This is a genomic window from Streptomyces sp. SP17BM10 (genome assembly GCF_036322405.1).
Taxonomy (GTDB): Bacteria; Actinomycetota; Actinomycetes; order Streptomycetales; family Streptomycetaceae; genus Kitasatospora.
Window position 1 is genome coordinate 1 of sequence record NZ_JAQYXB010000529.1, and the last position, 56,190, is coordinate 56,190.

Sequence of the window (56,190 nt, forward strand, 5' to 3'; positions counted from 1 at the left end):
CACCGACCTCGCCATGCTCTACCGCCGCCCCGACGGCTCCATCGACTACTACACCGCGCTGGCGGACACGAGCGGGCACATCGGCGCGTTCAAGTCCTCCCCCAAGTCCACCCCCGCCAGCGGCAACTGGGACTGGAACGCCGTCCAGCTCTTCTCCAACAACGGCTGACCCGCCGCTTCCCCGCCCCGCCGGGCCCGGCGGCCGTCCACGGCCGCGCGGCCCGGCGGGGCGCCGACTGTCCCGGCCCCGTCGCCACTTGCCACTCGCTGCTCGCTGCGATCGCCGTTCGTCCCGATCCCGTCTCCGAAGGGGGAACCCTCCCATGTCCCTCAGCACTTCGTCCCGCTCGCGCCGGGCGGGCGTGCTCGCGGTGGCCGCGGCCGCCGGTGCGCTGAACGCCTTCGCCTCCGCCCCGGCCGGGGCCGTCGTCGGCGACGTGGCGGCCGACGACGCCCACGCCTACACCGCCAGGCTCGCCATCGGCGACAACCAGCGCGCCTGCACCGGCGCGCTGGTGGACCCGTCCTGAGTGATCACCGCGGCGAGCTGCTTCTCCGACGACCCCGCCCAGCCGCAGGCACTGCAGGCCGGCGCACCGAAGTGGAAGACCACCGCCACCATCGGCGGCAAGGGCCCTGGACGTCCTCGGGCTCGCGCCGCGCGCCGACCGCGACCTCGTCCTGGCCCGCCTCGCCGCCTCCGTGCAGGGCGTCGCCCCGCTCGCCGTGGCGTCGGCCGCACCGGCCGCGGGCGGGAAGCTGCGCGTGGCCGGCTACGGCCGTACCAAGGACGCATGGGTGCCCGCCGCCGGTGCACACCGGCGTGTTCAGCCTGGACAGCGTGAACGCGACCGCCGTCGCCGTCACCGGCCAGAGCGGGTCGGTCATCTGCAAGGGCGACACCGGCGCCCCCGCCATCGGCGAAACGGACGGCAAGGCCGAACTCGCCGCCGTCGCCTCCCGATCCTGGCAGGGCGGCTGCCTGGGCACCCCCGCCACCGAAACCCGCACCGGCGCCACCGGCACCCGCGTCGACGACCTCGGCGCCTGGATCCAGCAGGTGCGCGCGAGCGCCACCGCGCCGACCGCAAACGCGGTCCACGACCCGGGCCATGCGCGACTGGAGCCCCTGGGCGGCCATCTACGACCGGAAGTTCGCCGGCTCCCCCAGCGCCCTCCGTGGACCTCTTCGCCGCCACCACCGGCGCCGTCAACCACACCGCCCACAAGCCCGGCATGCCCGGCTGGGCGCCCCTTGGACACCCTGACCGGCACCACCATGCCCACCGGCTGACGGCCGGACACCGCAGGACCCGACCCGCGCGCGGCGCCGGCCACCACCACGGTGGCCGGCGCCGCGCCGTGTTCACGGGTCGCGACGGACCGCGCGTCAGGACACCGGGGCCGGTGCCGGGGCGGCGGCGAGGAGGGCGTCGAGCAGGCCGGGGAAGCGGGTGTCGAGGTCGGTGCGGCGCAGGCTCACGAAGCGGTTGCGGCCGGCGACGCGGGTGGTGGTGACGCCCGCCTCGCGCAGGACGCGCATGTGGTGGGAGACGGTCGACTTGTGGAGGTGGTCCAGGCCCAGGCCGCGCGGGTCGCAGGAGTGCTCGGCGCCGTCGGCGTAGCTCAGGAGCAGGCGCATGCGCACGGGGTCGCCGAGGGCGGCCAGGACCGTGACGAGGTCGAGGTCGGCGGTGGCGGGCTGGGGCAGCCGCTCGTCTTCGGTCATGGCGCTCGGGTCCTCGCAGGGGTCACGGACGGCGGTGGGCGGTCGCAGGCGGTCGGGCACCGGGACGCCGGGGCGCCGGGGCGTTGGTTTGACAATCATCCACCAATCCCTAGTGTTTGACGAGCGTCAAACTGTTGCGCGATCGTCCAACAATCGGGGGGTTCCCTTCCCATGCCCGTACGCCTGCTCCTGCTCGCCCTCGGCACCTTCGCCGTGGGCACCGACTCGATGGTCGTGGCCGGCATCCTCGGCCCGGTCGCCGCCGACCTGGGGGTGTCCGTGCCGGCCGCCGGCCAGCTGGTCACCGTCTTCGCGCTCGGCTACGCGCTGCTGGCGCCGGTGCTGGCGGCGCTGACCGCCCGCTGGCCGCGCCGGCGCCTGCTGCTGACCGCGCTCGCGGTGTTCACCGCCGCCAACGCGCTCAGCGCCCTCGCGCCCACCTTCGCCGCACTGCTGGCCACCCGGGTGCTGGCGGCGGCCGGGGCGGCGCTGTACACGCCGGCCGCCAACGCGGTGGCCACCGCACTGGTGGCCCCCGAGCGGCGCGGGCGGGCGCTGGCCACCGTGCTGGGCGGGATGACGGTGGCCACCGCACTCGGGGTGCCGGTGGGCACCTGGGTGGGGCGCGGCGACTGGCGGCTGACGATGTGGCTGGTCACGGCGCTGGGCCTGGCGGCGCTGGCCGGGCTGGCGCTGCTGCTGCGCGCCCTGCCCGCGCCGGTCGCGGCCGCGGGCCTCGCGGCGCGCCTGGCACCGCTGGGGCGCCCCCGGGTGCTGGGGGCGGCGGCCACCACGCTGGCCTTCTTCCTCGCCTTCCAGAGCGTCTACATCTACCTGGCGACCGCGGTCGCCGGGGCGACCGGGGGCGACGCGGGCCGGCTGAGCACCGTGCTGGCGGTCACCGGGGCGGCGTCGGTGGCGGGCAGCTGGCTGGGCGGGCGCCTGGTGGACCGCGTGGGGGTGCGCCGGGTGCTGCTGACCGGTTCGCTGGTGGCGGCCGGCGCGTTCGCCGCGCTGCCGTGGCTGGGGCGCAGCATGGCGGGGGCGCTGGTGTACGCGGTGGTGACGCCGCTGGCGGGGTGGGCGGTGTCGGTGGCGCTGCCGCACCGGCTGGCGTCCCTGGATCCGGGCAGCGCGCCGCTGCTGATCTCGCTGAACTCCAGTGCGCTGTACCTGGGGACGGCGGCGGGCGGGGTGGCGGGCAGCTGGGCGATCGCCGTACTGGGCGCGCGGTTGTTCCCACTGGCGGCGGCGGTGCTGGCGCTGGTGGCGGCGGGGATGGCGGCGGCGACCACGCGGACGCAGCACATCGTGGGGACACCGGCGGGGGCGGAGCGCACCGCGGTGGCCGCGGGGACAGCGGCGGGGGCAGGGGTCGATCAGGTCCCCGCCCCGGTGCGGCGGTGAGGGGTCAGGCGCGGGCGGAGTCGAGGTCGCGGTCGGGCTCGGCGCCCTTGAGGAGCAGGGTGGTCTCCTCGATGCGGGCGAAGCGCCTGCAAGGGCCGAACTCGCCGGACACGTAGACCTCCATGCCGAACCTCGCTGCCGTCGGTCTTGACGACATGGACGGCGTGGCGGTCGGCGGGGCGCCCGTCGGCGTGAAACTCCTCGTGGACATCGATGGAACCGCAGGCGACGACGGCGCGAAGGTGGCCGATGTGCTCGGCGAAGCCGGCGCGGTCTGCCCAGGTGCCGTCGGTGCGCTGGCGGTCGTCGGCGGCGAAGTGCCGCTCGATGGCGTCCTCCAGGGGCGGGGAGGGGTGAAGAGCAGGTCGTTGATGGCGGCGGTGATGGTGGCGTGAGTGGCGGCGGGGGTGGCGGGGATGGCGGGGATGGCGGCCGTGATGGTGGCGGGGGTGGTGGTCACGGAGTGCCTCCTCGGGGCATGGGAGTGGTGCGGTCCGGGGCGGCCGGAACCGAGCTGCGTGCGCGGCGCCCGCTTTCTGGAGACTCTGCTCGGGATGCGTGCGCCGCGCACGCTACGATCGGGGGGTGAACCACAGCCCCGACGCATCCCCGTCCCCCGCCTCGCCCTCCCCCGTCCCCTCAAAGGCCCCCTCGCTCGGCGACACCGTCGCCGAGGCCCTCGCCGTCCTGCTGCGCCGCCCCGCCCGCACCACCCTCTACCGGCGCCTGACCGCGGGCCTGGACGAGGCCGTGGACGAGGTCACCTACCCCGTCCTCAGCGGCCTGGCCCGCTTCGGGCCGTGCAGCGCCGCCGACCTGGCCGCCGAGATCGGCCTCGACCGCTCCGGCGTCTCGCGCCGCGCCACCCGCCTGGAGGACGCCGGCCTGCTGCGCCGCGAGGCCGACCCCCGCGACCAGCGCGCCACCCTGCTCGCGCTCACGACGGCCGGCGAGGAGGCGGTGGAGGTGATGCGCCGGCGCCTGGCCGGCGGCATCGAGGAGGCGCTCGCCTCCTGGCCGCCCGGCGAGGCGGAGGTCTTCGCCCGGGGCCTGGCCCGTTTCGCCGAGCAGGGGCCCTTCGCCGCCCCGTAGCCCCCGGGTCCCGGCCCCGCCCCGGCCGCGGACATGCACGTGCCCCGCCCCGGGAGTCCGGGACGGGGCACGGGACCCGGGCCGGGCGCGTCAGGCGCCGAGGACCTCGCCGACCAGCGCGCGGGCCTCCTCCTGCACCCGGGCCAGGTGCTCGGGGCCGTGGAAGGATTCGGCGTAGATCTTGTACACGTCCTCCGTGCCCGAGGGGCGGGCGGCGAACCAGGCGTTGTCCGTGCACACCTTGAGGCCGCCGATGGCGGCGCCGTTGCCCGGGGCCTTGGCCAGCACCGCGGTCACCTTCTCGCCGGCCAGCTCGCCCGCGGTGACCTGCTCCGGCGCGAGGCGGGCCAGGCGGGCCTTCTGCTCGCGGTCGGCCGGGGCGTCCACGCGGGCGTAGGCGGGGGCGCCGTGGCGCGCGGTCAGCTCGCGGTAGTAGGCGCTGGGGGTGGCGCCGGTGACGGCGGTGATCTCGGAGGCCAGCAGCGCCAGCAGGATGCCGTCCTTGTCCGTGGTCCACACCCCGCCGTCGCGGCGCAGGAACGAGGCGCCGGCCGACTCCTCGCCGCCGAAGGCGATCGAGCCCTCCAGCAGGCCGTCGACGAACCACTTGAAGCCGACCGGAACCTCGACCAGCTCGCGCCCCAGGTCGGCGGCGACGCGGTCCAGCATCGAGGAGGAGACCAGCGTCTTGCCGACCGCGGCGTCCAGCGGCCAGTCGCCGCGGTGGCGGTAGAGGTAGTCCACCGCCACCGCCAGGTAGTGGTTGGGGTTCATCAGGCCGCCGTCGGGGGTGACGATGCCGTGCCGGTCGGCGTCCGCGTCGTTGCCGGTGGCGATCCGGTACTCCGAGCGGCGCCTGATCAGGGAGGCCATCGCGGACGGGGAGGAGCAGTCCATGCGGATCCTGCCGTCCCAGTCCAGCGTCATGAACCGCCAGGTCGGGTCGACCTCGGGGTTGACGACGGTGAGGTCCAGGCGGTGGGCCTCGGCGATGCGCCCCCAGTAGGCCACCGACGCCCCGCCCAGCGGGTCCGCGCCGATGTGCAGGCCCGCTGCGCGCACCGCGTCCAGGTCCAGCACCCGCGGCAGGTCCTCGACGTAGGCGCCCAGGTAGTCGTAGCGGCCGGTGGTGGCCGCGGCCAGCGCCCGCGCGTAGGGCACCTTGCGCACCCCGCGCAGGCCCTCGCGGATCAGCTCGTTGGCGCGGTCCTGGATCCAGCCGGTCGCCTCCGAGCCGGCCGGGCCCCCGCTGGGCGGGTTGTACTTGAAGCCGCCGTCGCGCGGCGGGTTGTGCGAGGGCGTCACCACGATGCCGTCCGCCAGCGCGCGCGGACTGCGCCGGTTGTGGGCCAGGATCGCGTGCGAGACCGCCGGCGTCGGCGTGTAGCCGTCGGCCGAATCCAGCAGCACCTGCACGCCGTTGGCCGCCAGCACCTCCACGGCCGTCACCTTCGCCGGCTCCGACAGCGCGTGGGTGTCCGCGCCCAGGAACAGCGGCCCCGCCAAACCCTGCAGCGCCCGGTACTCGCAGATCGCCTGCGTGGTCGCCGCGATGTGGTCCTCGTTGAACGCCGCGTCCAGGGACGAGCCCCGGTGCCCCGACGTCCCGAACGCCACCCGCTGACCCGCCTCCTGCGGGTCGGGGTGCAGCGCGTAGTAGGCCGTCACCAGCCGCGCCACGTCCACCAGATCACCCGGCTCGGCCTGTCGGCCGGCCCGTGCGTGTGCCATCCGTCTCTCTCCCGCCACAGTCCTGCGCGTCCTTGCCCCGTGCGACCGATCGTAACCAGAACGCGACCGTGCCCCGTACCGGCCGACCGGGACGGGGCACACTACACGCCCCGGGGAACACCCCGGGGCCACGACAGCCGGAACCGGACGAATCCGGACGATCTTTCACCGGGAGCGGAACCGGCGGACGGACGCGGCGGACGGACGGCCTGCGGCGGAGGTCAGGCGGGCAGCTGCTGGCGGTAGGCGTCCAGGGCGGGGGCGGTGACGGTGGCCAGGAACTCGGTGACGCGGTAGGCGCACACGCCCTCGCGCACGAACGGGTCGGTGGCCACCAGCGCCTCGATCGCGGCCCGGTCCTCGCCCGCCGCCAGGATCACGCCGCCGTCGCGCGGCACCTTGCGCCCGGAGGCCAGGAACGTGCCGTCGGCGTAGTGGCCGTTCAGCCACTCGACGTGCTGCGGCAGCAGGGCGTCGATGCGCTCCAGCGGGGCGGTGTACGAGAGCTCCAGAACGAACATGCACCCAGGCTAGCCCCGCCCCGCCGGCCACGACCGGCCGGGGCGGGGGTTCCGAGGTGGGCGAGGGCGGATTCGAACCGCCACAGCCGAAGCGGGGGCTTTACAGGCCCTTGGGCTCGCCAGTGCCCAGCTCGCCCTCGGAGAAGGAAACGGAACCTCAACTGCGGTGCCCGGCACACGCGAAGAGCCGAGGAGAGGCAGAAAGGAACGCGGGGAAACAAGCGCCGAAGCGGCGCGGGCCGGCGGCGGCTTCAGCGCGCGGCGGGACGGATCGCGCGATAGCGCGGGGAACCCGGATAGGTGCGGTGCATCGCCAAGTCCCCCTTCATTGCCTCGCCGTGCGCGGTCGATCGCGTCGTCGGGGATCACTCTGCCGCGTCCGCGCGGGAGGGGCAACCGGTTTTCCGCGGGCCCGTCCGGGGTGTGTGCGAGTCCAATCCTGCCAGGTCAGCGGGTGGTTGCGGTAGGACGCAGAGCACCCGGGTTTCGCCTTGTGCGGTCCCGCGCCGCACCGCAGACTCGTCGGCATCCACCTCTGCGGCCCCGTGCCGGCCCCCGCCTTCGGGAGCCGGGGCGCGCTTCGCGCTGCGCCGGGGCGGAGTGGGGTGGGGCAAGAGCGATACGAAGGGGGCTTCATGACGATGGACCGGGATCTGGTGCTCAGGGCGCGGATGCGGCTGCTGAGCCACGACCGGCAGATCCTGCACGCGCCCGATGGACTGGCCGTCTACCGGCTGCTGTTCGCGGTGAGCCCGCAGGTGTACGCCTCACGGCTGGCCTACGTCCTGGAGGAGTCGAGCCGCTCGGCGCAGGTCGCGCACCTGCCCGGTCGGCGGCGGGCGCTGCTCGAGGAGGCGCTGGCGGCGCTGGCCCTCGTCCCGGCGCACCACCCGCACCGGGCGAAGGTCCTGGAGCGGGTGACCGGCGCACTGCGCAGGCTGGAACCGGAGACGGGACCGGATGCGGGACCGGGGCCGGAGGCGGGGCGGTAGGTGCGGCGAAGGGGCATCGACGCGGCCTGATCCCCCGGGGGCCGTCCAGTGGGCGGGCGGCCCCCAAGGGGGCGGTCAGGAGATTTCCATCTGGGCCATCATGCCCATCGCGGAGTGGTCGAGCAGGTGACGGTGGTAGGGGTAGCGGCCGCGGTAGGAGTCGAAAACGGCCTGCAGGCGCACGCTTTCGCCGGGCAGCAGGCGCACGGTGTCCTTGAGGCCGGACTCCTCGGGGCCGGGCGGCCGCCCGATGCGGTCGAGGACGCGGAACTGCACGAGGTGCAGGTGGAAGTTGTGCGGCACGTCCTTGTTGGCATTGGTGACCGTCCACGCCTCGGAGGTGCCGTGGGTGATGCGCGCGTCGACGCGCTCCGGGTCGTAGGTCCTGCCGTCGATCATGGCGCGGGGTTCGGCGCGCCCGTCCTCGTCGACCCTGAGGACGACGGTGCGGGTGCGGTCGGGTTCGGGCAGGGCGGGCACGGTGCGCAGGCGGGCGGGCACGGAGCTGGGGTCGTGGGCGGCGCGGGTGACGTCGAAGCGCAGGACCTGGCCGACGTGTTCGGGCGGGCCGGGGGGCATGGCGTTGGTGAGGGTGACGCCGGTGCCCACGCGGTAGCGGGAGAAGTCGATGACGACGTCGGCGCGCTCGCCCGGCGAGAGGTCGACGGTGTCGGTGACGTGGGGGCGTTCCAGCAGGCCCCCGTCGGAGCCGATCTGGGTGATCGGGCCGCCGTCCTAGAGTCTGAGGGAGAAGAAGCGCAGGTTGGAGGAGTTGAGCAGGCGCAGGCGGTACTTGCGCGCGGCGACCTCCACGCGCGGCCAGGGGCGGCCGTTGGCGAGGATGGTGGTGCGGTTGTACGGGTCGTCCATGCGGTAGACGAGGCCGCCGTCCGCATCGAAGCGGGCGTCGCGCAGGGCGATGGGCAGGTCGTAGCGGCCCGCGGGCAGGGGCAGGGCCGCTTCGGTGGCGTCAGTGAGCAGGTAGAAGCCGGCCAGGCCGCGGTAGACGTGTTCGGACTCGGCGTGGTGGGCGTGGTCGTGGAACCAGAGGTTCGCGTGGCTCTGGTCGTTGGGATAGGTGTAGTCGACGGATTCGGCCGCCCGCTGGCATTCGTTCTCACCGGCGGAAACACCAACGACTGCACGCAGTTCACCACCCTGATGGACGCCATCCGAGTGCCCCGCATCGGCCCGGGTCGGCCTCGCATCCGCCCCGACCACGTCCTCGGGGACAAGGGCTACAGCTCAAAGGCGATCCGCGCGTGGCTGCGGCGCCACCGCATCACCCACACCATTCCCGAGCGCCGCGACCAGGTCGCCAACCGACAGCGGCGGGGCCGCCAAGGTGGCCGCCCGCCCGCCTTCGACAAGCAGCTCTACAAGCAACGCAACGTCGTCGAACGGTGCTTCAACCGCCTGAAGCAGTGGCGCGGCCTCGCCACCAGGTATGACAAGACGGCCAAGTCCTACCAAGCCGCCGTCACCCTCGCCGCACTCCTCATGTGGGCATGACCCCTTTGACGACAGGTCCTAGGCGCGGGCACCGACATACTGCGAAGGTGAACGGTTCTGGTGATGCCCGGCGAGAGCGTGACACTGCCTCAGGACGGCACCCCGGCGAACCGCACGAGGCGGGTGGCCTGGGCGGCCGGCTGAACTGGCTGCGCGCCTGAGTCCTGGGAGCCAACGACGGGGTGGTGTCGACCGCCGGACTCGTCGTGGGCGTGGCGGGCGCGAAGGCGACCTCCACGGAGCTGTTGACGGCCGGGCTGGCCGGCCTGCTGGCCGGGTCCCTGTCGATGGCCACCGGTGAATACGTGTCCGTCAGCACGCAACGCGATTCCGAACGGGCGGCACTCGCGCTGGAGCGCCGCGAACTGGCCGCGACGCCCGAGGCGGAGCTCGACGAACTCACCGGCCTCTACGTCGCCAAGGGACTGACGCCGCAACTGGCACGCCAGGTCGCCGTCGAGCTCACGGCGCACGACCCGCTGGCCGCGCACGCCGAAGCCGAACTGGGCATCGACCCGGAGGAACTCGCCAACCCCTGGCACGCCGCCTGGGCCAGCTTCGCGGCTTTCACCGTCGGCGCGGTGCTGCCGCTGCTGGCCATCGTGCTGCCCCCGGCCGACCTGCGGGTTCTCGTGACCGTCGTCGCGGTCCTGGCCGCGCTCGCCCTGTGCGGCTGGGTCTCCGCGCGCCTGGGAAACGCGCCCGTCCGGCCGGCCGTCGTGCGCAACGTCGCCGGCGGCGCGCTGGCCATGGCGATCACCTGGTGATCGGCGCCGGTGGTGCGGACGCCCACACCCTCGCCCACGAGCTGACGCACGTCGTCCAGCAACGGGAGGGCCCGGTCGCCGGAACCGACAACGGCGCCGGGCTCCGGAGCCCTGTCCGGCTCCGCCGCCGTGCCGGTGGTGCAGCGGTGGTCGCAGATGGACAGCCGGGGGGCGACCATGCACGGCGACGATCCCCGGTACACCGGCGACGGCAACCGGTCCGGGACGGTCACGGTCACCGGCCTGCACGGTACGCCGCTGGAGGACGGCCACAACCAGCCCAAGGCGGCCGGCGACCCGATCGGCTGGGCCGCATTGGTCAACCAGGGCCTGCAGTTGGGCGGGAGGATGCCGGCGAACGCGCACGACAACGCCGTGCGGATGCACCTGTGGAACGGCCGGCTCGGCGGGCCGGGGGACAACCCGCTCAACCTCGCGCCAGGGCCCGCCCAGGTCAACTCGGAGATGTCCGCGCGGGCGGAGACCCCGGTCAAGGACCTGGTGGCGTCCGGCTACACCGTCGACCTGACCACCCAGGTCGGCTACCAGCGCGGGCCCGGGAACCCGCTCGACCTCGCCACCGTCGTCCCCGACAGGATCGCCATGCGGTGGATCGGGCGGTTCGCCGGCCAGGCCGACCAGAACGGCAGCTGGACGGCCCAGATCCCGCTGCCGGTCGCCGCGCTCACCCCGCTTGATCAGCAGGCCTACCGGCAGCTGCCGGACACGCCCCAGCAGGCCCAGGTGCTGGTGGCGGACCTGCAGAACCGGACCGACCAGTACCGCGGCGAAGTGCTGGCGGTCGTCGGTCTCGGTCTCAAGCGGGCGGTCATGGAGGCCCATCCGGACCTGTACGCCATTCAGACGCCGCAGGACAAGGCGACGTTCCTGACCGCACTGCCGCACGCCGACCGGATGGCCTTCCTGAGCCGCGTGCTGGGGGCCGACGCCCGCCTCTGGCTCAGGCACTGCCTGCTGCCGCTGGTCGACGCCCAGGAGCCGCAGGCGGCCCAGGACGCCTTCCTCTTCCTCGGCAATCCGCCGGACCTGCAGCGAGACGTGATCATGGTCTGTCCGCCGGAGGTCCGGCACCGTCTCCTGGCCGGACTCGGCGCTCCCGCGATGCAACTGGTGCCCGCGTGGCCGCTGCTGTTCTCCTACTACCCGGCGGACCGTCAGGCCGCGTTGTGCACCGACATGCACCGGGCGGGACTCCTCGACGGGTTCCTCGGCCTGCTCGCCAAGTCGGCGCCGCTGCAGCAGGTCCCCGGCCGCTACCAGGTGCTCCACGCCTGGGCAACGGCGGTGCACCCGGTGAACCCCGTGGAGTTCATCAACGGCCGGCCGAACCTCCAGGAGGGCTACAAGAGGGAGTTCGGCGACGGGTTCGCAGAACACGCGCGCTCGGCCAACTACCGGAAGAACCGGCCGAACCGCCGGGAAGCCAGCACACTGGACTGAAACCATCCCACCGAGGCAGGTGACGGACCTCATGTACCGAGACCTGGTCGAGTCGCGGATCCGCGAGCTGGACGGCACGGCGGGATTCGCCCTCACCCGCATCGAGATCGCCGGCCCGGCGCCGCGCGGCGTCCTCGACACGGCGCTGCGCAGCGCCGGCGGGCGCCTCCCGGCGGGCGCCGCGGAGTTCTACGGGGAGCTCAACGGCTTCACGCTGCAGTGGACCTACACGCCACCGGGCGACGCCGACGGCATCGGCGGCATCGGCGACGAGGGATCCATCAACCTGCTCCCCGTCGAGCGGTCCAGGACACGGTCCACTTCCACTACGTCGGCGAATCGCTCTCCCGGCTCCCGCTCTCGTTCCCCGACTACCTCACCCAGGCGCTGAACACCGCCGGGTACCTCGGCTGGCAGGGCGCCCTGGCCCCCGGACGGGGCGCGCCGACCCCCGTCGCCGACCGCATGCGCGAGATCGTCCCGGGATTCGTCGACCGGCTCTACACCGCGCGGTGAGGAGCGTGCTCCCCACCCGTCCCTCGACGACAACGGGCTGACGGACCGTCATCGACCGTCGGCCGTGGCCGGGGCACGATGCCGGGATGACCGACCAGCGCTGCGACCACGGACTCATAGTCGGCCAGTGCGGACACTGCAAGCCGGTGCCGCACGGGCTCACCGCCGACGTCTGGACCACCCGCGGCGGCTCCGTCTTCCACCGGACCGTCGCCTGCGAAGCCCTCGCCGACGGCCAGGCCCGCGCCGCACGCTTCGGCCGGGACGTTCACCAGCCCACCCGTACCTCACTCGCCGACGCCATGGCCCAGGGCCGCGGTGCCTGCATCCCCTGCTTCCCCGCCTACCGGCCGTCCCGCACCGCCAAACCCTGCCTGGTCCGCGAGGACGGCCGGTGGCTGCCCGGCCTGCTCACCGAGTGGCGGCGGGGCAGGGACGGCCGGTGGAGCGGCGTGGTCTCGTACACCGCCGACGGCGACCAGGTCAGCGCCCTCAAGGACCAGGACGACCTGCGCCCCGCCCCTTGAACCGCCCGCCACCACTACCTCGCCCCTCGTGCAGGTGCAGAGCCGAGGACTGTCCCGCTACGGCGGACGGACCGGGCACGACGGAACGTCGGTGGCGGAGCATCCCGTCGGTCGCCCGCCGGTGGTCCCGCCGTCGCCCACAACGCCCGTTCCCGATCGGCGGGCACGGCCGCAGCCGCTCCATCCGGCATCCGTCGGATCACCGCGTTCATCCCGCCCCGCACCCGGACCGACGACCAACGCAGCCGACGGTCACGTGACCGCCCGGCCGGGTCCTGGAGGTTCGGTTATCCGAACCCCGGATCCGGGGGCCAGCACGATCGTTTTCGGCGCTCCGCCTGCCCAGGATGGAGGCATGGCTGAGATGACGATGGAACCGGGGACGGAGGTCCTCGCCGCACGGGCCGAGGGGCTGTACCGGGAGTACGGGCGCGGCGCGGGTGCCGTGCGGGCGTTGCGCGGGGTGTCGGTGGGCTTCGCGCCCGGGACGTTCACGGCGGTGATGGGGCCGTCCGGGTCCGGGAAGACCACCTTGCTGCACTGTCTGGCGGGCATGGACCGGCCCTCCCGGGGGTCGGTGTGGTGGGGCGGGACGGAGGTGTCGCGGTTGCCGGAGCGGCGGTTGGCGCAGGTGCGGCGCAGCCGGGTGGGGTTCGTGTTCCAGGCGTTCAACCTGATGCCGGCGATGACGGTCGCGCAGAACGTCGAGCTGCCGGGTCGGCTGGGTGGTGAACGGCCGGACCGGGGGCGGGTGTCGGAGGCGATAGCGCGGGTCGGGCTGGCCGGGCGGGAGCGGCACCGGCCGGGGCAGTTGTCGGGTGGGCAGCAGCAGCGGGTGGCGATCGCGCGGGCGCTCGTGAGCCGGCCGGAGGTGCTGTTCGCGGACGAGCCGACGGGGGCGCTGGACCGGGCGACGGGGCACGAGGTCCTGGCGCTGCTCCGGGCGGGGGTGGACGAGGACGGGCAGACGTGCGTGATGGTGACGCACGACCCGGTCGCGGCCGGGTACGCGGACCGGGTGGTGCTGCTGGCCGACGGCGTCGTGGTCGACGAGCTGGAGCGGCCCACGGCCGCCCTCGTCGGCGAGCGGCTGAGCCGGTTGGGCGGGTGAGGGCCGTGACCTCGATCGCGCTCGGGCAGATGCGCCGGCGGCCGGCCGCGTTCGTCGGGCTGGCGGTCGCGCTGCTGCTGGCCATCGCCGCCGTGACGCTGTTCGGTTCGCTGATCGCCGCGCAGGCCGCCGCTCCGGCGGCCGCCCGGCGGGGCGTCGCCGGGCCGGGGGTGATGGTGATCGCCGGTGCGTTCGGTGAGATCGCCGTGCTCGTGTCGTTCTTCGTGGTCGTGAACGCCCTCGGCTTCGCGCTCCGGCAGCAGCACCGCGAGCTCGCCCTGCTTCGGACGATAGCGGCCACGCCCCGGCAGGCGCGGCGGCTGGTGCGCGGCCAGGTGCTCGCGACGACGTTGCTGGTGGCGGTGCCGGCCTGGGCCCTGGGGGCGGTCGCGGCCCGCTGGTTCCTGGCCGCGTTGCAGCGGCGCGGGATGGCGGCGCCGGGCGTGCGGATACCGGGCACTCCCGCGCCGATTCTGGTCGCGCTCGCCGCTGCGCTGGTCGTGGGCCTGGTGGCGTCGGCGGTGGCCGCGCGTCGGATCTCCCGGATCACGCCGGCGGCCGCGCTCACCGCGAGCTCGACCGAGCAGGGGAAGACGGGCCTGCCGCGGCTGCTGGCCGGGCTCGGCGCGCTGGCGGGCGGCGGACTCCTGCTGCGGCTGGCCGCGACCAGGTCCCCGGGGGACCTGGACAAGGCCGCTCAGGCGGCGCTGTTCGGGTCGCTGGTGCTGCTCGTCGCGACGGCGCTGGTGGGGCCGCTCGTGGCGCGCGGGCTGGTGGCCGCCCTGGGGGCGCCGATACGGGTGCTCGTCCCCGGTGCGGGGTGGCTCGCCGATGCCAACCTGCGCGGGTACGCGCGGCGGCTGTCGTCCGCCGTGGTCCCGGTGGCGCTGCTGGTCGGGCTGTCGGGCACCATGTCGATCATGACTAGCACCGTCGGCCACTCCGCGCGGGCGGGCGCGGGCAGCGTCACCTCCTCGACGGACGTCTGGCTGCGCCAGGCCGAGTTGGGCCTGTTGATCTGCTTCGCGACCGTCTCCACCGTCAACACCCTGGTCGCCGTGACCGCCGAGCGGCGCCGTGAGTTCGCCCTGCTGCGGCTGGTCGGCGCGACGCGCGGGCTGCTGATGCGCATGCTGGGCGTGGAGGCGGTGCTGACGGCCGCGCTGGGCGTGCTGCTGGGCGCGGCGGTCGCGGGGGCGGCGTCGGCGGCGTTCAGCCGGGCGGTGACGGGGTCGGCGGTGCCGTCCGTCCCGGCGGGCGCGTGCGGGTGGATCGTGGCGGGCGCGGTGGCGCTGACCGTTCCCGGGATCCTGGTCACGGGCCTGCGGGCGGTCGCGGGCCCGGCGACGGAACTGGCGGGCGGCGGGCGTGACTGAGACGGCGTCGAGGCAGCGGCGGGCGTGCTTCTCCCTGCACACGGGCGAGTGGGCGTTCGCCGCCCTCGGGCTGCCGCTCGCGCTGCTCGGTGGTGTGTACGCGGTCGCCGTCCTCTACGTGGGGGCACTGCTGTCGCTCACGGTGCTCGGTCTGCCCTTCGTCGTCGTCGCGCTGCTCGGCGCGCGCGGGATCGGCACCCTGCACCGGTGGCTGGTCGCCCGGCTGCTCGGTGTCCGCGTCGAGCAGCCGACCCCGCTGCCGGGGAACACGGGCGTGTTCGCGCGCGGCCGGGCCGTCCTGACCGACCCGGTCGCCTGGCGCACGCTGCTCTACCTCGTCCTGCGGCTGCCGGTCGGCGTGCTCGGGTTCGCCGCCGCCGTGGGGCTCCCCCTCGCGTGCGGCTGGCTCATCGGCTTCCCGCTCTGGGCCCGCCTCCTGGACGGGCCACGGCCGGCCGACTGGCTGGACACCGCCCCGCTGGTCGGCCTGGCCCTCGCCGCCACCGTGCCCGCCTCCGTCCGGGCGACGGGCGAAGCGAACCGGTGGCTCGCCCGCCTGCTGCTCGGCCCGGCCCGCGCCCAGCAGCGCGTCCGGGAACTGGAGAGCGCGCGGGCCGCGCTGCTCGCGGAGAACACCGACCAGCTCCGCCGCCTGGAGCGCGACCTGCACGACGGCACCCAGGCCCGGCTGGTCGCCCTCGCGATCACGCTCTCCCTGGCGGCCGACGCGGTCGGCGACACCCGCACCGCGGCGGCGCCGGACGCCGAACGACTGCGCACCCTCGTCGACCGCGCCCGGGGCCAGACCGACGACACCATCGCCGAACTGCGCCGCCTCACCCGGGGCATCCACCCGGTCGCCCTGGACGGCGGCCTCGGCGAGGCGCTGCCGGGTCTCACAGCCACCTCGCCCGTGCCGGTCGCCGTCGCCCTCGACCTGCGGGAGCGCCCGGACCCGGCCGTCGAGCGGGCCGTCTACTTCTGCGCCGCCGAGCTGCTCACGAACGTCGCCAAGCACAGCGGCGCACAGGCCGCCGAGCTCACCGCGCACGCCGCCGACGGACGGATCCGCCTCACCGTCCGTGACGACGGCCGGGGCGGCGCGGCGCTCGGCACAGGCGCGGCGCCCGGCTCCGGCCCGGGAGGCGGCACCGGCCTGGCCGGGCTGGCCGAGCGGCTCGCGGCGGTGGACGGCGTCCTGCGCATCGACAGCCCGCCCGGCGGGCCGACGGCCGTCACCGCGGAGCTGCCGATGCACCTCTGAACGTCCGTCTGAGGCAGCGAGTCGGCGGCTGCCACAGGCTTGCGGGTCCACCCGGGCCCAGGGGACCGTGTGAGGCGACACTGCCGGAGCCGTCAGCTGGAGGACGCTCGTGACCGATCCTGCGCCCGTGTCGCTGCCCGACCCGCCCTACTACGCCGTGGTGTTCACCGCCGTCCCGCTCACCGGGCCGGACGCCGGCACCGATGCCGACGGCGACGGCGACGGCGACGGAACCGGATACCGCGAGACGGACGAGCGGCTGATGAAGCTGGCTGCCGACCATCCCGGGTTCCTCGGCGTCGACTCCGCCCGCCGTGCCGACGGCCTGGTGATCACGGTGTCGTACTGGAAGGACGAGGCCTCGATCGCCGCGTGGCGCAACCACGCGGAGCACGCCCTGGCCCGGGCGCACGGGCGCGATCACTGGTACGCCTCGTACTCGCTGCACGTGGCCAAGGTGGAACGCGCGCACGCGTTCACCCGCTCGACGACCCCGTAGGGGCCCACGGCGGAAGTCGGTGGGACGCCCGGGCCGGAGCCGCCGGCAAGGCGGTCAGCTCCGGCTCTCTGCCAGGTACGTGAGCACCGCCTTCACCCGCCGGTTGTCGGCGTCCGTCGCGTGCAGGCCGAACTTGGTGAACACCGCGGCGACGTGCTTCTCCACCGCGCGCTCCGACACCGTCAGCAGCCCGGCGACGGACCGGTTCGAGTGGCCCTGCGCCATGAGCTCCAGCACCTCGCGCTCACGCGGCGTCAGGGTGTCCACCCGGCTGCGCCGGCCGCCGTGCAGGAGTTGGGTGACGACCTCCGGGTCGAGCGCCGTGCCCCCCTCGGCGACCCGGTGCAGCGCGTCCACGAACTCCGAGGTGCGGGCCACGCGTTCCTTCAGGAGGTAGCCGACGCCGGCCGAACCGTCCGCGAGCAGTCGGGTGGCCCAGGCGGCCTCGACGTGCTGGGAGAAGACCAGGATGCCGACCCCGGGCGTGGTCGCGCGGATCTCGACGGCGGCCCGGATGCCCTCGTCCGTGTGGGTGGGCGGCATCCGGACGTCGACGACGGCCACGTCCGGCCGGTGCTCGGCGACGGCGGCGAGCAGCCCGGGTGCCGTCCCGGTGGTGGCGACGACGTCGCAGCCCCGGGCGACGAGCAGTTCGACCATGCCGTCGCGCAGGACGACGGAGTCCTCGGCCAGGACCACGCGAAGGTGCTTGTTGATCACCCCGCCATTATCCGGCCCGCGCACGGTCGGGTTCGCGTCCCCCGTTCGGCGCAAGTGACCATCGGCCCCTGGGCAGGCACCCGGCGGGGGTGTTCGGATGGACCACGGGCACCGGTGGCCGGTGCCCGCCCGGAGCGACGAGCGAGGTGGCCGGCAGATGTACTACGCGAGCGGCAACTACGAGGCCTTCGCCCGACCGCGCAAGCCCGCGGGGGTCGACGACAAGACGGCGTGGTTCGTCGGAGCGGGGCTCGCGTCGATGGCGGGCGCGGCGTTCCTGATCCGCGACGGCCGGATGCCGGGCCACCGCATCACCGTGCTGGAACGCCTGCGGCTGCCGGGCGGGGCGCTGGACGGGATCAAGGAGCCGAAGAAGGGTTTCGTGATCCGCGGTGGGCGCGAGATGGAGAACCACTTCGAGTGCCTGTGGGACCTCTACCGCTCGATCCCCTCGATCGAGGTCGAGGACGCGAGCGTGCTCGACGAGTTCTACTGGCTCGACAAGGACGATCCGAACGTCTCGCTCCGGCGTGCCACCGTCGACCGCGGGCAGGACGCCCGCACCGACGGCCTGTTCACGCTCACCGACCGCGCGCAGAAGGACCTCGTCCGGGTGTTCCTCGCCACGCGCGAGGACATGGCGGACAAGCGCATCGACGAGGTGTTCTCCGCCGAGTTCCTCGCGAGCAACTTCTGGCTGTACTGGCGCACGATGTTCGCGTTCGAGGAGTGGCACAGCGCGCTGGAGATGAAGCTGTACCTCCACCGCTTCATCCACCACATCGGTGGCCTGCCCGACTTCTCCGCCCTCAAGTTCACCAAGTACAACCAGTACGAGTCGCTGGTGCTGCCCCTCTACCGGTGGCTGCTCGACCAGGGCGTGGCGTTCCGCTTCGACACCGAGGTCACCGACGTCGACTTCACGCTCGACGGCGGCCGCAAGCAGGCCACCCGCGTCCACTGGACGTCCGGAGGCGCCCCGGGCGGCGTCGACCTCGGGCCGGACGACCTCCTCTTCATGACGATCGGCTCACTGGTCGAGAACTCCGACGAGGGCGACCACCACACCGCCGCGAAGCTGAACACCGGCCCCGCGCCGGCCTGGGACCTGTGGCGCCGGATCGCCGCCAAGGACCCGGCGTTCGGTCACCCGGACGTCTTCGGCGGGCACATCCCGCAGACCAAGTGGGAGTCGGCGACGGTCACGACGCTCGACGAGCGCATCCCGGAGTACATCCGCAAGATCTGCGGCCGCGACCCGTTCAGCGGCCGGGTCGTCACCGGCGGCATCGTCACCGTGAAGGATTCCAACTGGCTGCTGAGCTGGACGGTCAACCGCCAGCCGCACTTCAAGCAGCAGCCGAAGGACCAGATCGTGGTGTGGGTGTACTCGCTGTTCGTCGACCGGCCCGGTGACTTCGTCGCGAAGCCGATGCAGGAGTGCACGGGCGAGGAGATCACGCAGGAGTGGCTCTACCACCTCGGCGTCCCGGAGCACGAGATCCCCGAACTCGCCGCGAACGCCGCCAGGTGCGTGCCCGTGATGATGCCCTACGTCACGTCCTTCTTCATGCCGCGCAAGGCCGGCGACCGCCCGGACGTCGTGCCCGAGGGGTCGGTCAACTTCGCGTTCATCGGGCAGTTCGCGGAGACCACGCGCGACTGCATCTTCACCACCGAGTACTCGGTGCGCACCGGCATGGAGGCGGCCTACCGGCTCCTGGGCGTCGAGCGGGCCGTGCCGGAGGTGTTCGGCTCGACGTACGACGTCCGCGCGCTGCTCGCCGCCATGAGCCGGCTGCGGGACGGCGAAGCTCTGCACCTGCCGGGTCCGGAGGCGCTGCGGCGCCGGCTGCTGAAGCGCATCGATGCCACCGAGATCGGGCAACTGCTCGCGGAGTCAGGCCTGTTGCAGGAGGGCTGAGCAGCCGCCGTGCCCGCCCGGAGGTGTCCGGGCGGGCACGCGCGCGTTCGGACGGGTCACTGCCGGCTCGTCCCGCCCCTTCTACCCGCCGCCGGAGACGCCGGACTACCGGAGCGCGAACAAGCTCGACCCGCACCGCGTGCAGGTGCTCGCGTGCCTGGACGAGCCGGACCCTCCACACCTCGCCCGAATTCGCCGACTACCAGCAGGTGTTGAAGAAGTACGTCGAGCAGTAGCGGGAAAGGTCGAGGCCCCCGGGGACGGTGCTCCCGAGGGCCTCGTGCTCAAGCGCGGCCGGACGTCAGCCGACCATGGCGGCCAGGACGGTGCGCCAGTCCTCGCCCGGTTCGGGGCGCAGGACGCCGGCGAGGGTCTCGGCGCCGTAGCGCCAGGGGCGTTGGAGCTCCTGGTCGGCGTCGGGCCCCGGCGTGACGGTGCTCGCGGACCCCAGCAGGCTGACGAGCTCGGTCGTGAACTCCGTCCAGGAGACGTGCCCCGTCACGGCGTTGAGGATCCGACCGGCCGCAGGCGGCTGGTCGACCGCGCACGCGCTCAGCGCCCGGGCGAGGGCGGCCGAGTGCACCCAGCAGGCGCCGGCCCACTGCGGCCCGGCGGGCAGGGTGATGGGTTCGCCCGCCAGGGCGGACTGGTAGAGCGCGCCGGTGGAGCCCCAGCGGAGCTGGTCGCGCAGCCGCTGGTGCGGGCCCCAGACGATCGGGGAGCGCACGATGCTCGCCGGACCCCGCCCGGATTCGAGGAGGATCCGTTCGCAGTCGAGCTTGGCCTGCCCGTACGGGGTGAGGCCGGGGCCGGGCTCGGCGCCCTCGGGAACGTCGGTGCCGGCGGGCCGGCCGTAGGCGTCGATGCTGCTGACGAAGACGAAGGGTCCGCCGCGCCAGCCGTCGACGAGGGCGCGCATCGCGGCGACGTCGGTCGCGTGGTCGGTGAAGGTGCACGCGGCGTGGATGACGGCGTCGGTGCCCTCGACGGCCCGGCGGAGGCTGTCGAGGTCGGCGAGATCGCCCTCGGCCACCTCGACGCCGTTGAGGGCCGGGAGGTGGGCCGACTCGGGCCGGACCAGCGCCCGCACCGGGCGGCCCTGGGCCATCAGTTCCTGGAGCACGGCCGCGCCGACCCCGCCGGTGGCGCCGGTGACCAGGACCGTGCCGGCGCGGGCCCGCGTGACGGGCGCACCGGTGCGGGCGAGGGCGGCGCGGCGCTCGTCGCCACGGGTGGCGAGGAGCCCGGCGAGGGCGCGCGGGGTGCGCTGCTCCAGGATGTCGAGGCCGGTGAGCGGCAGGCCCGTGCGGGTGCGCAGGCGCTCGGCGAGCTGGACGGCGACGAGCGAGTGGCCACCGAGGGCGAAGAAGTCGCCGTCGGCGGGCGGGACGGTGCCGAGCAGTTCACCGAAGGCCTCCCGGACGGCGGCCAGCGGACCGGGCTCGTCGGCGGCAGCGGCCGCCGGACGGGCCGCACCGGGCAGGCTCGCGTGGTCCGCGGCCCCGTCCGGCAGGCGGGGCAACCGATCCAACAGGACGATCGCGGAGGGCAGTTCGTCCACTGGTACGACCCGGCGCAGCAGCGACTTGAGCTCGGCGCCGCTGGGCGCGACCGGCCCGCGCACGACGGCGTAACCGAGCAGCGGCCCGTCCGCCGACCGGGCGAGCGTCGCCTCGACGACCCGCGGATCGGACAACAGCGCGGCGAGCGCCGGGTGTTCGGCCGCTGTGAGGCGCGTGCCGGGAAGCTCGTCGACGCGGCGCTCCCCGTCCGCGGCGACGGCGGCGAGCAGGTCGGCGAACGCGGTCAGCAGGCGCCCGGCCGTCTCCTCGTCGAGCGCGTCGCGGTCGTGCTGGACCAGGCAGCGCGGCTGCGGGCCGTCCTCGACGAGCAGGGCGAGGCCGAACTTGGCCAGCCCGAGGTCGAGTTCGACGCTCTCGGCGGCGAGGCCGGGCAGCGCGAGCGGCTCGACGGGATGGACGACGTCGCAGCTGACGGAGAGCAGCGGGATGCCGTCCGCGCCGCGCGCCGAGGCACCGAGGCGTTCGAGGACCAGGTCGAACGGCACCTCGTGGTGCGCCTGTGCGTCGAGCAGTGCTGCCCGCACCTGCCCGATGACCTCGCCGAACGCCGCGTCGCCCGCGATCTCCGCCCGCAGCGCCAGGGTGTTGACGCTCAGGCCGACGGTGTGGCGCAGGTCCGCGCGGTGGCCGCTGGCGCAGCCGAGGACGAGGTCGCTCTCGCCGGAGGCGTTGCGCAGCGTGGCGAAGGCCGCCGCCAGGACGACGCCGAACAGGGTGGCGCCGTGCCGGGCGCCGAGGCGGCGCAGCGCGTCGACGGTGCCGGGGGCGAGCGGCGCGCCGTGCAGGGCGGCGCGGCGCTCGCGGGCGCCGGGCGGGACGGGCCGCAGGAGCGGCAGGGGGCGGGCGCCGGCCAGGTGCGCGGCGCGGGTGTCCGCGGCGGCGGTGAGTTCCGCGTCACGGGCGCGTTCACGCCGGGCGTGGTCGGTGTAGGCCGTTCCGGGTGGCGGGAGTCGGGCGGGCCGCCGGTCGCGCGCGGCCTCGTAGAGGGCGGCGAGTTCGGCCCCGACGATCGGCAGGGAGCCGCCGTCGACGGCGATGTGGTGGATGGTGAGGAGGAAGGTGTGGTCCTCGGACGCGTGCCGGAGCAGCAGGGCGCGCAGGACCGGCCCGGTGGCGAGGTCGAACGGCTTTGCGGCCTCGGCGGCGAGCAGCCCGGGGGCGTCCGCCTCGGTGGCGTCGACGACCGGGAGCGGCACCGGGTCGGCCGGGACGGCTTCCTGGTAGGGCACGTCGTCGCGGCTGCCGTAGCGCGTGCGCAGGACGGCGTGCCGTTCGGTGAGCGCGGTGAGGGCCGTGGCGAGCGCGGCGGGGTCGAGTGGGCCGCGCAGGCGGGTGGCGAGGGGGACGTTGTAGAGGGCGCCGCCCTGGCCGAGGTGGTCCATCAGCCACATCCGCTGCTGGGCGTGCGAGAGCGGCGCGGGGCCGGAGGACTCCACGGCCGGGACGGGCTCGGCGGCGGGACGGGTGCGGCGGCGGGCGCGCCGCAGCAGGTCGGCCTGGTCGACGGCGTTCATCGGTCGGCTCCCTGCACTTCGGCATCGGCGTCGGCGACCGCTTCGGCCGCGGCTACGGCTTCCGCATCGCGCAGGGCCCGTTCGAGGAGTTCGGCCTGGCCGGCGACGGTGGGGTCGGCCAGGAAGGCGGCGAGCGAGAGCTCGACGCCGATGTCCCCGCTGAGGTCGTCGACGACCCACATGGCGAGCAGCGAGTGACCGCCCTCGGCGAGGAAGTCGGCGGTCGGCGAGGTCACCCGGCGGCCGAGGGCGCGCTCCCAGGCCTCGGCGACGACCTGCTGGATCGGCGTCAGCTCGACGGCCTCCCCCGTGGTGGGCGCCGGCGCGGCCGGAGCGGTGTCCTCGGCGAGCGCCCGGCGGTCGACCTTGCCGGTGCCGGTGAGCGGGAGGGCGTCCAGGACGGCCCACGCGGTGGGCACCAGGTGGGACGGCAGCCGTTCGCCGAGGCGGACGCGCAGGGTCTCGGCCTGCGGGCGGGTGCCCTCGGCGGGCACGACGCACGCCGTCAGCGCAGCGTCCGGCAGGCCGGCCCTCCGCACGACCACGGCCACCTCCGCGACCTCGGGGAACTGCAGCAGCGCGTGCTCGACCTCCTCCGGCTCGATCCGGAAGCCGCGCACCTTGACCTGGTGGTCGACGCGCCCGTGGAACTCCAGGACGCCGTCCGGCCGCTGCGCCGCGAGGTCGCCGCTGCGGTAGGCGCGCCCGACGCCGGGCAGCTCGCGGAAGCGCTCGGCGGTGAGCTCGGGCCGGTCGAGGTAGCCGTCGGCGACGCGGGCGCCGGCGATCCACAGCTCACCGACGGTGCCGGCCGGGGCGGGGGCGAGGTCCTCGTCGAGGACGAGCACGCGGGCGCCGCCGATGGCGCGGCCGATGGGCACCGGACCGGCGCAGTCGGCCGGGTCGACCCGGTGCACGGTGGTGAAGGTGGTGCCCTCGGTGGGTCCGTAGCCGTTGACGAGCTCCAGCCACGGGAAGGCGCGCAGCACGGCCGCGCAGTGGTCGGGCGAGAGCGCCTCGCCGCCGACGACGAGGGTGCGCACGACGCCGAAGATCCGGGACTGGCGGGCGGCGAGGTGGTGGAAGAGCGCGGTGGTGAGGACGAGCACGGTGACGCCGAACCGCTCGACGTCGGCGGCGAGTTCCTCGGCGGTGGGCCGGTCGGCGGGCGAGACGGCCACGGCGGCGCCGTTCGCGAGCGGCGCCCACAGCTCGAAGGTGGAGGCGTCGAAGGTGACGGCCGAGTGGAACAGCACGCGGTCGCGGGGCCCGACCCGGATCCCGTCCGGGGCGGTGACGAGGTCGGCGATGCCGCCGTGCGGGACGCGGACGCCCTTGGGACGGCCGGTGGAGCCGGAGGTGAAGAGCACGAGGGCGGTCGTGGCCGGGCCCGTGGTGGGCAGGGGCCGCACGGCGGGCTCCTCGTCGGTGCCGCGCTCGCCGAGGACGAGGGTGTGCTCCTCGGGCAGGCCGGCCTCGGCAAGGAGGGCCTTGTCACCGAGGGTGAGGCCGACGCCGGCGTCCGCGATCATGTCGGCGATGCGTGGGCGCGGGTAGGCGGGGTCGAGCGGGACGACGTGGCCGCCGGCCTGCCAGACGGCGAGCTGGGCGACGACGAGGCGGGTGGAGCGGGCGCAGAGCAGGCCGACGGCGCGGCCGGGGCCGATCCCGCGGGCGGCCAGCACGGTGGCCAGCCTCCGGGCGGCGTCGGCGAGTTCGCGGTAGGTCAGGACGGTGGTGCCGTCGGTCACGGCGAGCGCGTGCGGGCGCTCTGCGGCGTGCCGGGCGACGAGGGCCGGGACGGTGTCCGCAGCGGGCATGGCGGGGGTTCCCTTCCGGGCGCCCCGGCGGCTGGCCGGGGCGCCCTGGGTCAAGGCTTCGGGGGCGCGGTCAGGCCGTGACGCCGGCTGCGGTGCGCCGTTCGTCCACGAGCCGGGCGACGGCGCGCAGGTCGGGCTGGCGCAGCAGTACGGCGGCGCGCAGCCGCACGCCGTACTCGTCCTCCAGCGCGGCCAGCAGGCGGGCCGCGGCGAGGGAGTTGCCGCCGGCGTCCAGGAAGTTGTCGTGCGGTCCGAGGTCGGCGCGGCCGAGGAGGTCGCGGGAGAGCCGCAGGACGGTGCGTTCGGTGTCGGTGGCGCCTTCCTCGGCGCTTCTCACGGTCTCGGCGGTCTCGGCGGTCTCGGCGGCGAGCAGCGCGGCGCGGTCGACCTTGCCGTTGGCGTCGAGTGGGAAGGCGTCGACGAGTCGGACGACCGAGGGTACGGCCTGTTCGGGCAGCCACGGGCGGACGGCCTCGATCAGGGCGGCGGCGTCCGGGAGTTCGGCGGCGGCCTGGACGAAGGCGAGCAGCCGGTAGCCGCCGGCCGCGGCCGGTGCGGCGGCGACGACGGCGCGGCGCACCCGCTCGTCGCGTTCGAACGCGGCCTCGACCTCGGCGGGCTCGATCCGCACGCCGCTGACCTTGACCTGGTCGTCGAGGCGGCCGAGGAACTCCAGCACGCCGTCGGCGCGCATCACGACGCGGTCGCCGGTGCGGTAGACCCGGTCGCTGCCCTCGACGGCCTCGGGCGCGCCGACGAAGCGGCGGGCGGTGAGCTCGGGATCGAGGTAGCCGGCGGCCAGGCCGCGGCCACCGATGCGCAGCTCCCCGGCCTCACCGCGCGGCACCGGCCGCCCGTCCCCGTCGGTGACGAGCACGACGGCGCCGGGGATCGGTCGGCCGATCGGCGGCGCGTCCGTGCCGTGGTCCCCGCCGGGGGCCATGGTGTGGACGGTGGTGGTGACGGTCGCCTCGGCCGGGCCGTAGGCGTTGTGGACGGTGGCGGTGACGTCCGGTCCGGGGGCGCGGCGCAGCCGGTCGCCGCCGATGGTGAGGTGCCGCAGGGCGAGCCCGGCGGGCCAGGGCCGGTCGAGGACGGGCTCGGCGAGCGGGGTGGGCAGCACGGCGACGGTGATCCCGGCCTCGCGCCACCAGTCGGTGAGCGCGCCGGCGTCCCACCGGACGGCGTCGGGGGCGACGCTGAGGGCGGCGCCGGAGGTGAGGGTGACCCACAGTTCCAGGAGGTGCGGGTCGAAGGCCACGCCGATGAGCAGGCTGTGCCGCTCGCCGGGGCCGAGGCCGGTGAGGTCCCGGTACCAGTGCAGGAGCGCGCCGAGGGCGGGTCCGCCGACCGCGACGGCCTTGGGGGTGCCGGTGGAGCCGGAGGTGAGGACGGCGTAGTGGGTGCCCTTGGGGATCTCCACCGCGCCGCCCCCGGAGCCGTCGGCGAAGGCGGCGATGACGGTGGCGGCCGCGTTGGCGCCCTCCGTCGGCAGGGCGAGCTTGAGCTGCTCCCCCGCCTGGTGGCCGGTCGGCAGGAGGGCCGGGTCGCCGATCAGGCAGGCGGGCCGCAGCTGTTCGGCGACGGCCTGGAGGCGGCGCTCGCCGGGGCGTGGGCCGAGCGGCAGGTGGACGGCCCCGAGCTTGGCGGTCGCGAGGGTGACGGCCACCAGCGCGGCCGAGTGGTCGAGGCAGACGCCGACGAGGTCGCCCGGGCGCACCCGCTCGCGCAGCGCGTCGGCCACGGTGTCGGCGAGGCGGTCGAGCTCGGCGTAGCTCCAGGCGTGCTCGCCGTCGATCAGGGCGGGCGCGTCCGGCGTGCGGTGCGCCCAGGTGGTGAACAGGTCGAGGACCGCGCCGTCCTGGTGCGGACGGCCGTACTCGATGCTGAGGTGTTCCATCATCGTCTCCTGATGAGAGGTCACGGCCGTCAGTTCAGGCCCATGGAGCGGGCGATGATGACCTTCTGCACCTCGGAGGTGCCCTCGATGATCGTCATCATCCGCACGTAGCGGTAGAGGAACTCCAGCGGGTGGCCGCGCACCCAGCCGGTGGCGCCGTGCACCTGGAGCGAGCGGTCGACGGCGCGAACCGCGGTCTCGGAGGCGGTGAGCTTGGCGAGGGCCGCGTTCTCGGGCGCCTCGGTGCCGTCGTCGACGAGCCGGGCGCACGCGAGGGTGAGCAGCTTGGAGGCCTCCACCTCGGCGCGGGTGGTGACGAGGTGCTCCTGGACGTGCTGGTAGTCGCCGATCGGCCGGCCGAAGGCCTCCCGCTCGCGGGCGTACTCGACGCCGGCGCGCAGCGCGTACTCGGCGACGCCGTTGCACATGGCGGCGACGACGAGCCGACCGCGCGAGAGGCTGTCGATGGCGAGCGCGGTGGCCGCGCCGATGCCCTCCTCGCCGCCGATGACGGCCTCGGGGCCGACGGTGACGCCGTCCAGCAGGAGCTCGAACAGCGGCTCGCCGGACATGCCCTCGTAGCGCTGGCCGATCCGCAGGCCGGGCTGGTCCATCGGCAGCACGAAGGCGGTGGCGCCCACGGTGCTGCCGTCGCCGAGGTCGGTGGCGGCGACGACGAGGACGATGCCGGCCCGGTCGGCGTTGCTCACGAACGTCTTGCGGCCGTTGAGCACCCAGGTGTCGCCGGTGCGGACGGCGGTGGTGGTGAGCCGGAACGCGTCGGAGCCGGCGTGCGGCTCGGTGAGGGCGAGGCAGCGGGTCTGCTCGCCGCGTACCAGCGGCACGAGGTGACGCTCGATCTGCTCGGGCGTGCCGTTGCGCAGCAGCGGGCTCGGGCCGTCGGAGCCGGCGAGGGCGTACGGCGCGAGGGAGCAGCCGCTGCGGCCGGCGGCGTGGTGGAGCAGGACGACGGCGGTGAACGGCATGCCGGAGCCGCCGAGTTCCTCGGGGTAGTCGCCCGCGTAGAAGCCGAGCGCGGCGGAGCGCTTGCGCACGTAGGCGCGCAGGTCGGCCGGGGGCTGGTCGGCGGTCTCGGGCAACTCGGCGGCGAGCGGCACGAGTTCGCGGCGGATGAAGCTCTCGAACGCGTCGACGAGCTCCTTGTGGCCGTCCTCCAGGACGGACGAGGGGGTCGACGTCATGCTCCCACCTCGCTGCGCTCGGCAGGGGCGTTCCCCAACGGGGGGCTGCCAATGGTCCGTTCGCTTCGCTCGTTCACTTGGCGTCTCCGGTCAGCGCGCGGGCCTGGTCGGCCAGGACGGGGTGGCGGAACAGGGTGCGCAGTGGGGGCCGGGTGCCGAGGTGCGGCTCCAGCCAGGCGGCGACCTGGGCGGCGAGCAGCGAGTGGCCGCCGACCTCGAAGAAGTGCGACTCGGCGGTGAACCGGTCGTGACCGAGCACCTCGCGCCAGGCGGCGGCGACGAGTTCCTGGCCGGGGCCGTCGAAGGCGGCGCCGGTGGCGGCGGGGGCCTCCTCGGGGGCGGCGGCCTCGGCGGCGAGCCGGGTGAGGGCGGCGCGGTCGGGCTTGCCGCCGGGCAGGGTCGGCATCGCGGGCAGGGCGGTCCAGGTGGCCGGGACGAGGCCGCCGGGCAGGCGCTGCGCGAGGGCCGCGTGCAGGGCGCTCTGGTCGGGGCGCTCGGCGCCCTCCAGGAAGCCGACCAGGCGCGGGCCGGCCTCGGGGTCGGTGTGCAGGACCACCGCGCAGGAGCGGCCGCCGAGTTCGGCGGAGGCGGCGGCCTCGATCTCCTCCAGCTCGATGCGGTAGCCGCGCAGCTTGACCTGGTTGTCGGTGCGGCCGAGGAAGCGCAGCCGGCCGGTCAGGTCGCGGTAGCCGCGGTCTCCGGTGCGGTAGACCCGGCCGAGGCCGGGCAGGTCGCGGAAGCGCTCGGCGGTGGGCTCGGGCAGGTTGAGGTAGCCCTCGGCCAGCATCGCCCCGCCGACGGCGAGCTCGCCGACGCAGCCGGGCGCCAGCGGGCGCAGCGCGGCGTCCAGGACGTGCATCCGCACGCCGGGCAGTTCGGTGCCGAGCGGCACCTCGCCGTCGCCGTCGAGGTCGGCGGAGCCGACCTGGTGGACGGTGGAGGTGACGGTGGCCTCGGTGACGCCGTAGGCGTTGAGGACCGTGGTGGCCTCGGTGAGGCCGGCGAGGGCGCGGGCGGGCAGCCGCTCGCCGCCGAGGACGAGCAGGCGGGGCGTCCAGCGGCCGTCGCGCAGCGCCTCGTGGAGGTCCTCGCGGACGGCGAGGAGGTAGCTGGTGGGCAGGTTGGCGACGGTGACGCCGCGGGCGGCGAGGACGGCCACCAGTTCGGGGCCGGTGGGCACCTCGCGCTGCGGCACGACGAGGGCGGCGCCGGCGGCGAGCGCGGGCAGCACCTCCTCCAGGGCCACGTCGAAGGACGGGCGGGCGAAGAGGAGCACCCGGTCGGCGGAGGTCAGTTCGTAGCGGGCGGCGATCGCGCCGACGTAGCCGGCGAGCGCGGCGCGGCCGACCAGGACGGGCTTGGGCACGCCGGTGGAGCCGGAGGTGTGGATGACGTACGCGATGCCGTCGAGCACGGCGGCGGGCTCGGCCTTGGGGAAGCCCGGTCCGTCCAGGAGGGCGGGGGTGACGCCCTCGGCGGGCAGGGCGAGCGCGCTCTGGCGGGTGGCCAGGACCAGTGCCGGGGCGAGTCGCTCCAGCAGCAGGCCGAGGCGGGCGGCCGGGTCCTCCGAGGACAGCGGCGCGTAGACGGCGCCGTGGCGCAGGCAGGCGAGGAGGGCGACGACGCTGTCGACGCCGCGCGGCAGGACGGCGGCGACCGGCTGGCCGGGCTCGACCCCGGCGGCGCGCAGGCGCTCGGCGAGTTCGGTGACGCGGCGATCGAGCTCGCCGTAGGTGATCCGCTCGGTGCCGGCGATGAGGGCGGGGGAGGTGGGGTCGTGGGCGGCGGCCGGGTCGAGGGTCGCGGGCTCGGCGGCGGTCCCGGTGGTCTCCGGCGCGGGCGCGGCCAGGGCCGCCAGGGGCTCCTCCGGCCGGTCGAGGTAGGCGCGCAGGAGGTCCAGGAGGCGCTCGGACAGCAGCACGGCCTCGGACTCGTCGAACAGGTCGGCGTCGTAGTCCCACACCAGCGTCATGCCGGCGGCGCCGTGCTTCTCGCCGACCGTGCGGCGGTCGTCCGGCATCAGCACGACGTCGAGGTCGAAGCGGGTGGTGCCGGTGTTGAAGCCCTCGTGGAGCAGGACCTCCAGACCGGGCACGCGGACGTCCGGGAGGAAGGCGTCGTGGGCGCTGAACATCACGTTGAACAGCGGGTTGTCCGCGCCGGTGGTGTGCAGGCCGAGGCTGCGGGTCAGCTCCTGGACGGGCAGGTCCTGGTACGGCAGGGCGCGCAGCAGGACGTCCGTCACCTCGTCGATGGCGTCGGTGCCCGAGGTCTCCGCGTCCAGCCGCAGGCGCAGCGGGACGGTGTTGACGAACATGCCGAGGGTGCCCTCGAAGCCGACCGGGCGGTTGCCGACGGCGGTGCCGACGACGATCTCGTCGTGGCCGCTGTGGCGGCGCAGCAACTCGGTGAACAGGGTGAGCAGCGTGCTGAACGGGGTGTGCCCGTCGGACTTGCTGCGCTCGCGCAGCCGCTCGGCGAGGTCGGCGCCGACGGCCTGGCGCAGCTGGCCGCCGCGGTGGCGGCGGACGGCGCCGGGGCGGGCGAGGCCGGGGAGGGTGACCTCGCGCGGGGCGTCGGCCAGTTCGCGCAGCCAGAAGGCGAGGGCGTCGTCGCTCGGGCCGCCGGCGGCGCGGACGTGCTCCTCGTAGGAGGGGGCCTGCGCCAGCTCGTAGGGCTCGTTCAGGACGTGGGCGCGGTAGACGGTGAACAGGTCGCGCAGCAGGATCGCGAAGGAGTGGCCGTCGTGGATCAGGTGGTGCTCGACGTGGATGAGCCGGTGGTGGTCGTCGGCGACGCGGACCAGGTGCCAGCGCAGCAGCGGGGCCCGGGTGGTGTCCAGCGGCTCGGCGGCCTCGGCGGCGAGCAGCGTGCGGAAGGCGGCCTCGGGGTCGGCCTCGGCCGAGAAGTCGCTGGTGCGCAGACGGGGCTCACAGTCCTCGGCGACCCGCTGGCCGGGGAGGCCCTCCGGGCGGGCGACCAGTTCCAGGCGAAGGCCTGGGTGGTGGGCGACGACGGCGGCGAGGCCGGCGCGCAGGGCGTCCTGGTCGACGCTCCCCCAGAGGTCGAGGACGGCGGTGAAGTTGTAAGCGCGACTGCCGGGCAGCATCTGCTCGTGCAGCCAGACGATCTCCTGCGAGGAGGAGAGTGCGAACATGGGCGGCTACTCCCTTGTGGTGGCGGGCGTGTTCGTCCTGCGGGTGGCGGGGCGGGCGAAGTGTGGGGGCCCGTCCCGGCCTCGGCCGGGCGCGCCGGGGTGGTGGCGCGAACGGCACTGCTGCGTGGGGGAGTTCGTGGTTCCTTGCGGAACTCGCGCCGCACCGGCTCGCGGCGTCGGCGGTGTGGCGGCGACCGGGTCAGGCGGCCGGCCGGAGGTGGTGGCGCAGCGCGCCGAGCAGGCCCTCGAAGGCCGCTTCGGCGGTGGCGTCCGGGAAGCGCTCGCGGTCCCAGGCGAGGCGGACCAGCAGGTCGTCGCCGTGGGAGGCGGAGACGGCGAGCGGCACGGGCAGGGGGCGCCCGGTGAGGTGGGTCTCGCGGCCCGGGACGCCGGCGAGGGCGAGCGGCGGGCGGCGGCGGAGGTCTTCGACCGTGAGGAGGCCGTCCATGGCGCCGTTCCAGCCCGCGCCGGCCGCGCGGGCGGCACGCACGACCTCGTCGAAAGGGGTGTCGGCGTGGTCGAGGTCGTCCCACCAGCCGTCGGCGAGCGCCTCCAGGTCCGGGGTGGGGCCCGGGAGCGCGGGGTGGACGAGGGTGTTGATGAAGCAGCCGAGCGCGGCGGGCGCGCCGGGCGGGCGGCCGCCCCACGGGTAGCCGAGGGCGAGCGGGCCGCCGGTGGCGTGCAGGTGATGGGCGGCCACGGCGGCGGCGTCCAGCAGGACGGGGAAGACCGAGCCGCGGACGGCGCCGGGCACGCGTTCGGTGAGCATGCCGGTGGAGTGCGCCGGGCCGGCCTTCGTGGTGGTGAGGCCGCCGAGCCGCCGGCCCCAGTGGGCGTGCGCGGCGGGGGTGGAGGCGGCGTCCTCGGCGGCGAGCTGGCGCTCGACGGCCTCGCGGTAGTCGGCGACGGCGGCCTCGTCGGGGCCGCTGCCGGGCCGGGCGTCCGCCGCGTAGGCGGCCTCCAGCTCGGCGGTGACGGCGCCGAGCGACTGCTCGTCGCAGGCCGCGTGGTCGAGCGCGACGGCCAGCAACTCCTCGTCACCGTCCGGCTCTTCGGCCAACAGCAGGCGCAGCGCGGGCCCGTCGGCCGGCCAGTCGAGGAGGGCCTCGCGCAGCGCCTCGCGGGCGCAGCCGCCGGGGGTGACGGCCACCCGGGCGGCCACGGCCGACGGTCCGCCGACGCGCAGCACGGGCGTGGCGCGCACGTTCCCGAAGGCGCCGCACAGGGCGGGGTGCCGGGCGGCCACGGTGGTGGCGGCGCGCTGGAGCCGGGGCAGGTCGACGGTGCCGCGCGGGTAGGCGAAGAAGACCGGGACGATCTCCGGGCGGCCGCCGGGGGTGAGCCGGCGGGTGATCAGGAAGCGCCGCTGGGCGCCGGTCAGCGGGAGGAGGGTCTCCGGGGCCTCGGCGGCGACGGCCCGGTAGCGGGCGAGGTAGGCGGCGGTGATGCTGGGGGCACCGGTGGCGGTGCTGCTGGCGTGCACGGGACGGTCTCCGGTCTCCGGGTCTCGGTCGAGGTCAGGGGTCAGGGCGCTGGGCTCACGGCCGCGTCGGGCTTCAGCGCGCGCTCTTCGGCGCGCTCGTCGGCGGCCGCGCCGGGCTCGGGCTCGGCTGGCGCGTCGGGCACCTCTGGCACGTCGGCGGCTTCGCCCGGCACCGCGGCGGTCGGCAGGTCGCGCATCCGCAGCAGCGGCGAGAGCAGCAGCGGCACGGGCACGAGCAGGAAGCCCGCCGCGCACAGCCACAGCGCGGCGCGCGGCCCGGCCGCGTCGGCGACGGCGCCCCCGGCGAGCGCGCCGATCGGCAGCGTGCCCCAGACGAGGAAGCGCATGGTGGCGTTCATCCGGCCGAGCAGGTCGGGCGGGCAGACGGACTGGCGGAAGCTCACCTGGGCGACGTTGTAGGCGACCGCGCCGAACAGCACCACGGCCGAGCCGACGCCGAAGAGGACGACGCCGAGGCCGCCGTCGGCCAGCGGCCACAGCACGGCGAAGGGGCCGGTGACGACCGGGGCGAGCCAGATCAGCCGGGCCTGACCGACACCGCGGGCCAGCGGCCCGGCGCACAGCGCCCCGGCGAGGCCGCCGACGGCGGAGGCCGACAGCAGCACGCCGATGGCACCGGGCGGGAGGTCGAGCACGCGCACCCAGAACACGGTCTGGACGGCCATCAGCACGGCGGCGAACAGGTTGGAGACGGCGGTGGCGGCGGCGATGACCCGCAGCAGCGGGTGCCCGAGCACGAACCGCACGCCCTCCGCCACCTCGGCGCGCAGCGACCTCCCGGCCGCGGGCTCCGGCTGGGGCTCCTCGGCGCGGATCCGGGTGAGCACCAGCGCGGAGGCCAGGTAACCGCACGCGTCGGCCACGATCGCGAGCGGCGCGCCGAGGAGCTGGACGAGCCCGCCGCCGAGTCCGGGTCCGGCGATCTGCGCCGAGGAACGGACCGTCTCCAGCGCGCCGTTGCCGCCGACGAGGTGCTCGCGCGGCAGGACGGTCGGCAGGAAGGACTGGTGGGCGACGTCGAAGAACACCGTCGCCACGCCGGTGACCAGGGCGACGGCGTACAGCTGGGCCATCGTCAGCCCGCCGAGCGCGGCGGCCGGCGGGATGGACCCGACGGCCACGCAGCGCACGAGGTCGGCGCGGATCAGCACGGGCAGCTTGCGCATCCGGTCGAGCCAGGCCCCGGCGGGCAGGCCGACCAGCAGGAAGGCGGCGGTCTCGGCGGCGGTGAGCAGCCCGACCTGGAAGGGGTCGGCGTCCAGCACCATCACGGCGACCAGCGGGAGGGCGACCAGGGTCACCTGACTGCCCGTCTGGGCCGCGGCGGCGCCCGAGAGCAGGAGCCGGAAGTCTCGGTGACCGAGGAGGCGAGGGCGGGGAGGGGACGGCGTATCGCTCTTCTCGTTCATCAGTACGACTCTCGGCCACCTCTTCGACACGCGGCAACCGTCGGGTCCGTTTCCGGACGAAGCGTTGGCCGATCCGATCCCGCCACTGCCCCGACCGGCTCTCCCACCACGCACCTCCGACCCGTGGACCGGCCCACAACGCGCTACCCAGGGGAAACCGGCCCTCCGGTCGGCCGGTCACCCCCGGCGTGCGGCGTCCAGACCTCCGTCCGCAATACGGACACACCCATTCCGGCCATCGGACGCATGCGCGCACATTGGCCGGATCCTGCGAGGTATTGACGTTTGGTCACCTCCGCGTGGTGTCGACGTGATACGGACCTGTCCGGTTGCCGACCACGGATGACCGCCTACCCTGTGTCCGCTAGGCGACCGCGGCGCGCAGGCGCTTCTTGTCGGGCTTGCCGACGGCCGTCAGCGGGATCTCGTCCACCACGTGCAGGGCCTCGGGCGCGTACATCCGCCCCTTGCGGGCCGTCACGAACTCCCGCACGTCGTCCAGCTCCGGCCGCTGCCCCGGCGCCGGCACGACGGCGACGTGGACGTGCTCGGCCTCGTCGCGGTCGCGCACGCCGTACACCGCGCACCGGGCGATCGCCGGATGGGTGACCAACAGGTCCTCGACGTCGGACGGGTAGACGTGGCCGCCGACGACGATGATCACGTCCTTGAGCCGGTCGGCGAGGTACAGGTAGCCGTCCTCGTCGAAGTAGCCGACGTCCCCGGTGTCGAGCCAGCCGTCGCGCAGCACCGCGGCGGTGAGGTCGGGCCGCTTCCAGTAGCCGGCCATGACGGAGGCCGAGCGCACGTGGATCCCGCCCTGCTCCCCCACCGGCAGGTCGGTGCCGTCGGCCGCGCGGATGACCACCTCGACGCCCGGGAGCGGGCGGCCCACCGAGATCTGGCCGCCGCGCCCGACGCGGTCGTGCTCGTGCGGGCCGAGGACGGCGATGTTCTGCGCCTCGGACTGCCCGTAGCCGCTCGCCAGCACCGGGCCGAACACCTTGATCGCCTCCCGGATCCGCGTCGGCGAGGCCGCGCAGCCGCCGTAGAGGACCCGGGCCACGCTGGACAGGTCGGTGCGGCCGATCGCCGGGTGGTCGAGCAGCCGGTAGAGCAGCGGCGGCAGGACCCACAGGTCCGTGATGCGCTCGCGCTCGACGGCCGCCAGCACCTCGCCCGGGTCGAACGCGCGCTGCAGCACGACCGAGCCCTCGTGGTAGAGCGCGAGGTCGATGAACACCCCGGCGAGGTGGGCGATCGAGGTGGCCGCGAGGAAGCGGGGCCGCTCGCCGGCCCCGTACGGCGACGCGTCGAAGATCCGCCGGTAGGGGCCGTGCAGACTGCGGATGCCCTTGGGGATGCCGGTGGTGCCGCCGGTGTGGCGGATGCTCCAGTCGTCGTCCGGGCCGACGTCGACGGCCGGTGGCTCGGCCGGCTGCGCGGCGCAGGCGGCGACGACGTCCTCGCCGGGCCCGCCCGGCCCCAGCGAGAGGACCGTCGGGACGTCGACCAGCGGCAGCAACTCCTCGGCCACCGCGAAGCGTTCGGCGTCCACCAGCAGAAGCGCGGTGTCGACGCTCGTCACGATCTCGGCCATCGTCGGGGCGCTCATGCCCTCGTACAGGTTGACCAGGCGCGCGCCCGCGAGGCTCGCGGCGTAGCGGGCGCTCATCGCCTCGGCGGTGTTGCCGGTCAGCAGGGTGACGGTGACGCCGCGCGCCGCGCCCCGGTCGGCGAGCTCGCGCGCGAGGCGGTAGGTGGCGGCGGCGAAGTCCCCGGCCGTGACGTCCGCGCCGTCGGCGGTGGTGATCGCCCGGCGGTCGGGGTCGGCGGCGAGGGCGCTCAGGATCAGTGCGGGGGCGCTGACGAAGTCCTGCGGCATGGCTGGTTCTACCTCACGTTCTTCTGCGGGTCGTTCCTCAGGGTCTGCTCGGCTACCTTGACGCTGTGCAGTCGCACCATAACGCCATGTCCCCCATGGTTTCCGGTAGTTAACACGCCATCACCGATGGCGCCGGGAACGCGGCTCACCGGGTGAACCGCGCCGCGCCGGGGCCGGCGAGGAGTCCGGCGGGCACACGGCGGCCGTAGGCGAGGAGCAGGAGCTCCTGGGCCCGGCCCTCGACGAGGTCCGCGCCGTCGCCGTAGCACCAGTCCGCGTCGACGGCCCGCAGGCGGGCGCCGTCGAGGCGCGCGCCGAAGAAGCGCAGGCCACGACGGGTGAGGGCGTCGAGCAGGGCGGTGGCGCGCCAGAGCGGGAGGCGGGCCGGGAGGCCGAGTGCCACGGTGATGTCGAGGCCGTGTACGGCGTCGTGCGCCAGGCCCGCGACCGGGCCGCCGACCGGCGGGCGCCACGGGTGCCCGGCGTTGTCGCGCAGCGCCGCGGCGATCCGCCGCTCGCTCAGGGCGGCGGCGTCCCGGCGGGCCACCCGGTCCGCCATGCGGTGGATCGACCCGCCCGCCCGGACGACTTCCAGCAGCGTGCGGGCGGTGGAGTGACGGAAGCCAGTACTCAAGTGGGCCGCGACCTCACGGACGGTCCAACCGGCGCACAGCGACGGCGAGTTCCACTGGCCTGCGGTCAAGGAGTCGAGCACGTCGGCGAGTTCGATACGTTCGGCGGCGATCTGCTCGCGCAGCCACGCGGGGTCCGGTGCTCGTGACACGGTTTGCATGCACCCAGCCTGCGCGCGGGAGCGTCCACGCGTCCAAGACCTGGATCTTCTTCCCGGGATAATCAGCGGTTATGGAACTCCGGCAGCTCACCTATTTCGTCACCGTCGCCCGGGAAGGCAGCTTCACCCGGGCCGCCGAGCTGCTGCACGTGAGCCAACCCGGCGTCAGCGCGCAGGTCAGGCAGTTGGAGAAGGACCTCGGTCAGCGGCTCCTCGACCGCTCCGGGCGCCGCGTGGGCCTGACCCCCGCCGGCGAGGCCGTCCTCCCGCACGCCCGGGCCGCCCTCGCCGCGGCCGAGGCGGCGCGGCGGGCGGCGCAGGAGTTCGGCGGCCTCCAGCGCGGGCACGTCCGGCTCGGGACGGTCTCCGGCGCCGCGCTCCCCGGCTCCGGCGCCCTGCCCTCGCTACCCGGACTCGCCACGACGCTCGCCGCGTTCCGCAAGGAGCACCCCGGCATCGACCTCTCGCTCGCCGAGAACACCACCCACCACCTGCTCGCCGAGCTCCGCGCCGGGCGCCTCGACCTGGCCGTCGCCGGACTCCCCGCCCCCGCGAGCGGCCACCCCGGCGACGACGGCTGGGACACCCTGGCCGGCCTCGCCCTGCACCCGGTCCTGGAGATCCCGCTCGCCGCGGTCCTCCCCCACGACCACCCGCTGGCCGCCGACGGCCCGCTCCCGGTCGCCGACCTCGCCGGCCACGCCCTCGTCAGCACCCCGCAGGGCACCGGCCTGCGCACCGCCCTGGAACGCGCCTTCGCCGAGGCGGGCGCCACCCCCGCCATCGCCGTCGAGGCCGCCGCGCCGGCGCACCTCGTCGAACTGGCCGCCCACGGCATGGGCGTGGCCGTCCTCCCGACCCCGGTCCACTCCCCCGGCCTGCGCGTCCGCCCCCTGACGTCCCCGGTCCCCCTCGCCCGGATCTCCCTCGTCCACCCCACCGACCGCCCGCTACCCGCCCCGACGGCGGCCTTCCTCGCCCACCTCACGCGGACGTACCCGGGACCGGGGGCAGCCTCCTGAAGGAGTCCCCCGCCGGTCCGGCACTGGCATGACGGGAACCACGGAGACCGTGGTGCGCGGGCCGAGCGGTGCCGGAAAGAGCACCGCCGCCGCCGAGGGTTCACGCTCCGCCCCGGCGGCGCCCGGCGTCAACGCCGTCCACCCCGAGCCCGGGGGCGCAGTGGGGCACGCGGTGGTGGACGGCCGTCGGTGGGTCACGCCCCCTCCGCCCGGTACGAGTTGACGATCAGCAGTCCTCGTCGATCAGTAGTCCTCGTCGATCAGCCGCCGGGCCGCCGTCAGCGCCCCGTCCGTCCGGATCAGGCCGGCCAGGGCACGCGCCTTCTCGACGGTCCGCGGCGCGAGGGCCCGCCGCAGCTCCGTCGTGAGGGAGTCGGCCGTCAGCTCGCCGCCCGGGTGCGCGGCGCCGATGCGGAGCTGCTCGACGCGCTGGGCGAAGTAGAACTGATCGAACATCTGCGGCACGACGACCTGCGGCGCACCGGCCCCGGCGGCCGCGGTCGTCGTCCCCGCCCCGCCGTGGTGCACGACCGCGGCGACCCGCCGGAACAGCGCCTGCTGGTTCACCTCGCCGATCACCAGGCAGTCGGGCGCGGAGACGTCCTCGGCCAGGTCGGCCCAGCCCCGGGCGAGGATCACGCGGCGGCCGAGGGCGCGGGCGGCGGCGAGCATCGTGCGGGCGGCGTCCTCGGGGGCCCGGACGCTGCCGAAGCCGACGTGGACCGGTGGCTCCCCGGCGTCGAGGAACGCCGTCAGCTCGGGTGGGAGCGGGCGGTCGTCCACCAGGGTCCAGGCCCCGGTCTGCCGGACGGCCAGCCCCGACCGCCCCGGCCACGGCGCCAGCGTCGGGTCGGCGGCGAGCCACGGGGTGCCGGTGAAGAGGTGCCGGCTGACGTCGCCGACCGGGCCGAGGCCGGCGGCCTCCCGCTGGACGTTGAGCGCCGCGCCCCACATGACGTTCCAGCGGTGGGCGTCACGGTCCCACAGCGTCCGGTTGTCGACGCTCCCGTCCGCCGGCTTCTCGCCGAGCATCCCGAAGACCGGCGGCGCGTGGTGCGGCGACGGCAGCGTGATCGGCGCGAACGCGGCGTAGACGTAGGCGGCGCCCCGCTGTTCGGCGACCGAGCGCGCCGCGACGGCCAGCGCGCCGCCGCCCACGATCACGTCGCACCCGTCGGCCGCCTCACCCACGGCCTTGAACTGGTCCGCCACCGTGCTCTCGATCATCCGCCGCCGCTGTTCGAGCGTGGGCACGTACCCTGCCGGCCGCTTCGCCGTGCCGTGCAGCAGCGGGCCCACGGGAACGTAGGCGATCCCCAGCGACCGCGCCCACTCCTCGAAGTCGGGCGGCGCGCACACCACGGCCTCCTGGCCCAGCTCCAGCAGCTTCAGCGCCAGCGCGACCACCGGCTGCGCCTCGCCGCGCGAGCCGATCGTGGACAACAGCACCCGCATGTTCGTCACTCCCCGTCCGTCCGCCGCGTCCCGTCACGCGGAGATCCATCTTCGCCCGATATGGGGGCCTTGCGGCAAGATCCCCCGTGCGGTATACGGTGGAACGGGAGGAAAAACGGGCGGCCGCGCGCGAGCGCGCCACGCGTGTACGCCACACGCGCGCCGGAAGTTGCCGCGACACCGTGCGCATACGGGTGTTGGCTTCCGCGCCCTGCAGCCCCTGAACGAACAAGAGATCCGCGGATCCTTCGTCACCTGCTCCAAAGGCGAGGCCCGCGGCTCGACCGCCCCCGGGGGCTGGCCGAACTGCCGTGGGAGCAGCTGGACTTCATCGACTGGCGGGATCCGGGCGCGCCCGACCGCGCCTCCCTGATGGCCCGCCACGGCGGCGAGCTCGTCGGCGTCACCCTCCGGGTGCCGTCGGTGCGCCGCAGCCTCATCATGAGCAACGTGTGCTCCCTGCGCATCACCGCCCACGCCGGTTCCGGCGTCGCACTGCCGGCCGCCCGCCGGGCCGGTGCCGCCGGGCTCGGGGGCGACTCCGTCGGCAGCCAGATCTGCGTCGACCTGGCCTGCTCGCTGGACGTGCGCGGGCTCAAGAAGTCGACGCTGGTGACGCGGCCCGACGAGTCGCTGCCGGTGGAGGAGCAGATCGCCCGCACGGTGGGCGATCTCGACGCCTTCCTCCCGAAGGAACTCACCGACTCCGCCGCGCAGTCCCCACCACGTACGCCCCGGCGCCGAGCGCGAGGACGGCGGCGCCGACGGCCACCGACGACGGCGGCAGCGCGAACGCCAGCAGCAGGCAGCCCGCCAGGCCGACCACCGGGACGGCCCGCGGCGGGCGCCCTTCGGCGCCGGTCAGCGTCCAGGCGGAGGCGTTGGCGATCGCGTAGTAGGCGAGCACGCCGAAGGACGAGAAGCCGATCGCCCCGCGCAGGTCCGCCGTCGCCGCCGCGACCGCCACGACGGCCCCGACCGCGAGCTCCGCCCGGTGCGGCACCCGGAAGCGCGGGTGGACGGCCGCCAGCACGTGCGGCAGGTGGCGGTCGCGGGCCATCGCGAGCGTCGTCCGGGAGACCCCGAGGATCAGCGCCAGCAGCGAGCCGAGCGCCGCCAGGGCCGCGCCCGCCCGCACCACCGGGGCCAGCCACCCGGCGCCGGCCGCCCGCACCGCCTCCGAGAGCGGTGCACCGGCGGCGGCCAGCCGCTCGGGACCGAGCACCACGAGGACGGCGGCCGCGACCACCGCGTAGACGACGAGCGTGATGCCGAGGGCCAGCGGGATCGCCCGGGGGATCGTGCGGGCCGGGTCGCGGACCTCCTCCCCGAGGGTGGCGATCCGGGCGTAGCCGGCGAAGGCGAAGAACAGCAGGCCCGCGGCCTGCACCACGCCGTGGAACGAGGAGTCCGCGCCGAGGCCGAGCCGGGCCGCGTCCGCGTCACCCGACGTCAGGGCCGCCACCACGACGGCCGCGAGCACTGCGAGCACGACCGCGACGACCGCCCGGGTGAACCATGCGGACTTCTGCACGCCGCCGTAGTTCACCGCCGTGAGCGCCACGACGGCCGCCACCGCGACGGCGTGCTCCTGCCCCGGCCAGACGTACCCGCCGACCGTCAGCGCCATCGCCGCGCACGACGCGGTCTTGCCGACGACGAACCCCCACCCGGCCAGGTACCCCCAGAACTCGCCCAGCCGCTCCCGCCCGTAGACGTACGTGCCGCCGGACTGCGGGTAGCGGGCGGCGAGTCGCGCCGACGACGTCGCGTTGCAGTACGCGACCACGGCCGCGAGCCCGAGGCCGAGCAGCAGCCCGGACCCCGCCGCACCGGCGGCCGGCGCGAGGGCGGCGAAGATGCCCGCCCCGATCATCGACCCGAGGCCGATCACGACGGCGTCGAACGTTCCGAGCCGGCGTCCGAGCCCGTCCGGAGCGTCACCTGTCGGCGGCTGTCCCATGGTGCCCCCCTGTCGTCATCGATGCCGGGGCAGGGTATCCGACGAGGGGAAACGAACTACTGGGCGGGCTCGCCGTCCCGGCGGATGACGTGCGGGAGCAGCCCGTCGAGCTCTTCGGCGACCGCGTCGAGGAGGTCGGCGCCGAACACGCAGAGGGACTTCTCCGCCGGGTGGCCGAAGACGCCGAAGCGGAGGTCCTCGGCGAGGAGGACGGAGTGGTTCCCGTCCGGGTACGGGCTCAGCGGCCACCCCTGCCAGGGCTGCCCCTCGACGACGCGCGGCGCGGCCGCGCCGTCCGGCACGAGGTCCGGGCGCAGGCGGTAGGACGTGTGCGGCGGGTCGAGGAGCCAGAGCGCCTCACCGGGGCGACAACATCGTGCGAGCCCGTCCTGCACGACGCCGACGAGGCGGTCCAGCCCGCGGTATCCCGGGTCGTCGTCCAGCGCGTCGAGGCTCCACGTCACGGAGGACGCGGGCTCCACGATGCCGGGCACGGCGGACGGGTCGGGCCGGAAGTCGAACGCGGCCTGGAAACGGTTCCAGATCTCGCCGTGCTCGGGGTCGTTGAGTCGCCGCAGGGCCTCGGTGGTCATGGGGGTGAACTTACAAGGTCTGACCCCGCTGGTACCACCCCTGCATGTGTTTGCCATCCGTAGCGGGTTTCTCTCATAAAACCTGGTCAGCGAACATGTGTGCGGCGGGCGCGGCCGCGGTCCGCCGGGCGGCGAATCCGGTCGCGCCGGCCCCGTTCCGACTGGCATGGTGACGGCCGTGGATGCTTCGGCTCGTTCACGGCCGGGTTGCCGTCCTCGTACCCGGACCCCTGCTGATCCGCCGGGCCCGTGCCGCCGCCCAACAGCCGGTCCGCCTCCTCCGCCGGCATGCCGGGCCTGAAGGGGCCGACCGCACCCGTCGCCGCGAACGAGAGCTCACATCGAGCAGGGTGGTCATGGCCCGGCCCGCCCCCCGTCCGCCCCATCCGCTCCCTCAGGCACGGTCCGGCCCGACGGTCACCCGACCGAACCGCCCTGTACGGGGCCACCGGCGACCTCCGACAGCAGCTTCGCCGCCACCGTCGCCCCGTCCGTCCGGATCGTCGCGGCCACGGCCTTCGCCCGCTCGTGCACCTCGGGGCTCAGCACCGCCCCCAACGCCTCCGTCAGCGACTCCACCGTCGGCGCCGGCCCCTGGTGCGCCACGCCGATCCCCAACTCCTGCACCCGCGCCGCCCAGTACGGCTGGTCGGCGATCAGCGGCACGATCACCTGTGGCGCCCCCGCCCGCGAGGCCGTCGTCGTCGTGCCCGCACCTCCGTGGTGGACGACGGCCGCCACCCGCCGGAACAGCGCCTGCTGGTTGACCTCCCCCACCACGAAGCAGTCGTCCCCGTCATCGACCACCCCGAGCCCGGCCCACCCGCTCCCGACGACGACCCGACGCCCATGCGCCCGGCCCGCCTCGATCGCCACCCGCGCGACGTCCTTCGGCGCGTACGACGCCATGCTCCCGAAGCCCACGTACACCGGCGGCTCCCCCGCCGCCAAGAACGCCTCCAGCTCCTCCGGCAGCGGACGGGCGTCCGGCAGGATCCACGCGCCGGTCTGGAGCAGTTCCAGGTCCGTCTTCCCCTCCGACGGCCACAGCACCGGATCCGCCGCCAGCCACGGCCGCTCCCCGAAGACGTGGTCACGGACGCTCTCCACCGGCGGCAGCCCGATCTCCGCCCGCCCCCGGTTGAGCGCCTCGCGGTAGAGGCCGTTCACGCGCTCGCCATCCTCCCGCCACAGCACCCGGACGTCCGTCTCCCCCTCCGACAGCGGCGGGCCCGGGCGTCGGCCGGGCCGGAAGTGCGGCGAGGGGATGCCCATGGTGTGGAAGCACGCGAACACGTACGGCACGCCGAGCCTCTCCGCGACGTCCCGCGCCCCCGCCGGCATCAGCCCGGTCGCGAGGATCGCATCGCAACCGTCCTTCGCCGCCGCGGCGAGCGTCTCGAACCGCGCCTCCACCAGCGCCGGCGCCAGCCGGAAGGCGTCCTCGCCGGTCGGCGGCGTCGGGTTGGCGACGATCGACTTCACCGTGGGCCCGAGCGGCACGAGCGGCACGCCGATCCGCGCCAGCAGCGCCACGAAGTCGTCGTCCGCGGGCGCGCAGACGGCCGCCTCCGCCCCGAGCCGCTGCAATTCCACCGCCAGCGCCGCCAGCGGTTCGACATCTCCGCGCGATCCCCAGCTCGTCAGCAAAAAGCGCATTTTCCGGCTCCCGTTTCCGCAGGTCATGGCCTTGAGACCGTCGATTGTGCGGCATAACGGGGGCCTTGCGGCAAGCCCCCCGATGCGTTATATCTTGATAGTGGCGGGAAGAATATTTCTTCTCGCCTTTTCCGTCCCTTGGGGACGGACGCAACGGGGGACCACGGTGGCGACCGGGATCGGTGTGGGATCGGTGCGGGACCGGCGGTCCTGCCCGCCTGGTGGGCCGTACCGCGGGCGGGACCGCGGATCGCCCCCGACGAGCGCAGGTGCTCGTGCAACACCGACAACTTGCAGCGCAGGTACTCGCGGGTGTCCCCGGTGCGACCCCAGTCCCGGTGCTCCTGGCGCGCCTCCAGGCGTGCGAGCATCGTGGGTTCGTCGATCTCCAGCATGACCACCTGGGTGAAGCGGTCGGCGACATCCTCCTGGTTGTCCGCCATGGGCGCCAGCGTAGGCGCGGTCCCATGGGGCCGCGCCTACGCTGCAGCGAGACCTGCTGCCGGTCAGACCTTCCTGATGGTGTACGCGACACCGCTGCCCACGCAGCTGGAGCTGCTCTGCGAGCTCGTCACGACCCACCCCGACGGGATCGGGGAGAAGGAGCAGACGGTGGCGTAGCTCTGGTTGGCCGTGTTGGCGATGGTGTACGCCACACCGGTACCGGCACACCCCGCGCTGCTGTACGAGCTGGTCACCACCCATCCGGCGGGGATCGGCGACATCGAACACACAGTGGCCCGGGTCTGGTTGGCCGTGTTGGCGATGGTGTACGCCACACCGGTACCGGCACACCCCGCGCTGCTGTACGAGCTCGTGATCACCCAGCCCGCGGGGATCGGCGACATCGAACAGACCGTCGCCCCAGTCCTGTTGGCCGTGTTGGCGATCGCGTACGCCACACCGGTACCGGCACACCCCGCGCTGCTGTACGAGCTCGTGATCACCCAGCCCGCGGGGATCGGCGACATCGAACAGACCGTCGCCCCAGTCCTGTTGGCCGTGTTCGCGATCGCGTACGCCACACCGGTACCGGCACACCCCGCACTGCTGTACGAGCTCGTGATCACCCACCCCGCCGGAATCGGCGACATCGAACAGACCGTGGCGCCGGTCTGCCCGCTCACGTCGGCGATGGTGTACGCGACGCCGGTGCCGGCGCAGGCACTGCTCTGGTACGAACTCGTGATGACCCACCCGGGCGGAATGGGCGAGTTGGAGCAGACGGTCGCACTGGCGGCGAGCCGCTGCGGGGCCGCCTGGGCTTGAGCGCTCGCGACGGTCATCACGCCCAGGAGCATGAGCACGACCATCACCAGATGAGGTATGCGGTTACGTACGGACGTCAAGGCAGGCCTCGAATCTCTCGACGCTCCACGGCCACGCGGATGTGACCGAAGTGAACGATTGGCACACGTTTCCTTCACTGCGGCTGAGATAGTGTCAGAGTTGTTCCAGCGCCGCCAGAGTGCCCCCGCGCCGAGGGGGTTCCCCCGAGCCGATTGGTAAAGCGCTTGCCGTGAGCCGGAGGCCCCTGCTCGAATCGCCGTCGTGAACGCCTTCCTGCGCACCGAACGCCTGACCCTCCGCCACTTCACCCCCGCCGACCTGAGCGACCTCGCCACCCTGCACGGCCACCCCGCCGTCATGCGGTACATCGACGACGGCCGTCCCGTCCCACGGGCCACCGTCGACCGTGAGCACCTGCCCGCCATCCTCCGCGAGTACGACGAACTCCCCACCGGCATGGGCTGCTTCGCCGCCACCGAGACGTCGTCCGGCCGCTTCCTGGGCTGGATCTCGCTGCGCCCCGCGAGCAGCGTCGGCCTGGCCGGCGGCGACACCGAACTCGGCTACCGCCTGCTGCCGTCCACCTGGGGCAAGGGCTACGCCACCGAGGGCGCGCGGGCGGTCCTCCGGCACGCGTTCACGGAACTCGGCGTCGAGCGGATCGTCGCCACGACGATGACGGTCAACACGGCGTCCCGGCGGGTCATGGAGAAGGCCGGCCTCACCCTGGTCCGCACGTTCTTCGAGCAGTGGCCCGCATACGTCGAGGGTGCCGAACACGGCGACGTCGAATACGCGGTCACGCGCGCGACCTGGGCGCGCAGCGCCCTGCACTCCGGCGCCAACACGCCTTCTCCTGCCGAGGGATGAGCAGCCGAGCCCCCTGCTAGGGTGCGCGCATGTCATCGATCAAACAGTTCCAGGTCACGTTCGACTGCGCGGAACCCGAGCGCGTCGGCCGCTTCTGGTGCGAGGTGCTGGGGTACGTTCCGCCGACTCCCCCACAGGGGTTCGCCACGTGGGACGACTACGAGGATTCCCGGTCCCCCGAGGAGCGGGGCTCGTGGTTCGCGTGCACCGATCCGACGGGCGTGGGCCCGCGGCTCTACTTCCAGCGCGTGCCCGAAGGGAAGGTCGTCAAGAACCGCGTGCACCTGGACGTGCGGGTCGGCACCGGGCTCGTCGGCGAGGAGCGCCTCGCCGCGCTCGAAGCCGAGTGCGCACGACTGCTCCCGCTCGGCGCGGTGCGCGTGCAACTGCTGTACGACGGCCACGACTCCTGCATCGCGATGCAGGACATCGAGGGCAACGAGTTCTGCATCGACTGAGCGCCGCAGGTCCCCGAGCCCACGGCCTCGGGGACCTTCTTCGTTCCGGAGCGGATCAGCGAGCGCGCCACCGGCCTCGGCCTCACCGAGGCCCAGGCGACCGCGCTGCGCGCGATGACCGGTCCGATGACCGTGCGCGAGCTCGCCGAACGCATGAACTGCGAGCCGTCCAACGCCACCTTCGTCGTCGACAAGCTCGAGAAGCAGGGCCTGATCGAGCGCCGCCCCCACCCCACGGACACCTGCCGACGATCTCCGCCCCGGATCACACGCCCGCGGGCGCTGTCCGCCTGGTCAGCCGCCCGGTGCGCCCGTCGATCACGTGAATGACCGTCACCACGGTGGGCATTGTTGTTGTGCCGAGCCTGCCAAAGGAGCCGCCCGTGTCCGCGCCGTCCTACCTGCCAGCGATGACCCTCGACCAGTACCTCGGGCACCTCGCCGCCCGGCACCCGCAGTGGCTCAGCGCGCTCGACCCGGGGCGGCTCGGGCCCGGGGCCGCGATGCGGCGGCTGTCCTCGCTGCCTGAGGAGTTCACCCGGGTCGACCCCGCGCCCGCGCCCGGGAACCCGCTCGTGCACTGGACCGGCGGCCGCGAGCTGCTGCGCCTCGCGACCGGCGGGCAGAGCAACGCGCTCGTCCTGGACGTCCTCGGCGGCGAGGGCCTGCTCGCGCGCGCCGCCGCCGTCCGCCCCGGACAGGTGCCGGACGGGCTGGCCCTGCTGACCGGGGACCTCTCCGGCCCCATGGTGGCCGCCGCCCTCGCCCACGGGCTGCCCGCCGTCCGCCAGTCCGCCGACCGGCTGCTCCTCGCCGACGGCACGGTGGACGCGGTGCTGCTGGCCCACGGCACGCATCGCATCCCCGTCGACGACCGACCCGCCGTCGTGGCCGAGGCCGTACGGGTGCTGCGGCCCGGCGGCCGCGTCGTGCTGCACGACTTCGAGCCGCACAGCCCGATGGCCGCCTTCTTCCGGACGGTCGTCGACCCTCACTCCGCCGTCCGCCACGACTACCCGCACTTCACCCGCACCGAACTGCTCGACCTGTTCGCACCGCACCCGGTCGCCGTGCGCCTGCTCGACGTCTACGACCCGTTCACCGTCCGCGCGGGCTCCCCGGAGGCGGCGAAGGCCGCCATGGTCGCCCACCTCGCCGAGACCTTCGCCCTCACGGAGCACTTCGCCGAGCTCGGCCCCGAGCAGGCCTGGGAGCTCCTGGTCACCGCCTTCGACCACACCGACCACCTCGCCGGCCTCTGCACACCCCTCAACGCCCCCGCCCGCCCCCTGGTCGGCCCGGTCCTGGACGGCTACGTGGCGGAGGTCCCGAGGGTGGCCGTCGTCGCGGTCGCCGAACTCCGCACGCGGTGAACCCCGCCGGTGGGCGCGGGCCTTGCGGGTGGCAGGATTACCCGCATGGCCCTTCCCGAAGCCACTGACCTGACCTCACTCGTCCTGCGCACCGCCTTCGGCGACGACGCCGCGTGGGAGGCACTGCGCGCCGCGATCGACGCGTGCGCGGAGGGCCACGCCACGTACGTCAGCGATCCCGCGTTCGACGGCGCCGACGTCCAGGCGCTGGTCGACGCGGACGCGGCCGCCGGCGAGGACGACAAGTCCTGCTACCTGTTCCTCGCTGACGCGGTCGCCACGACCGGCGGGGAACACCTCCTGCTGGCCGTCGACCTCTACGACGAACCCGGCCGGACGTTCCGCGTGGCGCCACGCTCGTTCGCCGACGTCTCCGCCAACCTGTCGATCGCCAACATGGACTTCGCCGACTACGCCGACGCCGTGGACGCCTCGGGCGTGTTCCGGGGCTTCGACGGCGGCTGATCCACCGCTCTGCCGGGCCCTCACGGGAAGGCGTGGAACCAGCGGGACCGCTCCGGCGGGCTGCTGTCGTGAACCCAGAAGCCCCCGCCCGCTCCAACCCGACGTCCTCCACCTTCCGCAACACCCCGCGCAGTTCCACGTCAACGGAAACGGCGTACCTCCGGGGCGCCCCGTCGACGTCCCCGCGCGCACTCGACCTGCTCGACCGCACCGGCCGCCGACAGGAGCCGATGCAACCCCGGCTTCCCACCGAAATGCTCCGGGTCCGCGACCGCGTCCGGGACTTCGCCCCCGTGAGCAGCACCTATCCGCGCGCACGTGCGACGTGGATCTGGTGCCGCGACGAAGAGGGGCACCGCCGACTCGGCGCGGCAGCCGCCCTCGCGACGGTGCGCAACGCCCCGGCCGAGCCCTGAGCCGGTGGGAAGCCCCCTCTCCATGGCTCCCGGTGCGGACCGCCTATGCTGCTCGTCGTGACCAACTCCCTGACGAGCATGGATGATTCCGAGGTCGCCATCGCCGCCGCGCGCGCCGGTGCCGACGTGGTGCGCGCGATGTACGGGCAGGACCTCGCCCGCTTCGACAAGGGAGCCGGGGACTTCGCCACCGCGGCCGACCTGGCGGCGGAGCGGGCGATCCTCGACGTCATCCGCGCGGCCCGGCCGGCCGACGCGCTCGTCGGCGAGGAGGGCGGGCGGCAGGGAGCCGTCGGCGCGCGGCGCGAGTGGCTGGTGGATCCCCTGTGCGGGACGCTCAACTACGCCGCGGGCACGCTCGTGGTGGCCGTCAACGTCGCGCTGCGCGACGGCGGCGCGACGGCGGTGGCAGCGGTGGCGGATCCGTTCGGGGACGAGGTCTTCTTCACCGACGGCAGCACGGCCCGGGTACGCCGCGACGGCGCCGACACGAAGCTGACACCCACCGCCGCCACCCAGTTGGTGGACGTCAACCTCGACCCGCCGTTCCCGAGCGCCCCCGGATTCCGGGCCGTGGAGCTGCTCGCCGACGCGCGGTTCGTCGAGCGCTTCCGCCCGCGGGTCGTGTCGACGTCGCTGGCGCTGGCCTGGGTCGCCGCCGGCAAGCGTGCCGCGTACGTCACCGACGGCGGCGACCTGTCCGGGAGCGTCCACTTCGCCGCGGGCATCGCGCTGTGCCGGGCCGCCGGCTGCGTGGTCACCGGCATCGACGGCTCCCCCATCGGCCCCGGGACGAGCGGACACGGGCTCCTCGTGGCGGCGGACGCCGAAACGCACGCGCTCCTGCTGTCCATGATCTAGGAGGGGGCCGGGCGCCGACCATCGCGGCATTCCCGGCACTCCGCTACCGCTTCGGCGCCACCGTGTTCATCCGCGATGTCGACCGACAGCCCGCCCCTGTCCGCGGGTGCTCGGCCCAGCCATCGGCCTTCAACGGGTCGAACGTCTCGTCGCCCCCGTGGCCGAACGCGTCGTACCGGCTCGGCGCGCGCTCGCCCGGTGTTCCGTCGGAGCCGATGACCAACACGGCTACCGGCATCCCCGGATCACCGGCCCCCACCGACAAATCACGCGACGGGATCCAGCCTCAACCGCCGGACCGCCCAGGGCGACGGCTCGGCGTGGCCGAACCAGACCCGGACGTCGAGCCCGGTGCGGACGGGCAGGGCCGGGTAGTCGTTCTCCGCGTGCTCGGTGCGGTGCAGCGCGTGGCGCGGGCCCAAGTGCCGGGCGGCGTAGGCGTCGAAGGCGGCCGCGTCCGACGGTTCGCAGATCGTCGCCGCCACCTCGCGGGCCCCCGCCTCCGGAGCGAAGCCCGGGCCGCGCAACAGCAGGACGTCGTCGCTGTCGACCATGGTCGCGTTGGCCTCGTCCCGGTGCGCCCGCCACACAGGACCGGTGTAGAACGCCTCCAGCGCGCGCCGGCGGTGCGCCATGTCGGGGAACGCCCGTATCCAGACGAACCGCTCCGGGTCGTCGAGGTCGCGGAACCGGCCGCCGAGGGTGATGCCGACGGCCTCCTGCCCGGTGACGAACTCGCGCTCGAACAGCTCGATCAGCGTCTCGCGCGTGCCGGGGTGCAGGGTGTACTGGCGGAGTTCGACGATGCTCATGGCGGCAGGCTACGGGTGCTCCACTGACGCCTCCTGTCAGTGGAGCACCCGTAGGCGTCAGTCCGCCGAACTGCTCCCCGCCGCCGAACTGGTGGCCGTGGGCGTCATGACCGCCGCGACCGGCTGATCGACCAGGGCAGCGGCCGGCGTCCGCTGCGTGTGCAACACCGCCCACACGCCCATCGCGAACACCAGCAGTGCGGTCATCAGCATGAAGCGCCGAGCCATCGTGCCCCCGTTCACAGTCAGCCGACGGCTCTGATGAGGCACGATCCACTGGTCGGGACCTCCACCCCGGCGGCGGCCCCGACCCCGACGACTCCCCCGAGGAGGTCCTCGCCGGTTACCTCTACCGCTGTCAGGCCCCCGCCTACGCCTGCGCCTTCGCCGGTCTCCGACCCACCAGCGCCCGCGCCGTCACCGGCCCCGCCGACGTGTGGGTCCGGCTGCCCGACATCGACTACTGGAAGCGATGACCCGAGCGCCGCCCGGCTGACCTCAGGCGCAGGAAGTCGGACGGGCCGACTACCGCGCTACACACACTCACCTCACCGCGAACGTGCGCCCCAAGTGCCCCACCACACGCGCCGGATCGCCGGCCGGAAGGCGCGCACCCAGGTAACCGTCCGGCCGGATCACGAAGGCCTCGCCGTCCGTCGCCGCGTACGCCGCCCGGAAAGCGCCACCCGCGTCCCGGAGGCCCGGGAGCAGCAGCCCGGCCGACGGCTCGGCCTCGCGCGCGAACACCACGTACGCGTTCAGCAGCCCGTGAGCCGCCGCCCCCGCCGCCTCGGCGCAGGCATGCAGGCTGTGCAGCTCCGTCGCCGGCCCCGCGTACAGCAGCAGCGTGTGGTGCGGGCTGCGCAGCAGGTCGAAGAGCCGCACGGGGTGCGACACCAGCGGACGTTCCAGGCCCCCGCAGTCCGGCGCCCGGTCTCCCGGCGCGAGCGCTTCTGTGCCCTCGGGCTCGCTCAGCGGCCCGCCCCGGTAGCCCACCAGCAGCTGCGCCTCCCGCCGCAGCTCCAGCCCCTCCCCGGCGAAGCCGGACCGGGCGTGCCGGACGGTGCGCCCCACCACCTCCGCGCCCACCGGGTGACGCTCGGCGTGGTAGGTGCCGAGGAGCCCGTCGGAGGCGGCGCCGCGCACGGCGAGGGCCAGTTTCCAGGCGAGGTTGTACGCGTCCTGGATGCCGGTGTTCATGCCCTGGGCTCCGGTCGGCGGGTGGATGTGGGCGGCGTCGCCGGCGAGGAAGACCCGCCCGTCGGCGTAGCGGTCCGCGAGGCGGTGGCTGATCCGGAAGGAGGAGGACCAGCGCAGGTCACGGACCGTCACCGGGCTCGGCGCGAGCCGGTCGACGACCGCCTGGAGGTCCGCGAGCGAGGGCTTCCAGCCGTCCTCCAGGCCGTGCGCGACGCCACCGTCCGCCCCCGCCGGCCGCGAGGCGGGCGCGAGCATCGACAGGCGGTAGCGGCCTCCGGGCAGCGGCACGCAGACCAGCACGTCGCCGCCGGTCGCCATCGACCGCACGGCCCACCCCTCCGGGACGTCCCAGTCGGCGGCGACGTCGCCCAGCATGTAACGCGACGGGAAGGCGTCCCCCTCGAAGCCGATCCCGAGCAGCCGCCGCACCCGGCTGTGCGCGCCGTCGCAGCCCACGACGTACTGCGCCGACACCTCCTCCTCACCCTCCGGAGTCGTGAGCGAGACCCGGACCCGCCCGTTCTCCTGTGCCAGACCCGTCAGCTCACAGCGCCGCTCGACGGCGGCCCCGAAGGCCGCGAGGTGCTCCGTGAGCAGGCGTTCCGTCGTGTACTGCGGCAGCGCGGCGAAGCCGTACGGGACGTCCGGCGGCAGGCGCAGCTCGATGCGCGGGCCGGGCTCGCCGTTCAGGTACGTCAGCTGGCCCTTCAGCGGCACGGCCTCGTCCAGCACGCGCGGGAGCAGCCCCATCGCGTCCCACAGCTCCAGCGTGCGGGGCTGGATCCCCACGGCCTTGGCGTACGGCTGCGGCTCGGCCAGCCGGTCGACGATCCGGCACCCGACGCCCCTGCGGCACAGCTCCGCGGCCGCCGTCAGCCCGACCGGGCCGGCTCCCACGACCAGTACGTCCGTCTCGCTCATGCGCGCTCACTCCTCGCAGCCACCTCCGCTCCCTCCAGCCTCCGCCCGCACCCCGCCGCCCGCCAGCTCGCGGAGAACCCTCGGAGCGCTCGTAGACACTGAGCCAAGATGCCAAACAGAGGCATGACCGACGCAGTCATGAAGCAGCCGAAGCTTCCAGCGTCGTCGAACGGCGCCTCCTGGTGAACCACCGCGTCGACCCGGACATCGCCGCACGGCTGCTCCCCGTGCCGCTGCTCCCGCACCTGGCCAACGGCCACGCCGTCGCGGGCATCTGCCTCGGAGCCGTCCTGATCGGACCCGGCCGCCCCTCGGGCCCACTCGTCCGCCACGGACCGGCTGCTGCTGACGAAACGTCAGCAACTGCCGCCCATCGTCTTGACGGTACACCGCCACAGGCCTAGAACGTAGGCAGCCGCCCGGATCCCCACCCTCCGGGCGCGCGAAAGGTCGTCTTCTCGATCCCCCTCACCGAGGAAGAGGCTTTCCCATGCGCCTTCGCCGCCACCTCGCCGCCACCGTCGCCGCCACCGCGGTCGTCCTGGGCGCGGTCCCCGCGTCCGCAGCCCGGGCACCGGAGCGAACAGCGGACGCCGCAGCCGTGTTGACCACCGACGGCGCCGGCACGACCGCCGTCGCCGTGGGCGACGCGCTCGTCGCGCCGCTCGCCGCGAACACCACCGCCACCTTCTACTCGACCGCCACCAGCACCACCGGCGTCACCTGCGCCGCGTCCCGGCTCTCGGCCACCGTTCTGACCAACCCGGCCGCGCCCGGCACGGCCACGGAGTCCTTGACCGGGCTCGCCTTCGACTCGTGCACGGCCAACGTCACCGGCGTCACGAACGTCGAGAGCCTGACGGTCGGCAACCTGCCCTTCACGCTCTCCGTCGACGACAGCGCCGGCCTCCCGCTCACCCTCGTCGGCGGCGCGGCCGGACCGATCCAGGCCAGCGCCGTGCTCGACACCTGGTTCGGCACGATCACCTGCACCTACCAGCTCAGCGGCACCTTCACCGGCAACGCCGACAACGGCGCCCACAGCCTGACCTTCACCAACGAGCACTTCGCCAAGAGCGACGGCTCCTCGCTCTGCCCGGGAGACGGCTACTTCTCCGCCACCTTCGGGCCCGTGTCCGACACCACCGCCGCCGGAAGCCCGGTGGTCACGATCAACTGAGGCACACCGCCGGGTGCGCGGACGGGCCCGCCGTCCGCGCACCCGGCACGTCACCCCGCGCGATGGCGCTGGAACAGGGCCAGGGCCGCGATGGACGCGGCGTCCTTCAACGAGCCCCCGGCGATGAGTCGCCACACCTCGGCCTCGGAGAACCAGCGGCTGATCAGCCCCGCCTCCGTCTCCTCCAGGCTCGTCTCCCCCGCGGTGAGGTCCGTGGCGAGGAGGACGTGGAAGCCCTGGTCGCAGTACCCGTAGGCCTCGTACAGGTACCCCAGCGGCGTCATGGTGCCGGCCGTCAGCCCCGTCTCCTCGGCGAGTTCGCCGCGGGCGAGGGCGAGCGGGTCCGCGTCCGGCTCGTCCTCCCAGGAGCCTTGCGGGAACTCCCAGTAGCGGGCCTTCACCGTGTACCGGTACTGCTCGACGAGGTGGAAACCGCCGTCGGCGTACGGGACGACGAGCGCGAAGTCCGGCTTCTCGACGACGCCGTAGAGGCCCTCGGCGCCGTCGGGCCGCAGGGTGCGGTCCTCGCGGACGGTCATCCAGCGGTTCCGGTAGACGACGGTGCTGCTGGTGGCCACCAACTCGTGCTCGGGAGGCGAACGGTGAAGCGACCGGTGCGGGATCTCCTTGTCCATGGGCCGACGCTAGCCGATCGCCGCTCGGCTCCGAGCAGCGCGCACGGGGCGCCCGGCGGCCACGGGTACGTTCGGCCGATCACCGGTGGTGACCCTCCCCCGCGCTGCTTAGCGTGGCTGCTGCGCGGCCCGTCTGCCGGCCGCCCCGCCCGTCCCGCGTTCGGCCGCACCCAGGAGGTCCCCGTGCTCACGCTCACGTCCTTACGTGCCGCCGCACGCGCCTGCGCGGTCGCGTGTGCACTCGCCCTCGTCGTCGCCCCGACCACCGCGCGAGCCGCCACACGAGCCACCCAGGTCGTCCAGGTCGTCCAGGTGGGCCTGACCCCGACGACCGGCGTCGCCGGTGTGCCGCTCACCGCTCAGCTGACCGTGCGCTCGAGCGCCTGCACGACGGTCGCCGCGCTCGGCGTGGGCGTCCGGGACGCCCAGGACAACAACCTCGACTTCCCCGGGAACCTCACCGACCAGGAGATCTGCCCGAGCGGGATCACGTTCACCAGCGGCGCGCGGAGCTTCGACGCCGGACGGTACCGCATGTTCGGCTTCTACCAGGACCAGGCCGGTGCCTGGCACAACCTGGCCGAACAGACCCTGACCATCGAGGCTCCCCGGGTGGTCCAGGACCGGCTGACCCCCACCACCGCCACCGCGGACACGTCGACCACCGCGCAGCTCACCGTCCACGCCACCGCCTGCATGACCGTCGCCGTGCTCGGCGTGGGTGTCCGGGACGCCGACGACGACAACCTCGACTTCCCCGGGAGCCTCACCGACCAGCAGATCTGCCCGGACGGCGTCACCCTGACCACCCAGGGGCGCACGTTCCCGGCGGGCCGGTACCGGATGTTCGGCTTCTACCAGGACCAGGCCGGCGTCTGGCACAACCTGGCCGAACAGACCCTGACGGTCTCCGGCACCCCACCGCAGCCGCCCCGGCCGCCCGGCCCGACCTCGCCGATCCCGGGCACCAAGCTGGCCTGGTCGGACGAGTTCGACGGCCCGCTGAACGCCGAGCGCTGGAACAACACCAAGACCAACGCCTACAAGTACGGCGACCACAACCCGAACGACGACAAGCTCGACCGGATCAACCCGGCCAACGTGACGGTCGCCGACGGCGTCGCCACCTTCACCGCGCGCCCCGGCACCTTCCGGCTGCCGAACGGCCGCACCGCGTGGGAGACCGGCCTCCTCACCACCGAGGGCACGCGCGAGCACTTCCAGGTGAGGGCGGGCGACTACGTCGAGACCCGGGTCCGGCTGCCCGAGGAGGACGGCGCGTGGCCGGCGCTGTGGTCGTGGCGCGAGGGCGACCACGAGATCGACTCCTTCGAGTACCACCCGGACAACGGCGACCTGCTGGAGCTGACCAGCCACATCGCCACCGCCCAGAAGTACGTGCGCGACCGCACCGCGATCAAGCCCGGCGAGTGGGTCACCATCGGGACGTACTACGGCGCGTCGTCCACGGTCTGGTACCTCAACGGCAAGCCCGTCTTCGCCGACGGCAAGGGCGTGGGCCGGGGCTTCCACGCCGACCTGATCCTCAACCTGTCGATCTGCTCGGGCAACTACCACCCCGACCCGGACCCGGACACGACGTCGATCAGCTTCGACGCCGACTACGTGCGGGTGTTCCGCTGAGCGCGCGGATCGAACGGCCCGGAGGTCAGCGGACGACCTCGATGACGAAGTCCTCCGAGTCATCCACACTCGGGTCCCCGGGGCTGGTCACCGTCACCGTCCCCCCGACCGCCGGGCCCGGGTAGTCGGCCGCGATCCGCACCGGCACCAGGGCCGTCGCCGTCCGCTCGGACGGCAGGCCCGCCGGGAACGTGCAGGTCACCGTCTGGCCGGCCGCCTTGCAGCTCCGCGGGAAGTACCGGCCTTCGGGCGTCGCCCCGGGCTGCACCGTGACGGTGACGACGAGCTCCGGGGCGTAGCCCGGCGTCTCGTTGGCGATGATCCCGTGCACCGTGGTCAGTTCGCCGGGCGCCGCCGGGTCGGGGTTCTCCTGGATCACCACGACAGCCCCGGACCCGGCCCCCGGCCGGTCCACCGGGCCCGCCGACCCCGACGACCCGGCCACCGCACCGCACACCGCCACTGCCACCGCCAACCGACGCAGCATCAACCGCACCTCTCGCTCTCCGTGGCCCCCCGGAATCACCGGCCACGCTAGGGAGCGGATATCCGGCCCCGACGACGCGACGCGTGCCGGACGTCCGCCGTCACCCCTTCGGCCGAACCGGTGCGCGAACGGCAGGGGCTCCGGACACCGTCCTCGCGCCCGGAGCCCCTGCCGAACCCGCCGAGCCCGGGTGAACGTGCCGATACCTGCCGTACCGCCGTCAGTCCTGGGTGGTCACGCCGATCGCCTGGGCCAGGGCCTCCAGGCCGTAGCGGGTGACGTGCTCCGAGTTGGCCAGGTCGATCGTCCGGACGCCCTCGGTGGCGAGGCGCTCGTTGATCTCCTCCAGGTGCTGCTGCACGACCTGCTTCTCGGCGTCGGTCGTGCGGCCCTTGTGCGGCCGGCCGGCGTGGTCGAGACTCGCGTAGTTGACCCGCTCCCTGGGCGCGGGCGACGCCGCGCCCTGGCTCGGGAGTGACCGGGCGGCAACCGCCTTGGCGCCGCGCAGCACCTCGGCCATCGGCGCCGCCGAGGCCAGCCGGTCGAACGCCCCGGCCTCCATCACGACCGTCCGCGGCCCGGCCTCGCCCGGGTGGTGCAGCTCGATCGTCACCAGGTCGAGCGCCAGCTCCTCCACCGCGGCCAGTTCGCCGGCGAGCGCCTCGATCTCGACCGGGCCGCCCTCCAGGTCGGGGTGGCGGTGGACCACGATGCGCACCAGGTCCTCGTCGTTCTCCACGTGCTCGCCGGTCAGGTCCGAGAACCGGATGATCTTCTGGCCCATGTCTGCCTCTCTTGCCTTGTCGTCCGCGAGGAGCCTACGCCCGGATGATCTTCGTCGGCCCGCCCCGGCGTCCGGCCCGCCCCCGCGTCAGGACCGGCGGCTGCCCGGGACCTTCCACCAGAGGAGCCAGACGCAGGTGGCGACGATCAGCGAGTTCACCAGGATCGGGCCGGGCACCGGACTGTA

The 56,190-nt window shown here is 74.5% G+C and carries 50 protein-coding genes, 1 tRNA gene and 5 pseudogenes (1 of these 56 only partly in view); 29 read left to right on the forward strand and 27 right to left on the reverse strand.

Going from position 1 to position 56,190, the window contains the following annotated elements; all coding sequences use genetic code 11:
• Positions 1–323 precede the first annotated feature (323 nt).
• Together PUR71_RS10995 and PUR71_RS11000 are read left to right on the forward strand one after the other, a co-directional pair.
• Entirely contained in the window at positions 324–530 is a 207-nt protein-coding gene (locus tag PUR71_RS10995; protein WP_329926555.1) for a hypothetical protein, read from the forward strand.
• A 311-nt stretch (positions 531–841) separates the two neighbouring features.
• Complete coding sequence (locus PUR71_RS11000; protein WP_329926557.1) at positions 842–1,294, forward strand: hypothetical protein; 453 nt, start codon at positions 842–844, stop codon at positions 1,292–1,294.
• Between the two features lie 96 nt (positions 1,295–1,390).
• Here the strand turns inward: PUR71_RS11000 and PUR71_RS11005 are convergent, their stop codons facing one another.
• Complete coding sequence (locus PUR71_RS11005; RefSeq protein WP_329926558.1) at positions 1,391–1,729, reverse strand: ArsR/SmtB family transcription factor; 339 nt, start codon at positions 1,727–1,729, stop codon at positions 1,391–1,393.
• Between the two features lie 171 nt (positions 1,730–1,900).
• Between PUR71_RS11005 and PUR71_RS11010 the strand changes: the two genes are divergently transcribed.
• The 3 genes from PUR71_RS11010 to PUR71_RS11020 all read left to right on the forward strand — a co-directional run bounded on the left by PUR71_RS11010 (position 1,901) and on the right by PUR71_RS11020 (position 4,228).
• Entirely contained in the window at positions 1,901–3,136 is a 1,236-nt protein-coding gene (locus PUR71_RS11010) for an MFS transporter (protein WP_329926560.1), read from the forward strand.
• Positions 3,137–3,258: 122 nt separating this feature from the next.
• Positions 3,259–3,531, forward strand: a complete 273-nt coding sequence (locus PUR71_RS11015; RefSeq protein ID WP_329926562.1) for a hypothetical protein — start codon at positions 3,259–3,261, stop codon at positions 3,529–3,531.
• Between the two features lie 292 nt (positions 3,532–3,823).
• On the forward strand, positions 3,824–4,228 hold the full coding sequence (locus tag PUR71_RS11020; protein WP_329926717.1) for a MarR family winged helix-turn-helix transcriptional regulator: 405 nt from the start codon (positions 3,824–3,826) through the stop codon (positions 4,226–4,228).
• 90 nt (positions 4,229–4,318) lie between these two features.
• Here PUR71_RS11020 and pgm read toward each other — a convergent pair whose 3' ends face one another.
• From pgm to PUR71_RS11035, 3 genes are all read right to left on the reverse strand, one after another.
• Complete coding sequence (pgm, locus tag PUR71_RS11025) at positions 4,319–5,959, reverse strand: phosphoglucomutase (alpha-D-glucose-1,6-bisphosphate-dependent) (RefSeq protein ID WP_329926564.1); 1,641 nt, start codon at positions 5,957–5,959, stop codon at positions 4,319–4,321.
• A gap of 221 nt (positions 5,960–6,180) precedes the next feature.
• The gene (locus PUR71_RS11030; RefSeq protein ID WP_329926566.1) at positions 6,181–6,480 is read right to left on the reverse strand and encodes a YciI family protein; all 300 of its coding nucleotides are present in this window, start codon (positions 6,478–6,480) and stop codon (positions 6,181–6,183) included.
• Between the two features lie 57 nt (positions 6,481–6,537).
• Positions 6,538–6,617 (reverse strand) — tRNA-Tyr (locus PUR71_RS11035).
• Positions 6,618–7,115: 498 nt separating this feature from the next.
• Between PUR71_RS11035 and PUR71_RS11040 the strand changes: the two genes are divergently transcribed.
• The gene (locus PUR71_RS11040; protein WP_329926568.1) at positions 7,116–7,472 is read left to right on the forward strand and encodes a hypothetical protein; all 357 of its coding nucleotides are present in this window, start codon (positions 7,116–7,118) and stop codon (positions 7,470–7,472) included.
• A gap of 75 nt (positions 7,473–7,547) precedes the next feature.
• Here PUR71_RS11040 and PUR71_RS41250 read toward each other — a convergent pair whose 3' ends face one another.
• Together PUR71_RS41250 and PUR71_RS41255 are read right to left on the reverse strand one after the other, a co-directional pair.
• On the reverse strand, positions 7,548–8,081 hold the full coding sequence (locus PUR71_RS41250) for a multicopper oxidase domain-containing protein (RefSeq protein ID WP_443077419.1): 534 nt from the start codon (positions 8,079–8,081) through the stop codon (positions 7,548–7,550).
• Positions 8,082–8,207: 126 nt separating this feature from the next.
• A complete protein-coding gene (locus PUR71_RS41255) occupies positions 8,208–8,621 on the reverse strand; it encodes a multicopper oxidase domain-containing protein (protein ID WP_443077421.1) in 414 nt (137 codons plus the stop codon).
• Between PUR71_RS41255 and PUR71_RS11050 the strand changes: the two are divergent.
• The 9 genes and pseudogenes from PUR71_RS11050 to PUR71_RS11095 form a co-directional block, all read left to right on the forward strand.
• Positions 8,559–8,984: pseudogene (locus PUR71_RS11050) on the forward strand (IS5 family transposase); the annotation flags it as partial. The gene PUR71_RS41255 and the pseudogene PUR71_RS11050 overlap by 63 nt on opposite strands.
• A pseudogene (locus tag PUR71_RS11055) lies at positions 8,981–9,751 on the forward strand (VIT1/CCC1 transporter family protein). The pseudogenes PUR71_RS11050 and PUR71_RS11055, both read left to right, overlap by 4 nt.
• A 156-nt stretch (positions 9,752–9,907) precedes the next feature.
• Positions 9,908–11,212: a hypothetical protein gene (locus PUR71_RS11065; protein WP_329926570.1), complete on the forward strand. Its 1,305-nt coding sequence runs from the start codon at positions 9,908–9,910 to the stop codon at positions 11,210–11,212.
• 31 nt (positions 11,213–11,243) lie between these two features.
• The gene (locus PUR71_RS11070) at positions 11,244–11,603 is read left to right on the forward strand and encodes a hypothetical protein (protein WP_329926572.1); all 360 of its coding nucleotides are present in this window, start codon (positions 11,244–11,246) and stop codon (positions 11,601–11,603) included.
• A 211-nt stretch (positions 11,604–11,814) separates the two neighbouring features.
• Positions 11,815–12,255 (forward strand): hypothetical protein, encoded by a 441-nt coding sequence (locus PUR71_RS11075; RefSeq protein WP_329926573.1) that lies wholly within the window; start codon positions 11,815–11,817, stop codon positions 12,253–12,255.
• A gap of 355 nt (positions 12,256–12,610) precedes the next feature.
• Positions 12,611–13,366 carry an ABC transporter ATP-binding protein gene (locus PUR71_RS11080; RefSeq protein ID WP_443077420.1) on the forward strand — a complete coding sequence of 252 codons (756 nt, stop codon included), beginning with the start codon at positions 12,611–12,613 and terminating at the stop codon, positions 13,364–13,366.
• 5 nt (positions 13,367–13,371) lie between these two features.
• Positions 13,372–14,742: an FtsX-like permease family protein gene (locus PUR71_RS11085; protein WP_329926575.1), complete on the forward strand. Its 1,371-nt coding sequence runs from the start codon at positions 13,372–13,374 to the stop codon at positions 14,740–14,742.
• Positions 14,735–16,006 (forward strand): sensor histidine kinase, encoded by a 1,272-nt coding sequence (locus PUR71_RS11090; protein ID WP_329926577.1) that lies wholly within the window; start codon positions 14,735–14,737, stop codon positions 16,004–16,006. Before PUR71_RS11085 ends, PUR71_RS11090 begins: the two co-directional genes overlap by 8 nt.
• Positions 16,007–16,115: 109 nt before the next feature.
• Positions 16,116–16,505, forward strand: coding sequence for an antibiotic biosynthesis monooxygenase family protein (locus tag PUR71_RS11095; protein WP_329926579.1), 390 nt, complete (start codon positions 16,116–16,118; stop codon positions 16,503–16,505).
• A 54-nt stretch (positions 16,506–16,559) separates the two neighbouring features.
• Here PUR71_RS11095 and PUR71_RS11100 read toward each other — a convergent pair whose 3' ends face one another.
• The gene (locus tag PUR71_RS11100) at positions 16,560–17,225 is read right to left on the reverse strand and encodes a response regulator transcription factor (RefSeq protein WP_329926581.1); all 666 of its coding nucleotides are present in this window, start codon (positions 17,223–17,225) and stop codon (positions 16,560–16,562) included.
• A gap of 157 nt (positions 17,226–17,382) precedes the next feature.
• Here PUR71_RS11100 and PUR71_RS11105 point away from each other — a divergent pair, with 157 nt between their 5' ends.
• Positions 17,383–19,149 carry an oleate hydratase gene (locus tag PUR71_RS11105; protein WP_329926582.1) on the forward strand — a complete coding sequence of 589 codons (1,767 nt, stop codon included), beginning with the start codon at positions 17,383–17,385 and terminating at the stop codon, positions 19,147–19,149.
• Positions 19,150–19,450: 301 nt separating this feature from the next.
• On the opposite strand, the gene PUR71_RS11110 is transcribed toward PUR71_RS11105, so the two are convergent.
• The 9 genes from PUR71_RS11110 to PUR71_RS11150 form a co-directional block, all read right to left on the reverse strand.
• Positions 19,451–22,246 (reverse strand): condensation domain-containing protein, encoded by a 2,796-nt coding sequence (locus PUR71_RS11110; RefSeq protein WP_329926584.1) that lies wholly within the window; start codon positions 22,244–22,246, stop codon positions 19,451–19,453.
• The gene (locus PUR71_RS11115) at positions 22,243–24,066 is read right to left on the reverse strand and encodes a non-ribosomal peptide synthetase (protein WP_329926586.1); all 1,824 of its coding nucleotides are present in this window, start codon (positions 24,064–24,066) and stop codon (positions 22,243–22,245) included. The genes PUR71_RS11110 and PUR71_RS11115 overlap by 4 nt, the downstream gene beginning before the upstream one ends.
• Before the next feature lie 70 nt (positions 24,067–24,136).
• On the reverse strand, positions 24,137–25,990 hold the full coding sequence (locus PUR71_RS11120; RefSeq protein ID WP_329926588.1) for a non-ribosomal peptide synthetase: 1,854 nt from the start codon (positions 25,988–25,990) through the stop codon (positions 24,137–24,139).
• Between the two features lie 5 nt (positions 25,991–25,995).
• On the reverse strand, positions 25,996–27,168 hold the full coding sequence (locus PUR71_RS11125) for an acyl-CoA dehydrogenase family protein (protein WP_329926590.1): 1,173 nt from the start codon (positions 27,166–27,168) through the stop codon (positions 25,996–25,998).
• A gap of 73 nt (positions 27,169–27,241) precedes the next feature.
• The gene (locus PUR71_RS11130; RefSeq protein ID WP_329926592.1) at positions 27,242–30,325 is read right to left on the reverse strand and encodes a non-ribosomal peptide synthetase; all 3,084 of its coding nucleotides are present in this window, start codon (positions 30,323–30,325) and stop codon (positions 27,242–27,244) included.
• A gap of 199 nt (positions 30,326–30,524) precedes the next feature.
• The gene (locus PUR71_RS11135; protein WP_329926594.1) at positions 30,525–31,808 is read right to left on the reverse strand and encodes a non-ribosomal peptide synthetase; all 1,284 of its coding nucleotides are present in this window, start codon (positions 31,806–31,808) and stop codon (positions 30,525–30,527) included.
• A gap of 41 nt (positions 31,809–31,849) precedes the next feature.
• Complete coding sequence (locus tag PUR71_RS11140) at positions 31,850–33,238, reverse strand: MFS transporter (RefSeq protein ID WP_329926596.1); 1,389 nt, start codon at positions 33,236–33,238, stop codon at positions 31,850–31,852.
• Between the two features lie 364 nt (positions 33,239–33,602).
• Positions 33,603–35,123, reverse strand: a complete 1,521-nt coding sequence (locus PUR71_RS11145) for an AMP-binding protein (protein WP_329926597.1) — start codon at positions 35,121–35,123, stop codon at positions 33,603–33,605.
• A gap of 145 nt (positions 35,124–35,268) precedes the next feature.
• The gene (locus PUR71_RS11150) at positions 35,269–35,907 is read right to left on the reverse strand and encodes a maleylpyruvate isomerase family mycothiol-dependent enzyme (RefSeq protein WP_329926599.1); all 639 of its coding nucleotides are present in this window, start codon (positions 35,905–35,907) and stop codon (positions 35,269–35,271) included.
• A gap of 80 nt (positions 35,908–35,987) precedes the next feature.
• Here PUR71_RS11150 and PUR71_RS11155 point away from each other — a divergent pair, with 80 nt between their 5' ends.
• A complete protein-coding gene (locus tag PUR71_RS11155) occupies positions 35,988–36,938 on the forward strand; it encodes a LysR family transcriptional regulator (protein ID WP_329926601.1) in 951 nt (316 codons plus the stop codon).
• A 243-nt stretch (positions 36,939–37,181) separates the two neighbouring features.
• Here the strand turns inward: PUR71_RS11155 and PUR71_RS11160 are convergent, their stop codons facing one another.
• Complete coding sequence (locus tag PUR71_RS11160) at positions 37,182–38,393, reverse strand: glycosyltransferase (RefSeq protein ID WP_329926603.1); 1,212 nt, start codon at positions 38,391–38,393, stop codon at positions 37,182–37,184.
• Between the two features lie 60 nt (positions 38,394–38,453).
• Between PUR71_RS11160 and PUR71_RS11165 the strand changes: the two are divergent.
• Positions 38,454–39,020 (forward strand): annotated as a pseudogene (locus PUR71_RS11165) (FBP domain-containing protein); the annotation flags it as partial.
• A gap of 70 nt (positions 39,021–39,090) precedes the next feature.
• Here the strand turns inward: PUR71_RS11165 and PUR71_RS11170 are convergent.
• From PUR71_RS11170 to PUR71_RS11180, 3 genes are all read right to left on the reverse strand, one after another.
• On the reverse strand, positions 39,091–40,356 hold the full coding sequence (locus PUR71_RS11170; protein WP_329926604.1) for an APC family permease: 1,266 nt from the start codon (positions 40,354–40,356) through the stop codon (positions 39,091–39,093).
• Positions 40,357–40,412: 56 nt separating this feature from the next.
• Positions 40,413–40,949, reverse strand: coding sequence for a DUF2716 domain-containing protein (locus tag PUR71_RS11175; RefSeq protein ID WP_329926606.1), 537 nt, complete (start codon positions 40,947–40,949; stop codon positions 40,413–40,415).
• A 417-nt stretch (positions 40,950–41,366) separates the two neighbouring features.
• Positions 41,367–42,608 carry a glycosyltransferase gene (locus PUR71_RS11180; protein ID WP_329926608.1) on the reverse strand — a complete coding sequence of 414 codons (1,242 nt, stop codon included), beginning with the start codon at positions 42,606–42,608 and terminating at the stop codon, positions 41,367–41,369.
• A gap of 642 nt (positions 42,609–43,250) precedes the next feature.
• Between PUR71_RS11180 and PUR71_RS11185 the strand changes: the two genes are divergently transcribed.
• From PUR71_RS11185 to PUR71_RS11220, 8 genes and pseudogenes are all read left to right on the forward strand, one after another.
• The gene (locus tag PUR71_RS11185) at positions 43,251–43,877 is read left to right on the forward strand and encodes a hypothetical protein (protein WP_329926610.1); all 627 of its coding nucleotides are present in this window, start codon (positions 43,251–43,253) and stop codon (positions 43,875–43,877) included.
• A 282-nt stretch (positions 43,878–44,159) separates the two neighbouring features.
• Complete coding sequence (locus tag PUR71_RS11190) at positions 44,160–44,768, forward strand: GNAT family N-acetyltransferase (protein ID WP_329926612.1); 609 nt, start codon at positions 44,160–44,162, stop codon at positions 44,766–44,768.
• 29 nt (positions 44,769–44,797) lie between these two features.
• Complete coding sequence (locus tag PUR71_RS11195) at positions 44,798–45,226, forward strand: VOC family protein (protein ID WP_329926614.1); 429 nt, start codon at positions 44,798–44,800, stop codon at positions 45,224–45,226.
• Between the two features lie 66 nt (positions 45,227–45,292).
• A pseudogene (locus PUR71_RS11200) lies at positions 45,293–45,466 on the forward strand (MarR family transcriptional regulator); the annotation flags it as partial.
• Positions 45,467–45,609: 143 nt separating this feature from the next.
• Entirely contained in the window at positions 45,610–46,599 is a 990-nt protein-coding gene (locus tag PUR71_RS11205; protein WP_329926615.1) for a class I SAM-dependent methyltransferase, read from the forward strand.
• 45 nt (positions 46,600–46,644) lie between these two features.
• Positions 46,645–47,064 carry a DUF6924 domain-containing protein gene (locus tag PUR71_RS11210; RefSeq protein ID WP_329926617.1) on the forward strand — a complete coding sequence of 140 codons (420 nt, stop codon included), beginning with the start codon at positions 46,645–46,647 and terminating at the stop codon, positions 47,062–47,064.
• Between the two features lie 68 nt (positions 47,065–47,132).
• Positions 47,133–47,480 (forward strand): hypothetical protein, encoded by a 348-nt coding sequence (locus PUR71_RS11215; RefSeq protein ID WP_329926619.1) that lies wholly within the window; start codon positions 47,133–47,135, stop codon positions 47,478–47,480.
• 57 nt (positions 47,481–47,537) lie between these two features.
• Positions 47,538–48,341, forward strand: coding sequence for an inositol monophosphatase family protein (locus tag PUR71_RS11220; RefSeq protein WP_329926621.1), 804 nt, complete (start codon positions 47,538–47,540; stop codon positions 48,339–48,341).
• Between the two features lie 266 nt (positions 48,342–48,607).
• Here the strand turns inward: PUR71_RS11220 and PUR71_RS11225 are convergent, their stop codons facing one another.
• From PUR71_RS11225 to PUR71_RS11235, 3 genes are all read right to left on the reverse strand, one after another.
• Positions 48,608–49,153, reverse strand: coding sequence for an NIPSNAP family protein (locus PUR71_RS11225; protein WP_329926622.1), 546 nt, complete (start codon positions 49,151–49,153; stop codon positions 48,608–48,610).
• 57 nt (positions 49,154–49,210) lie between these two features.
• Positions 49,211–49,366, reverse strand: a complete 156-nt coding sequence (locus tag PUR71_RS11230) for a hypothetical protein (protein ID WP_329926623.1) — start codon at positions 49,364–49,366, stop codon at positions 49,211–49,213.
• Between the two features lie 330 nt (positions 49,367–49,696).
• Positions 49,697–51,274 carry an FAD-dependent monooxygenase gene (locus tag PUR71_RS11235; protein WP_329926624.1) on the reverse strand — a complete coding sequence of 526 codons (1,578 nt, stop codon included), beginning with the start codon at positions 51,272–51,274 and terminating at the stop codon, positions 49,697–49,699.
• Positions 51,275–51,456: 182 nt separating this feature from the next.
• Between PUR71_RS11235 and PUR71_RS11240 the strand changes: the two are divergent.
• Positions 51,457–51,654, forward strand: a pseudogene (locus PUR71_RS11240) (hypothetical protein); the annotation flags it as partial.
• A 110-nt stretch (positions 51,655–51,764) separates the two neighbouring features.
• Entirely contained in the window at positions 51,765–52,454 is a 690-nt protein-coding gene (locus PUR71_RS11245) for a Tat pathway signal sequence domain protein (RefSeq protein ID WP_329926626.1), read from the forward strand.
• 50 nt (positions 52,455–52,504) lie between these two features.
• On the opposite strand, the gene PUR71_RS11250 is transcribed toward PUR71_RS11245, so the two are convergent.
• Positions 52,505–53,089 carry an NUDIX hydrolase gene (locus PUR71_RS11250; protein ID WP_329926628.1) on the reverse strand — a complete coding sequence of 195 codons (585 nt, stop codon included), beginning with the start codon at positions 53,087–53,089 and terminating at the stop codon, positions 52,505–52,507.
• Between the two features lie 183 nt (positions 53,090–53,272).
• Here PUR71_RS11250 and PUR71_RS11255 point away from each other — a divergent pair, with 183 nt between their 5' ends.
• Entirely contained in the window at positions 53,273–54,733 is a 1,461-nt protein-coding gene (locus tag PUR71_RS11255; protein ID WP_329926630.1) for a glycoside hydrolase family 16 protein, read from the forward strand.
• A gap of 25 nt (positions 54,734–54,758) precedes the next feature.
• Here the strand turns inward: PUR71_RS11255 and PUR71_RS11260 are convergent, their stop codons facing one another.
• The 3 genes from PUR71_RS11260 to PUR71_RS11270 form a co-directional block, all read right to left on the reverse strand.
• The gene (locus PUR71_RS11260) at positions 54,759–55,220 is read right to left on the reverse strand and encodes a hypothetical protein (RefSeq protein WP_329926632.1); all 462 of its coding nucleotides are present in this window, start codon (positions 55,218–55,220) and stop codon (positions 54,759–54,761) included.
• A gap of 220 nt (positions 55,221–55,440) precedes the next feature.
• Complete coding sequence (locus tag PUR71_RS11265) at positions 55,441–56,004, reverse strand: hypothetical protein (protein ID WP_329926634.1); 564 nt, start codon at positions 56,002–56,004, stop codon at positions 55,441–55,443.
• Between the two features lie 87 nt (positions 56,005–56,091).
• Positions 56,092–56,190: the final stretch of a serine/threonine-protein kinase gene (locus PUR71_RS11270; protein ID WP_329926636.1), read on the reverse strand. Its footprint extends 1,338 nt past the window's final position; only the last 99 of its 1,437 coding nucleotides appear in the window; its start codon lies beyond the right edge, outside the window — the gene reads right to left on this strand; it ends in the stop codon at positions 56,092–56,094.

Excerpts from the sequence above, each read along its gene's own strand:
- PUR71_RS11235 (WP_329926624.1), bottom strand. The coding sequence starts at position 51,274 with ATGAGCGAGACGGACGTACTGGTCGTGGGAGCCGGCCCGGTCGGGCTG.
- PUR71_RS11015 (WP_329926562.1), top strand. The coding sequence starts at position 3,259 with ATGCCGAACCTCGCTGCCGTCGGTCTTGACGACATGGACGGCGTGGCG.
- PUR71_RS11075 (WP_329926573.1), top strand. The coding sequence starts at position 11,815 with ATGACCGACCAGCGCTGCGACCACGGACTCATAGTCGGCCAGTGCGGA.
- PUR71_RS11030 (WP_329926566.1), bottom strand. The coding sequence starts at position 6,480 with ATGTTCGTTCTGGAGCTCTCGTACACCGCCCCGCTGGAGCGCATCGAC.
- PUR71_RS11175 (WP_329926606.1), bottom strand. The coding sequence starts at position 40,949 with ATGACCACCGAGGCCCTGCGGCGACTCAACGACCCCGAGCACGGCGAG.
- PUR71_RS11170 (WP_329926604.1), bottom strand. The coding sequence starts at position 40,356 with ATGGGACAGCCGCCGACAGGTGACGCTCCGGACGGGCTCGGACGCCGG.
- PUR71_RS11230 (WP_329926623.1), bottom strand. The coding sequence starts at position 49,366 with ATGCTGATGACCGCACTGCTGGTGTTCGCGATGGGCGTGTGGGCGGTG.
- PUR71_RS11225 (WP_329926622.1), bottom strand. The coding sequence starts at position 49,153 with ATGAGCATCGTCGAACTCCGCCAGTACACCCTGCACCCCGGCACGCGC.
- PUR71_RS11145 (WP_329926597.1), bottom strand. The coding sequence starts at position 35,123 with ATGCCGCAGGACTTCGTCAGCGCCCCCGCACTGATCCTGAGCGCCCTC.
- PUR71_RS11070 (WP_329926572.1), top strand. The coding sequence starts at position 11,244 with ATGTACCGAGACCTGGTCGAGTCGCGGATCCGCGAGCTGGACGGCACG.
- PUR71_RS11125 (WP_329926590.1), bottom strand. The coding sequence starts at position 27,168 with ATGACGTCGACCCCCTCGTCCGTCCTGGAGGACGGCCACAAGGAGCTC.
- PUR71_RS11005 (WP_329926558.1), bottom strand. The coding sequence starts at position 1,729 with ATGACCGAAGACGAGCGGCTGCCCCAGCCCGCCACCGCCGACCTCGAC.
- PUR71_RS11195 (WP_329926614.1), top strand. The coding sequence starts at position 44,798 with ATGTCATCGATCAAACAGTTCCAGGTCACGTTCGACTGCGCGGAACCC.
- PUR71_RS11140 (WP_329926596.1), bottom strand. The coding sequence starts at position 33,238 with ATGAACGAGAAGAGCGATACGCCGTCCCCTCCCCGCCCTCGCCTCCTC.
- PUR71_RS11160 (WP_329926603.1), bottom strand. The coding sequence starts at position 38,393 with ATGCGGGTGCTGTTGTCCACGATCGGCTCGCGCGGCGAGGCGCAGCCG.
- PUR71_RS11115 (WP_329926586.1), bottom strand. The coding sequence starts at position 24,066 with ATGCCCGCTGCGGACACCGTCCCGGCCCTCGTCGCCCGGCACGCCGCA.
- PUR71_RS11010 (WP_329926560.1), top strand. The coding sequence starts at position 1,901 with ATGCCCGTACGCCTGCTCCTGCTCGCCCTCGGCACCTTCGCCGTGGGC.
- PUR71_RS11245 (WP_329926626.1), top strand. The coding sequence starts at position 51,765 with ATGCGCCTTCGCCGCCACCTCGCCGCCACCGTCGCCGCCACCGCGGTC.
- PUR71_RS11180 (WP_329926608.1), bottom strand. The coding sequence starts at position 42,608 with ATGCGCTTTTTGCTGACGAGCTGGGGATCGCGCGGAGATGTCGAACCG.
- PUR71_RS11105 (WP_329926582.1), top strand. The coding sequence starts at position 17,383 with ATGTACTACGCGAGCGGCAACTACGAGGCCTTCGCCCGACCGCGCAAG.
- PUR71_RS11250 (WP_329926628.1), bottom strand. The coding sequence starts at position 53,089 with ATGGACAAGGAGATCCCGCACCGGTCGCTTCACCGTTCGCCTCCCGAG.
- PUR71_RS11110 (WP_329926584.1), bottom strand. The coding sequence starts at position 22,246 with ATGAACGCCGTCGACCAGGCCGACCTGCTGCGGCGCGCCCGCCGCCGC.
- PUR71_RS11155 (WP_329926601.1), top strand. The coding sequence starts at position 35,988 with ATGGAACTCCGGCAGCTCACCTATTTCGTCACCGTCGCCCGGGAAGGC.
- PUR71_RS11185 (WP_329926610.1), top strand. The coding sequence starts at position 43,251 with ATGGTGTACGCCACACCGGTACCGGCACACCCCGCGCTGCTGTACGAG.
- PUR71_RS11080 (WP_443077420.1), top strand. The coding sequence starts at position 12,611 with ATGGCTGAGATGACGATGGAACCGGGGACGGAGGTCCTCGCCGCACGG.
- PUR71_RS11260 (WP_329926632.1), bottom strand. The coding sequence starts at position 55,220 with ATGCTGCGTCGGTTGGCGGTGGCAGTGGCGGTGTGCGGTGCGGTGGCC.
- PUR71_RS11040 (WP_329926568.1), top strand. The coding sequence starts at position 7,116 with ATGACGATGGACCGGGATCTGGTGCTCAGGGCGCGGATGCGGCTGCTG.
- PUR71_RS10995 (WP_329926555.1), top strand. The coding sequence starts at position 324 with ATGTCCCTCAGCACTTCGTCCCGCTCGCGCCGGGCGGGCGTGCTCGCG.
- PUR71_RS11065 (WP_329926570.1), top strand. The coding sequence starts at position 9,908 with ATGGACAGCCGGGGGGCGACCATGCACGGCGACGATCCCCGGTACACC.
- PUR71_RS11210 (WP_329926617.1), top strand. The coding sequence starts at position 46,645 with ATGGCCCTTCCCGAAGCCACTGACCTGACCTCACTCGTCCTGCGCACC.
- pgm (WP_329926564.1), bottom strand. The coding sequence starts at position 5,959 with ATGGCACACGCACGGGCCGGCCGACAGGCCGAGCCGGGTGATCTGGTG.
- PUR71_RS11265 (WP_329926634.1), bottom strand. The coding sequence starts at position 56,004 with ATGGGCCAGAAGATCATCCGGTTCTCGGACCTGACCGGCGAGCACGTG.
- PUR71_RS11130 (WP_329926592.1), bottom strand. The coding sequence starts at position 30,325 with ATGTTCGCACTCTCCTCCTCGCAGGAGATCGTCTGGCTGCACGAGCAG.